Here is a 57,671-nt window from a genome sequence, read left to right as displayed (position 1 = left end):
GAACTGGCCGGCCAGAATTTCGACCTGCACGTCGTGGCCGGAGCCGGTGCCGCGGCCTGCGCTTTGCAGGAACCAGCCGGAGGGGCGGCGGATCAAAGTCGCCTTGGCGACCGTGACGAAATGTTGGCTCCAGGGGCTGGCGGGCTCGGCGGTGTGCGCCACGGCGCCGGGGCGGTCCACAAGGCGAAGAGCGAGGCGGTCCAGCTTTTCCTCGGCCACACGGGCGGCTTCCAGAAGGTCGGAGATGCTCAGGAAGCGGTCGAGGCGGCCATTGGCCTCGGCAAGCGCGGCTTCGAGTGCGGCGCGGTTCTTTTCGGTGATGCGGATCTGGCGGGTGGGGGACATGGAGTCCATGGTGATGCTCTTTTCTGCCCGAAGGCGGTGCGGGTGAGGTGATGCGCTGTAGGCCGGTTTTCCCTACATAGATCCAGTCGTTCTAAGGGGACACCATGTAAGGGAATCCCGGAAAAACTTTTGAGGGGTGGTCAGGAGGCGACGAGCTTGTCCATTTGCTTCGCTCTAATCACGTCTGCCGCGTCGAGCATCGCGTCCGCCCACGTCTCAGTCCGGTGCGTCCACAGGAACCACGCCTGGAGGCAGTCGCGCATCTCGGTGTGCCGGGCTTCCAGCGCGCCCTGCACCGCTTCGATCAGCAGGCCGGTATCCGCGATGCCGAGCTCGGCCCGCACCGCGGCCAGGAGCGGCTCGTCGATGAGCTCCTCGTAGTCGGCCGAGTCGCGCTTGAACTCCCCGCCTTGGTAGGCATCGAGGCCGACGATGAGGCAGACGAGGGCGTCAGTGGGGAAGGCAGAGAGGGCTGCGGCGGCTGCGGGGGTCAGTGGCTGGTCCATGGGAATCTCGATTCTTGCCTCGGGGGAGGCGGGGTGCGGAGTAAAGCTGCTTACGGTGTCTTCTATGCGCCGACTGCGGCCACGGGTGTCACATTGGTGGGTTCCCCTTGAATTCCCGGGGCTGCCTGTCCCCACACGTCGATATGGGGACGGCAGATGGGGATCGTTATGAACTCGTTATACAGATTGGATTTGTTCTCGCTAGGCTGCCCCCACCGCCATGACACTAGGGGGCTATGTGGATCGCGACGATTGGGCACACCCGGAGTGGACCGCGATGTACGCACGTGGTCTCAGTGTCGGCTTGATCGCCGAGCTCCAGGGAACGCGGCTGTCGACCGTGAAGGGGTACATCCAGCACCGGCGGGCAGAGAATCCCGGCCTGGCCGCCCAGCATGCTGCAGCGGCTCCACGAACCCCCTCCGATCTGTGGCGCCGGCGACTCTCGGAGATGCGAAATTTCATCGCCACACACGGCCGCTATCCCGGCATTCACGGCGGCCTGGAGGGTGAGGCACAGCTATACGGCTGGCTTTCGGAGCAGCGTCACGCTCTTGTGGGGCAGACGCTTGGCTGGGAAAAGATGCGTGAGCTCGGGGTCCTGGGGGATTGGGTCACCACCGACAGGGAAAGGGCGAGGGATGCGCGGTGGAGGCAGCGGCTTGGCGAAGTTGCGGCTTTCGTGAGCGAGCACGGACGGCTGCCCAGGCACCGGACGGCAAAAAACGAAACGGACCGCGTGCTCGGGATTTGGCTACAGACACAGGGCATCGAGGCGCACCATCGTAGGTTGGCGGAGTGGCGTCTCGAGGCGTTGAACGAGGCACTGCCCGGGTGGATGCGCGTGCGGGGTGGGGAGTAAGGATGGCCGGCGCATGTGCGGATGTCTCTCGTAACATGCGACCTCGAAGGCTAGGCTCGGAAGATGTGCGGACGATTTGTAATGCCCCGAGCCGGCGCCGACCTCGTATCGATCTATAACGCCGCCGGCGCCACGGGTCCGGAGGTGCGGCCGTCCTGGAATGTCGCGCCAACCCAGCGGATCAGCATCGTCACGGAACGGTTGATCCCGGGCGCTGACGAGCCACGACGAATGATCGAGACCTCTCGCTGGGGGTTGGTACCGGTATGGGCCAAGGACACCAAGGGCGCCGCCCGGCTCATCAATGCCCGGAGTGAGACGGTTACCGAGAAGCCCTCCTTCCGCTCGGCCGCATCTAAACGCCGCGGACTCGTTCCGGCCGCCGGCTACTACGAGTGGCAGGTCACCCCCGAAGGCAAGATCCCCACCTACCTGCACCCCGAGGATGCTGACGAGCTGCTGTCCTTCGCCGGCCTCTATGAATTCTGGCCCGATCCCGAACTGCCCGAGGATCAAGAGGACAAGTGGCGGATGACGGTGACCATCATCACCCGCGCGGCCCCCGATGCGCTGGGTCACATTCACGATCGGACACCGGTGATCGTGCCGGCGGACCTGCACGATGAGTGGTTGGATCCCGAACTCACCGACAAGAGCGACTTGCGAACCCTCATTGACTCCATCCCGGACCCGCACCTGGTGCCGACGGTGGTTGGCACGGCGGTCGGCAATATCCGCAACAATGGCCCCGAGCTCATCGAGCCGGTCTAAGGATGCAATGAGGACTCGCTACCTCGGAATGGCAGTACGCCGGAGTTTCATTTTTTAGGCTACGAGACCAATAATGTTGGCAACGGTGCCGATCAACAAGCCGGCGCCTACAAGCCAGACCTGGAGCCCTATTCCCCGCGCGGCACGTTCGTTGATAAGGGCTTCGACCATTTCCGGAGCGTGCTGCATGTCGTTGTATGTGAAAATTTTCTTGCCAGCGGCGCGGTATTCGTCGAACTTTTGGTCACTGGTTTTCCGTTGGCCTGGACCCGCCGTGGCCGACCCCTCGTATTTCGCGTCAATGGATCGGAGTCGAGTCAACAGCGCGTCATTGCTGCGGGTGTCGGATCGGAGGATGCGCCAAGCCCAAAGGATCGCGCCGAAGGAGACAAGAAAGGCAACCACATTCATGATCACGAGAAACGTTTTCATGTTCCGATTATGACACCGGCAGAGTCCGTCCACGGTGGCGATTCGGCCACTGTTACCGGCGTCTCGTTCACCAGTCAGGCGTACCGGAATCTGGGAGACGTCCATTACCGCAGGCTTTTTCGTACTCTGGGTCCCAGCGCATACCTAGAATCATTCGCATAACCCCTATTTGTCCGGGTAGGCGCTGGACACTGACAGACGACGGATACTGCAGCCAGATCACCAGGCTGACCCACGCCTGCGGCCCGGATGCCTACTCAAATCCTCAGTTCCATGGCTCGGGCACCGTAGACGCCGAGACAATGTGCCAGTTCCTCGCCGCCGCAACAACCCGACCGCCGCTGTCCATATCTACCGGGCCTTGCCGCCAGTCGTCACGTCCATCAACTGCGGCGACTACTACACCAAGAGCGAGACCTACGCTCGCCGACACGCACTCCAAGACACTGACGCAATGCATGACTGGCCCATCGTGGGCGGACGCGCCGGAATCGGCTGCCTGCACGGACAACAATGACCTGGCGGAGTTCGGCTTCGACGGTCCGGCCACGAGAGGGCATGGAGTCCGGAATGGCGAGCCTGCGCAGCAGGTGTCGAGGCGGGAGCAGAACGGTGTCGCTCGGGGTATCGCGCGGTGCAGCGCGAGATGCCTCGCGGCAACAATTGCCTGACACGTGCATACTTGATTCATGATCCCTCCTCTGGAGCCAAACACCGGAGCCCTGCCTCCGGGCCGTTACAGATGCAGCCTTGCTGAATTCGAGACGGCCTACGTTGACGCGCCCGACTTCGACGCGTCCACCACCCGTAGAGAGATTTACGATCATTTCCAAAAGACCTACAGCATGCTGTCTAGCCTTGTGGCCGTCGAAGCCGTTTGGATCGGCGGGAGCTTCGTTACCTCAGAGGCGAACCCGGACGATATTGACTGCCTCTTCCACATTAATGCGGAGGCCTTCAAAGCTCTTCCGAGTAACAGCAAGCGAAATCAGATAAGGGAATTCAGCAAGAAGGGCCGGGTCCGCGAGAAGCTAGGATACCGAATTGAGCCATTCGTGATGGTTCGAGATTTGTTTGCCAACCCCTGGTCAAAGGGCGGCGTGAGCGAGGCAGCTACACCTTTTTTTGCATTGCGCGGCGCGTGGGACGACTGGTGGCAACGAGAGCGCTCTGATCCCGACAGGAGCGCGGCGCCGGCTCTTGTGGATGCAGGCCCGACCAAGGGATACCTGGAGGTGACCTACTTATGATTGCCAACCACGACGCGAGGAGTCCGGATGACCTCTGGGCGGCGCTCATGGACGGTGTCGAGGAGGCTGATGACGACGTGCTCATCACGGCCGCTCACATCAATCGACAGTCTGCTGCGCGATTGGACACGAGTGACCGGCAGGTGCTTGACCTCTTGAACCTGCGTTTCACGGGCCGGAAGACGCAGGCTCATCAACTTGGCGTGCGAGCTGCGACAAAGGCTATTTTGGCGCTTCAAGAGTCACTCAGTTCTGTTGGCGCAAGCATCCTGGACCACGTGACGAGGGCGGGCCGGATACCCGCGGAAATCCTATCTGCCACCGAGCTCAGATTCACCCCAAGACTGGCCCCGGGCTCGTTGGAATTCACGCTGGTCCATCCGGAAGAAGACGCGCTTTTTGAAACTGGGACGCCCGACCTATTCGATCAATCCTTTACGGCGCTGCTAGATCTGTTTATTGATCTCAGACAGACCGATCTGGACAATACTGCTGTAGTCGAACGCCTCAGAGGTTTCGGACCTCGAACGGCCAAGCACTTGTTCGATTTGTGTCAGGTTCTTCTCCAGGAGGAACTCGGCGTGGACTTCGTATGGGAAAAGAAGTCCGGTCGGCGTGCGGCCGCCGCTATTGACCAGCGATCGGCGGCCTACCTTAAGGAACTGGCGCAAAATAATACTACGAGCGTTCGGACACGGACGCTCGTAGGATCACTGACAACGGTGAGCGAGATAGACAAGCAAGCCATATTGTTGGACGACGCTTCCAAGATCATGTTGGATGCCTCTGCCGAACTTCAGGATGCATTGCAGCGGGCATACCGGCAGAGAGTAGAGGCCACCGTCACTGAAACACTAAACGTGAATTTGGCCACGGGGGTCGAGACGCGAACGTACGCTTTGATCGCAATCGAGTCGGTAGCCGGCCAGCGGGATGCTGCAAGCAAGCCCTTACGGGACGAAACCGAGGCAGTCGGCGAGTACTCAGTGGGCACGTCATCCGCCGCACCGACCACTGTCCAGGGAGACCCGCCGGACCCCGACTGGCTGTGAAAGTGGTGGCCGCCCTCAGTGGCGTCCGGGGTTCTGCCAGCAGCTACCCATCTGGCCGCTGCTAACCGGTCCGTGGAACATGCCCATGGAGCGGCTGACGCACGTTGCCTGGATCCAAGACCAGGTCTCTCCAAGACGGTGCCGCCTGTTCCGCCGAGGCCGCTACCAACCTAAGGTCAGTTATTGCCGCGTCTGTTATCCGCAGCCCTACCGTCCAACATAGGGTACCGCCGCCGGCGACACGCCCGACTGCGGGTGTGGTGGACTGGATCCGAGCCTCTCCACCAAGGTGGGGGCAAGAATGCTGCTGATCGCTTTGCCGGCAAGTTTACTGTCGCCGGGTGGGCGGATGATCCAAGTCCTGGCCGGAGCTGTGGTGGGCCTACTCAAACCGGTTGTAGAACGAGGCCGAGGTCGCGGAGGTTGAGGCGCTCTCCGGTCGTTGGTCGGCTGCCGGGGCTGCCGGTCGAGCGGTAGGCTTCAAAAGCACAATGCCGCCACTAGTTGACAGGGAAATCGTGGGCAAGATTGAGAAGCTGATCGAGCAAGCACAACCGCATCTGCAAGAAGGGGAGCTGGTGCAGGCGGCAGTCCTGGGCAGCTATGAGACCAAGATCCTCGGCAGTGACAGCGTGCGTTCCGGCGTCATGCTTGCAACCGATCAGCGGATCGTTTTCTATGCGAAAAAGCTTGGCGGATACGACCTGGAGTCGTTCGCCTATGGCAACATTTCATCCTTTGAGCAGTCGAAGTCGTTGATGGGACACCAGATTTCGTTCTTCGCTTCAGGCAATAGGGTCAACTTGAAGTGGATTAGCGACCTGCCGGCCGTTGAAAAGTTCACGCAGATCTACAGGTCCAGAATCGGCAGCAAAGCGCCTCAACCCGCAGCCCAGCAAGCTGCCGCGCCCGCAGGAGCCAACCCCTCCGGCGTGGTGTTCGACCAGTTACGTCAGCTCGGACAACTCCGCGATGCCGGCATTGTTACGCCCGAGGAATTTGAAGCCAAGAAGACTGAGTTGCTGGCGCGGCTGTAGCGCGGTAGTGGGGCGGAGGCGCATCGACGGAACATTTTGAGAGGGGAACGCACATTGCGCAGACGGAATGCATTTAAAGTCATTGGGACGATCGCGGCCACGGCGGCCTTTGGGGGAACTGCCGCCGGCTGCGGGGCATTCACCAAGCCAACCGAAAAAGGCGCTCGGGTGGTTGCTGATTTCTTGAAGGCTGGGTACGACAAGAAGACCTACCAGAATTACAACCTGATTCGGAATGCGGCCGAAACGGACATCAAGGAGATCTTCGTCGACAAGTTCCCTCATCTCGCGAAATTTGTTTGGGTGGAGAACAGTAGACCAGAATTCATCCTCAAGAAGGTGAAATATTTCAACGCCATGCACCTAGTGGCGGAAGGGTCAAGTATTCGGTCAGAAGTCGACGCGTCCAAAGTGGTTCTGCATAAGAGGGGCATCATCCAGGTGCCACAGGAGGCTCTCACCCTATTCATTGATGACATTGCAGACATACCCAGCTCGGAGCCTCGGAAACTCGCATATGAGCTTCACAAGCCTGACAGTGAATGGCTCATCAACCTTTACTTCTAGACGCCAGTCCCTGAACTTGGGGTGGATCGTCGTAGCGTAGAGCGTCGTCATAAGCAGGGATGTGCGCCAGGGATGGGCGATGGGGTCAATACTGCCGAGTGCCGGGCATGAAAATTGCTGGTGCAGTTTCTGTAGCCTACGGCGCCTAGGTCTTCTGACATTTTCGTCAAGTTGACGGTCCGCAGGCCCGCTCGCGTAGAGCCGCGAAGGTGCGGGCCATCTAGAAGACAAATGGTAGACTCATGTCATCCTTTGGTTTAGGTGTTGGGGCTGCATCGCCGGTTCGAATCCGTACTTGATGTTGCTGGTCATTATCGCTCTAATAGTTCTCACACTTGCTTCAAAAACAATCTGGCTAACAACCCGTTCCGTCCGCAAGTTGATGAGTCGTATAAGGGAGATAATTATGGGAGTTATTGCATGCTTCATCTATGCGTTCCTTACTACGCCAGCAAGTGTATTGGTACACGCCAGCTCCTAAACTCAAGGCAATCCTAGAGGGCCCTACCGCTCTAGCCTCGATGGGTCCTTCTAGCGTGCATCGCCCAGAGAATCTGAGGCCAATGTATCGAGGTCCAGTAGAGACTGGAAGAACTCCTTCAACATGCCTGCCGCAGCCTCCCGGTCTTCGATCTCCTTGCCGCCGAATCGGTAGACCTCGTAGCCCAGCAGGCGGATCTTGCGATCTTCGGAGACCATCTCGGCGTACGCCCTGGGGCTGGCCTTTCCGGTCGAATCGGCATAGTGCTGGACACCGTCCAGCTCGATAACTACCCTTCGCCGGTCGGGGAGGAGCAACAGGAAATCCATCCGTTGTCGAACAAGCGTCCCGCCGTCGCGTTTTGTGTAAGGGTCGTAGTGCAAGTAGACCTGGGGAATCAGGGCAGGGATCTCGTATCCGTAGCTCTTGTAGAGCCTGCAGTACTCCGCGAAGATGAACTCTTCGGCGCCGTTCCGGCCGAGGGAGGCAAACAGCCGCCTGTAGAGATTGCGAGCCACGTCGACGATGGGCAGTTCCTCCTTTTCGTTCAGGGCTGCCCACCACTTCACCATCGCCTGCCAAGTCAGACCCTCCGGTGGCAATTGGCGATCGTAGACCAAGCAGAACTCTTCGTTGGTCACGGTCTTAATGACGTTGCTGAGAGCGTCAGAAAGCACGATCTCTGGTTTTGGCCCGGTTGTGGCGAAGATGATGTTCTTTACGTCGCCATCGACACCTCGAGCACCTGTCATTGCGAGTAGGTGGCTGAGTGTGCCGTCGGGGTAGTCGTCAAGAACTTTGCGACCCAGAACTAGGAGCTGCTCTAAAGAGTGCTCCACGAGGCGTCTCTTTACATAACGTCGCTTGTCCGCCATAGGTTCGTCTTCGCCGGCCCTCTGGGGTGCCAGTCCGAGGCGTATACACTCATCTGCCAGATCATGGGCGCTGGCGGCGTGGAGTGCATCTGCAATCGCATCGCGCAATGACTTGTAGGTGACCTTGGCGGGGGACGGCGCATTCATGCTCCCAGCATCTCAGGAATTACTGCACCTATGCTGTTCGCCGCCTTCAATCCCTCCGCACACATGGTGACTATCTGGGGTACACCCATGGTGGACATTTGGCCGCGGCACCAGCCGCGTCGAGTTAGGGTCTGAAACGGTATTTATGGACAGCTGTCCAGCTAGGTCTAAGAGCCTATCCGGACACTTTGAGGGGAGACGGAGCGATGGCTGGTCAGATTGTTGGGTATGTGCGCGTGAGCACGCTGGAGCAGTCCAGTGCAAGGCAACTGGCTGGCATGGAGTTGGACCGGGTCTTTGAGGACAAGGCGAGCGGAAAGGACTTGGAGCGGCCGGCGCTCACGGAGGCCCTGGCTTATCTGCGACAAGGAGACACCCTTATGGTGCACTCTATGGACCGCCTGGCCCGGAACCTGGAAGCACTCCAGCGGACCGTGCGTGAGCTGACTGCCAAGGGCGTCGAGGTGCACTTCGTCAAGGAGAACCTAACCTTCACTGGCGAGGAGGATTCTCCGATGGCTACCCTTACGCTGGGGCTCCTTGGGGCCGTGGCGGCGTTCGAGCGGGCCCAAATACTGTCGAGGCAGGCTGACGGCATCGCCCTGGCCAAGGTACGTGGGGTTTACAAGGGACGCAAGCCTGCACTTGATGCCGAGCAGGCGGCAGAGATCCGCCAACGGGCGACCGCGGGGGAGCAGAAGACCGTGCTGGCAAAAGAGTTCGGGGTCAGCAGGGAGACGGTGTATAAGGCGGTGCGGGAAGGGCTCGGCACGGCCGCAGATCAGGGGAGGACATCGCGCATTTCGTAGGTCAGGGTAGTCTGCGCTTTGTTTATAGCCACTACGGGGTCACAGCCGGAGAGAATCACATAACGGAGAACGCCCGTGGAGATCATGGAGCTGGCAGCATCCACAGCTTTCGTGACCTGTTTTGGATCCGGGACCAAGGTCGTCCTGAAGTATCCCGGCTCGTACTCTTCTCCGGCTTTCGTTTCGTACGCGACCTGGTGAAACCAGTTCTTGCCGTGCGCGGCAGCGCTGGCTCCACGCCACAGGACAAGGAGTTGATCGGGATCGAGACTAGCGAATGGCGCGGACTCGGCGACCATCGACGAGTACTTCGGCTCGTCTTTGCGGATCGTTGCTGGGTCGTAGACTCCGGACGTTCGATCCAGAAGATCGGCCATGCGCTTTCGGGCATGCGCAGATCGGTCATCCTGTGCGGCTTCAAGCGCCAGGGCATTCTGCCTAAGGTCGTGATATACCAGCCGGAGGTGGCGATAGACCCTCTCGGATGACGAGTCCTCTTTGAGCACCCACACAGCTTGGGCAGCCGCCTCCAGGCCGGCACGCGCCAGGGTGAAATACGGGCGTGGCGAGTTGTGGACAACAACACCTTCGCTGATGCGTGGAGGGACCACAGCGTTCGCCCACATCAGCATATTTTCGGTCGCTGCGCACAAGTAGGAATGCACCCAGGCGGAACACTTCTCCCATCCGTAGGCTGCGTCGTCGGCGGCCATGGCACTGCCAGCAGCGGGGTCGACGACCTGACCCAACATGTAGCTGGCCATCCGCGTCCTCGTAGCCGACGCCGCCCACAGCCGTAGTTCTTGTTCTGGGACCTGGACCCGGGTGTCGTCAGAGGCAGTCATGAAGCCAGCGTAGCCAACTGGGCGCCGACTTCCCGCGGCGGGCAACACGCGGACCGCTTTGCCGAAAACGAACGATTTTGGAACAGGTGCCGCCGGACTGTGGATCGAGCCTGGTCGTGTCAAGAAAACCGTCACTTTTTCTGTGCTCCGCAAACCCTGGTGGGTTTGCGATAAGTGACATGTGTGCGGACAGGGGAGGAAGAGCGAGCAGTTGACCGGAACCCCCGGCTCGGAGACACTCACTCTCGGCGCCGGCGTCGCGCTGCAACTGCTGCCTTGGAACTCCCCCCTGGCACCCGTGGCGGAGGTCGCCGCATAGAAGCCACCATGGGACAACTCAAGGAACCTTCTGACCGGGCCGCTGACTCGGCCTCCATCCACCCGGAGGCGCTCGCCGCCCTGGTCTACGACATCACTGCATGGATGGAACTCCGGTTCGGCGTCGTGTGCGACGACACCGACGACACCGAGCTGACGGACCTGCTGCGAGAGCATCTTGAGCCCGGGTGATCAGTTTTGACGGGCTGCTGAGGCTAGAGGACCCAAGCGGTCGGCGGACGAGGTAGGCGGAGTTGTCGGACCGGCTGTGGTACCGATCACCTTTTCAAGGGGTCTTCACTCTAAAAATGATAGAAAAATGATAAAAATGATAGAAATGATAAGAGATTAAGAAGGGGTCTTATCCAGTTTTTAGACCCTAGGGTAGATACCCTTTATAGGCCCTCTGGGATCCGGACATCATTTCTGTCATTTCTATCATTTTTCTATCACTGGCCGTCGGGGAGCTTCAGATCCTCCGTGATCCGCAAAGTCTCGCCGACATACTCGTGGCCCAGCTCCCCTCGCTTGACCCGCGCATATACCGTAGCCGTCGTAACTCCCAGCCGGCGGGCCGCCTCCACCACACCCACGCCAGGCAAGTCCTTGGTGGTCACCGGCCGCATGCGCTCGCGCGTTGAGGCACTCATGCGAGCCAGGCGGGCATCGCGGGTCGGCGTCAGGTAGCTGTAAGCGGACTGCCCAGTCGCCAGCCGCATGGCGTGTGCCAGCTGCCCCCAGGTCGCGTCAGGCGTCTCGGACGGCCCCCGGACCCCGCGCCCCTGGGTTAAAAGTTCGCCGGGCCAGTCCAGCTTTCGGTCCCCCTGCAGCCAGGTCAGCAGATCTCTGAGCACGCGGACCGTGGCCAAGCCATCGTCCAGGGAAGGGTCCTGCCGTCGTGCGTCCGCGGCCGCTGCGGCGATTGCCGGCCTGAAGAAGACAGGCAGATAGGCCAGATKGGCCGGAAGTGTGGTGGTGTCCATGGGTCCACCCTACTGGCAAAAGAGCGTTTTGCAATGGCAGCTAACCCATGCTAGTCTTGGATCAATGCTTGATAGGGGTTGATAACCCATAGCAAGTAGGGCGAGAATTTGGTCGAGAAGAGGAAACGAACATGACGGCAACACCCGCACCCGCGCTCACCCCCATCCACATGGAGAATGCCTCCAGCTTCGAGGTGGCCAAGGCCTTCGCCGAAACATTCTGGGGGCGCCTGACCCAGCCCGCGGGTGAGATTGCGGCGTGGTTCGGCTCTGCACCGTCGGACCCACGCGCCGTCGCCGTACCTGTCGGCGATGCCGCGGCTTTTGCCAAAGTGACGGCAGCTCACGAAGATGCACAGCTCGCGTACTGCGGTCTGGCCGTCCGCGAGACGGGCACGGTCAAGGGTCACGCCCACGGGGCTATCCACCAGCTGCTCCCGGCGCGACACATCTTCTTCGATCTGGACACTGGCAAGCTCGGGTACGCGCCCACCAAGGACGCAGCCCTGGCGCAGGTTCTCAGCTTCGCCGAGGCCGCGGGCATCACCCCGCACATCCTGGTCGAGACCGCGCACGGCTATCACGTCTACTACCTGCTGACCGAGCCGCTGGACGACCCGGAACGCATGACGCTGCCGGCCCGCATGGAAGCCGCCTTCACCGCACACCTCGGGCTCTCCGGCTACACCATGGATCAGGGTGTGACCACGCAGATGACCCGGCTGGGCCGCATCCCCGGCACATGGAACCGCAAAGCGGACCTGGCACAGCCGTTCCGCACGGAGCTGCACTCCATCGGCGAGCACCCGCTGTACTCGCCGGACGCCCTGCTTGCCCAGCTGCCAGACGCCGCCGCGGTTTCCTCTCCGGGCCAGGGTGCGCTGCCCATCGTCTATGACGAGCGTGTCGGCGCGGAGCTGGCCCGCGCGCTGCCAATCAGCCGGATCCTGACCGAGGTCCACGAGTGGACTCGGGTGGGCAAGACGCAGCAAGGTGTCGAGCTGTGGGATGCACACTGCGACGCCGCTGAATCCGACGTCAATGCCAGGAGCGTGTGGGGCGTCCGCCAGATCCCCGGCCAGGTCCGCACCGATGACCGGGCCGAGGCCGTCTACGTGTACTCCGCCACCACCGCGGCAGAATACGGCGTGCCGGCCGGCACCCGGCTGACCAGTTTCGTCTGGATCGCCCACCGCTTCTTCGGCGGTGACTACCGGGCCGCTGTCGGTCTCGCAGCCGCCTTCAAGGACAGGGCTGATGAACTGGTCGCGGTCCTGGTCAATGACCCCTCCACCGCTGACCTGGCCGATCTTGCGCGCCAGGCATCAAGCGTCTGGCCGGAAGGCCTCACCAAGGCGCACGCAGGCTACCTGCGCTACCGGGCCGTCGCCCCCGACGTGGCCACGGCCCGCGGCTACTCCAGCCTGACCGCGGCCGAAGTCATGGCAGTCGTCGACTCCAGCACAAGCCAGGAAGTGCGGGCTGCCGTCACCGCCGGCGGTATCGGCGCCATGAAGGCCCCTGTCATCTCCCTGCGCGGCGAACGCACTGCCACGCTGCGCCTGGACCGCACGGTCGTCCTCCCGCCCGTCACGCCGAATGACGACCCGATTTCCTACCGGTCGCTGCGCGGGGACCGGTACTCGCGCAAGGCCATCGACATGAACCCCGTCTGCAGGCCACTCGCGCCACGTTCGGATGTCCCGCTTATCGTCACCGCCGCCGACTACCGCGGCCGCGCCATCCATTCCAATCCCACAAATGTGCAGCACGGACAGGTACACGCAGACGCCATCACCTCGGCGGGCCTCCGCGAAGGGCTGGAGCTGGCTGTCGTCTCCCTGGCCCGCTGGTCCGACGGGCTGCACGCCCGGGGCACGGCCGCCGCCGATTACGGCCGGGAGGACCGCCTGGTGGATGACTGGGCCCGCCTGGTCGTGGAAGGACGCACCACCTACATCGCCGGCCGCGTGCACTGGCGACGGTCCGAGAGCCTGATCGCCCTCGCCACACTGCTCGAAGCGAAGGGCGCCACGGTCCGGGTGATCGACCTGCCCATCCCGGAGGACGGCCCGGAGACCGCCGGAGCAGACCGCTCGGTCTACGCCATCAGCGACTACCTAGCCGAGGCTGCTGCCCGAAGCGATGCCAAGCCGCTGACCGGACTGCTGGCCGCCGCCCTGCCTTTGGAGGAAGCTGCCTGGCAGGCGACCCCAATGGAAGATACCGAGGTGGGGCGCGCGGAACGGCTCACCGCCGAGATCCGGCGCCGCGGATCACACCGCTACGACGCCACCAACAAGCTGTGGATGGAGAACTCCGGCACCCACTGGAAAGCGTCCCCGGCCGCCAGCCCGTCCGCCTTGGCTGTCGAAATTTTCCGTGCCGCCGGCGCCAAGCTGGGTGGCATCGGCGGGGTCACACGGCCGGTCAGTTTCGTCGCCACCCACCCTGCCATCGCCGTGGAAGCATCGTCCATGGGCACCGCCGCCCGTGAGCTGAACGTGATGAACGGCGTGGTCGACCTGACCTCGGGGATCTTGCGGGATCGCACTGAGGACGATGTCCACCTGACGGTCTGCCCAGCCGTCTACACCCCGGGTAAGGTGGCCCGCCGGTGGGCAGCCTTCATCAAGGAAATCACCCTCGGGGATGCCGACTACGCCGACTACCTGCAGCGCCACGTCGGCCAGATCCTGGTGGGTGAAGTCATTCAAGAGACGCTTTTTTTCGCTGTGGGTGGGGGAGGCAATGGCAAGTCGGTCTTCTACTCGACGCTTGCCGCACTCCTTGCCGGCTACGCGACGTCCGCCCCTACGGAAATGCTGACCGGCAAACCGGCTCCTCACCAGATCGCCGGCCTCTTCAGCAAGCGGCTCCTGATCGCCTCCGAAACCGACGAAGGGGAGCGGATCTCCGGCGCGGCCCTGAAGGAGTTGGCAAAGCGGGATGGGCTCAAAGGAGCAAAAAAATTCGGGCACGAATTTGATTTCGCCGCATCCCACACCCCAGTCCTGATGACCAATCACAAGCCCTCGATTACGGCAACGGACCGCGGCACGTGGCGGCGAATCGAGCTGCTGCCCTTCGACCTGCAACTGACGGACGCGCAGATGGACAAGACGCTTCCCGCGCAGCTGCTCAACGAAGTGGATGGCATCCTTGCCTGGGCCGTCGAAGGCGCCGTGAAATTTCTGGCACAGGGCCTCGGAACTTGTGAAAAGGTCCAGACCGCCACGGAGGGCTACCGCGAGGAGCAGGACGTCCTGGGCCGCTTCTTGCGGGATGAATACCACCTCACGGGTGACCCCAAGGATCGGGTGAAGCGAGCCTCGTTTCACACAGATCTGAACTACTGGTTGGTGTCTCCCGAGGCCGGCCTGAGGGGAACCTGGTCGGCCAAGGCCATCGGGGACAAGCTCGGCTCCCGCGGCGTGACCGTCAAGCGGCAGGCCGACGGCGAGTACTACTGCGGAATCAAGGAAGGCCCAGCGCCACGTTCCGAGCGCGAGATCGCAGAGATCTTCGCCGATACGCCGACCCCGGATTCGCTGGCAGACATGCCTTCCTCGGAAGTCGCCAGCGCTTTTCAGGCACTCGAGGTCGCTTTCAAGGCCGAGGAATGGGAGTTCTAGCCATGGAACGCATCACCTACCTCCGATCACTCGCAGACCTCCCGGCTCTGCAGGCCTGGCTGGGCGACCGTACGGGCCGCCTGGCCCTAGCCAGCCTGCACTCCGGCAGCGACGTCTTCGACCCCGCGTTCCTCGTTGGCGCCGTCGCGGTCGCGCACCGCGACGGCACGGCCGTGGTCTTCGATGCCAGGAGCCACATCCTGGCCCGCGAAGCCATCAAGGCAATATTCACCACCGGCAGGCACGTCTGGGCCCACGGCGCCATGCAGACCGCCTGGGCGCTGCGCAAGACGCTCGGCGTCTTGCTCACCAGCCTGCGCTGTTCCGAGGTGGCTGCCCGCACGGCTTGGCCAGGGCTCTCGGACTACAGCCTCGGGGGGCTGCGTAGCATCTCGCCGGCGGCGGCCGAACGGCTGCGTGGACAAGCGCCTGGCACACGGCCAGGGCAGCCAGGCGGACCCGTTGAGCAGTGGCTTGGGCGGGTGGTTCGGGCCCTGCCTATGGACGACGCGACCCTCCTGGCGTACGTGGCCGAGCAAGCGGTCGAGACGGCACTCCTGGCCGGCGAACTGGCCGCTGACCGGGAGGTCCGGCCGCACCTCGAAGCGGAGCTGGCCGGGGACCAGCTGTGGCGCTGGACCGGCTACGACGGCATCCACGTGGACCGCGAGCTGGTCAACTCACGGCTTGCCGCCCTGGAAGTGCAAATGGCGGCGGCCCAGCGCCAGTTCGGCTTCAAGCCCTGGGCCGATGATGACCGGGCCCAGGCCTGGGTCACCTCCCACGGGATTGTTCTCCCCAAGACGAAGTCAGGGCGCTGGGCACTTAACAAGGACGACAGGCGCGCGGCCGTGGTCCCCAAACGGCACGCCGAGACCTGGCGGGCCATGTGCGATGCCCTGGAGCTCGCAGCCGACGAAAACAAGCTGCGCGAGCTGGAACAGCACTCGGCCCGAGACGGCATCGCCCACCCGAAGATCCAGGTCAATGCGGCCAAAACCGGTCGCATGAGCATCATTGAACCAGCTTTGCAGAACCTGACCGGCTCGCTGCGACCTGCGTTGCAGGCCCGCCCTGGCTACGTGTTGGTAGGGGCCGACCTCTCGCACGTGGAACCTTCCATCATGGCCGCAGCGTCACGAGACGAACTGTTGGCCCTCCACTGCGGCTCCGCACATGACGTGTATGTGGAAACCGCCGCGGTGGTCTGGGGTGAGGCGGCCCGTGACCGCGACGACGCCGGGGCGCTGACCGGTGAGGCCGCCGCCTTCCGCAAGAAGGCGAAGGTTGTTTTCCTGGCCCTCGGGTACGGCATGGGGGACGAGAGCTTCGGGGTGCTGCTGGGCGTATCCAAGGCCGAAGCAGCAGCGGTTCGCAAGAAGGTCCTGGGCGTCTACAAGGATCTGGGGCGCTGGATCGGGGAGAACCGGCGCAGCGCCGAGCAGGGCGTCCGCCCGCAAACCATCATCGGCCGGCCGCTGCCCGAGTGCAGCGCCAAGCCGTACGTGGCCACCAACTTTCGGATCCAGGGATCAGCCAAGGACGTCTTCGCGGTCATGGCCGCCAATGTCGCCGCGGCCCTTCCGGCCGAAGCTCGATTGTGGCTGCCCGTTCATGACGAGCTCGTGGTCGAATGCCTGCCGCACGACGCCCAGCGCGTGGGCGAGGTGCTCGCCGAGCACATGCAGACCGACCTCGGAGGGGTCCACATCCACGGCGAGCCGGAGTACCTGGGCGTCCAATGGGCCAAGACAGGTGTGCCGACGAGCGAGGCACCAGGCCAAATTTGACATTAGTAGGGTTGATAACCCATACTAGACTCAGATAAGCCACTGGTCGACAGGCCGGTGGTAGGCACGATGAAGGGATCACCATGAGCATGTCAGTTAAGGACCGTCTAAACCTCGGAGTCGGAGCTTTGAGCATCGCCGAGTTTGCCGAGCTGGAGGGCGCGCCGAGTGCCTTCTCGGTCTACCTCCGCATCCGTCGAGGATCACTGACTATCCCGACGCTGCAGGACGGACACGGCACCCCGATTCGCATCCCGGTCAGTGCGGTCCGCGAACATTTTCAGATGCCGGCGTAGGCGCACTCGATCCACCCGCGACCCTTCAACCTTCCCGTCCTTTAGGAGGACCCCCTTGAACACCCCTGCCGACACCACCATCGCCACCCTGAACACCCGCAATGCCAACGTCACAGGTCGCCGCCTGTGGCGCCGCGACAAGGCTTTCGAGTGGAACCCGCAGCATCGCCTGGTCCTGATGAGCGGACAGCCCGTTCAACGCGATGCAGCCGAAAGCCAGCCGCGGTTCCAAGTCGCGGGCTGACCTCTAGACCCCCACCCGGCAGGCGACCCGTTCACCGACCCGCCTGCCAGGGTCGCTGCCACCACACCACACATCCGTTTCTGCCACTCCCGCAAAGGACACCCGCCATGACCATCCCCGCCCCCACCCAGCCCGTGTACCGGCGCCGCCAGAAGCAGCAGGACTATGTAGTCTTTGGCCCGGCCGACCTCATCCATGAAGGTGAAGTCACCGTCCACCTGAAGTCTGGCGCCACAAAGACCGAGACCGTCAAGGGCGTCGGCGCGATCTTCTACGTAGCCGAAACGGCATGCCGCTACGGCTACCTGACTGAGAACACCCGCGCCGTGTCCGTCAAGGCCAGCACGACGCCGGCCATCCAGGGCGACGTCGAGCCGGCGCTCGCGATGCCGACAGGCCCGGTGAATTTGGACGCGGATGACTTCATGCCGGATGACGGCACTGACGGCGGCGCCGAGTACTTCGAGGCCTCCGAAGCCGCGTAGGCCACACACGCTCACCACCACGCCCGGTGCCGGTCGCTCGGCTGGCGCCGCCTACAAGTCCAGGAGGACACCCGTGAGCACCAACCCCGCCCCGGCCAAAGTCGCAGTCGTCTCCCGCGCCGGCTGCGTCCAGTGCAACGCCACCTACCGCGATCTGAATCGGCTCGGCGTCGAGTACTTCGTGGACTTGGATTCTGAGAGCACCGATCACGCCCTCGCGGTGAGCCTTGGGCACCGCCAGGCACCTGTGGTGCTGGTGCGGGATGGCACCACGGGCGAGCTCCTGGATCACTGGAGCGGCTTCCGGCCCGACAAGATCGCCGGTCTGGTCCAAGAGGCCGCCACCCAGGCCGCCTGACATCCTCCCGTCCGCTCACCAAACAGGAACCCCGCATCGAAAATCGGTGCGGGGTTCTTGGTGTCTCGGGGTCGGACGAAACGGGGACAAATAGAGTGGTGAGACTTTTTGGATCCCCTACGCATGCTCCTTGACAGGAGCAGGTACCCGCCCGCTTCACCACCACGCCGCAAGCAGTACCTCGCAAAGGAAAACCATGAACACCCTTTTCGCCGCCGCCACCAAGACCACTACACCGGCAGCCCGCACCAACTCGCTGGCCGTCTTCGACGGCTCCTTCGAGCTGACCGTCTTGAGCCAGCGCTTCGCCCTCCGCAAGACAGACGAAGCCCACGTGCTGGGCCGCGTCCTGACCCTGGCCATCACAACTGCGGAGGGAACCCGCGTCCGCGTCCTCCGCGGCATCGTGCGCAGGCAGGTCGCTGGCGGACACTACAGCATCACGGACGAGGACGGCTGCATCGTCGGCCGCTCAGTTTCGCTACGCCAGATCGTGGGCTGGAGCGCCGATCCGATCTCGTCCAGGCTTCAGATAGCCGTGGTCAAGGCTCTTCGCAAGATCGGTGAGGAGCACCGCCAGTCCTTCGAAGCGAGCATGGCCGAACTGACCAGCTCACAGCTCACCGCCCGCACCTACGCGATGGCAGCGTAGATCGCCATGACGACGCACAGCGATCGGCACGACACCACATCGAAGAAAGGCACGACCTTGGACAACAACACCCCCGCCCCCACGCCCCTCCGCACACTGGAAGAGCGCTACGCAGATACTGTCGCCGCCCAGCGGGTTGCAAGGATCGCCCGCTGGGAGGCCTCCCAGCCGGCCGATCAGACGGGCGAGGACTACATGTTCGCGTTCGAATCGCGGGTGCTCTGGGACTAGCCCCCACACGCCTCTCCACGGCTCTCTGATCGCTCAGGCGACGAGATGACCGTGGAGGGGTTGCGGTGGGGCACTAGGCCGGCGTGCAGAGGACGTCACGAGGTGCTGGATGGGGTTGGTGGAGCGGTGTTGGTCGTGCTTACGGTGTGCGCCATGGTGATGGCGGTGATGGCGGCCGCGGCCCAGCTTGTAGTCACGGCGGCGGACTAAGTCGCTACCGGCCACTGGCCGCGGTGGCCAGGATCAGGATCTATACAGGTCGGACCGGCCAAGCTATTACACAATGGTACTGGAACCAGTATGATTGTGTAATGGCCCTGGGAGTGAGTGACGCTGCGAAGAGGATGGGAGTCCGCCCGGAGAGGGTGTTGAAGCTCATCCATGCCGGCCGTCTCGATGCCGAGAAGGTAGGCAATCGGTGGGTGATTGCTGACTCGGAGCTGGCAAGCAAAGTCTGGATCAAGTCCGCCGGCCGCCCCATGGCGCCGAAGAGTGCTTTAGCCCTGGCCCTGGAGCTTGAGGGCCAAGAACCGCCCGGACTGAGCGCGGTGGAGCGGCATCGGCTGCACCGACACATTCGAAACCTATTCGCCCATGAGGACCCGAAGGGCCAGCTGCGGGCTTGGTTGGCGGCGAGGGCGGAGCCCGTAGAGCTCGTCGTTAGCCAAGCTGACATCCCGGAACTGCGTGGAGACCCAAAGATTAGGCTTTCCGGTGTCTCAGATCCTCGCTCCGGTCTACTGCCTGGCGACGAAGTCGAGGCGTATGTTTTGAAGGCCGACCTACCCATCGTCAAAAAGGACTGGTTTATGGTCCCGGCCGGCCCCGGCCGGCAAGCCAACGTCCGTCTTCGCGCCGTTGATTACCTCCCTAGTGAGGTGCCGGCAGTATTCTCCGCGATGGACTTGGCCGAGCGCCCCGGCCCCCGCGAGCAGTCGGCGGCCGAATCGATCATCAGGAGCGTTCTCAATGGCGATTAGGCTTCCAGCTATGCTTCCCGAGCAGGAAGAATCGTGGAGGGCGGTTTTCGAAATCTACGAGGCGCTTTCCAATGGGTGGGTCCTAGTGGGTGGCCAGTCCGTATATCTCCATGCCATCGAGCGTGGTGCCAGTGCGCCGCGGCCGACAAAGGATGCCGACTTCGCCCTGGACATCCGCACCTATCCGCATCACCTTAAAGCCTTTACAACTACGCTCCTAGATCTAGGATTCAGGTCTGCAGGCGAATCTCCGGCGGGCCACCAGCATCGCTGGCTTCGAGGCGCTGCCATGGTGGATGTGCTAATCCCTAGATTCACCGGGGACCGAAGCGAGAAGCGACCGGGGGCCACAGGCGGCACAACGATCGCCGCGCCCGCGGTCCAGCAGGCAGTCGATCAGGCCGAGGTCGTGGATGTCGAGGCGGGGTCATCCGTCGGCAAGGTGAATCGGCCTACGCTTATGGCCACGCTTGTCGGCAAGGCGGGCGCTTTGGTGATCATGGATGACCCTGGCAGGGAACGCCATGTCACCGACTTTCTCACGCTGGCGACGGTAGTGACGGCACGCGATCTACGCGGTTACAGGTATCGGCCAGCTGCCCGTGACCACATGGCCAACATGCTCGGCAACTTGGCGACCAAGCCAGAATGGATGGCCCTGGTTCCGGAGGCCGCCGCCGGCGTTGAGCGGTTGAGGATGTCGCTGCAGGATTAAGGCGTGACAAAGCCCGTGGCTTCGCACCTGCCCGCCCCACGCAAAGGGCCCCACACTGATTTTCGGTGAGGGGCCCTTCGGGTACCACTCGCCGGCCGCCTACGCGGCGACCAGGCGGACCTCAGCTGGCTCATCAACGGCCTTGCGCGGCCGGCCCAGGGCCAGCGCCGCGTCCCTTGCTGACCGCGTGCTGGCCACGTACTGCCGCCCGGCCTCGCACGCCTCGGTGACCGCCGAGAGCATCCGCCGGGTGGCTTCACGGCTGGGCGTCTCGCGGAGCTTCGTGGTGAGCCGGATGTGCTGTGAGGCCCAGAATTCTTCGCGACGCCGGGCCTCATGAAAGGCAGTCACGGTCAGGCCAGGCAGTCCGCGGCGGGGGCCCGTTGCCACCGGGATCTCGTCGGAAGGCTTGACGAGTCCTCGGAGCCGCTCGGTCTCGGCGTGGGCGAGAGTCAGCTGCACCTCGGCCTCATCGAGGGCGCGGCGCACGAGCTCATGCTGGGTGCCAAAAGCCTCCGCGGCCTCAGCGAGAGCGACCATCAGCTCCAGGTCCCGGCGCTTCTGCTCCGCGAGGCGCAAAGCTGCCACAGCGTCCTCGTTGGCCTTGATGGCCCGAGCCGCCATCGCGTGACGCTCTGCATCGAGGACAGCGTCGAGTCGCTCTTGCGTGCGCTCGCGGCGTACGGCGGCGGCCCGCTCAGCCTTGGCCTCCAGCCTGGCGTAGGCCTTGGCCATCGCAGACATCAGGTCACGCCAGGCGGCCAGCCACGCAGCAACAGCGGCTTCAATGGCGGCGGGTTCGCCACCAGCCACTTCCCGCTTGAGCTCGGCCGTTTTCGCCTCGAGGGCTTCGAGGTAATCCTCGAAGGTCTCGTCGAGGCGGACGGCGGCTCGCTCAGCGGCCCGGTTCTCTGGGCTGTGCGCGGCGCACCTGCGACCATTTTGGTCCTTGGATCGGCACACGGTGTGTCCTTTCGTTGGTGTTGCAGTTGAATTGCTGTTGGGTGGGGAAGTTGTGGGCTACGCGAATGGGTCGTCCAGGTCGATTTCGGGCAGTACCAGCTTCGGCTTCACCACCACCGGCACCGCATCGAAATCCCTGTCGTCCTCGATCACCAGTGCCGCCTTTACCGGCCTCGGTGCGCTGGGCGCCTCGGAGAACGGGTCGAGGTCGGCTTCGGGAGAGGGGAGCTGAGAGGCGGCGGAGGGGGCGTCGGTGTCGTCCAGCGTCATATCGAGGTCGTCCAGGTCGCCGAGGTCCAGTTCGCCGAGGTCTGTAACCGAGTAGGCGGCTGGGTCCTCGTTCACGTCGATCTTCACCATGGGAGCAGCGATCTGATCCGCAGCACCCCAGTGATCATCAAGATAGGCAGACCGAAAACGCCGGGGCTTGCCGGCAACTTCCTTGATCAGCCCAACGCCCGGGGAGAATGAAAGCAGGTTTGCCGGGTCTTCGATGTCCGGGAAGGTCATCTTGGCGGACTCGAGGTCTTCCAGTCGGAAGCTCATACGGGCCGAAAGCTGGCTCCGGATTGCGGTCGGCAGAATCGTCGAGTCCGGCCGCTGGGTGATCAGGACGACGCGGATGCCATACTTCGCGCCCTGGGACGCGACCGCCAAAAGTTCTGTCGTCATGGCTTTTGCGGCCTCGCCGTTGGAGTGCCGCATGTAGTTGGCAGCTTCATCGATAACCACGACGACAAGCGGGAGCTCGGGGGTGAATTCGCCGACCTTGTCCTGGCGCATCTTGCGTAGGATCGGCTTGCGGCGATCCATTTCTTGCCGCACCCATTGCAGCATCGTGGTGACCGGTGCAGGTTCGGTCGAGGAGGTGCCCCATGAGACAAGGTGTTCAAAGGGTGCGATGGTCGTATCGTTAGGGTCGGCCACCAGCAGCCGCGCCCGGTCACCCATTCGCAGTACGTGCACCAGCAGGCCGTAGGTTGCCACGGATTTCCCGGAACGTGTGGCACCAGCTACGAGCAAGTGCGCGCTGTTGGCCAGGTCGATCTCCACCGGCCTGCCGGCTTCATCTACACCCACCTGCCACGGATCAGTGGGCAACACAGAGATCGAGGGGTTTTCGGTGTACTCTACGATCTTTGCCAGCGGATCCACCGTGCAGCCCATTTGGACAGCGCCCGTCGTGGCGTCCTCCGCGTAGGTCCACAGGTGGCCGAGGGGTGTGCCCATGATTGCGGGGACCTCAGTGAGCCAAAATTCGCGACGTTTGTGGGCGTCGGTGTTGGGGCGCGGTGCGCGAAGCACTGTCACGGTAGCGGGGCCACATTCTGCCCAGGCGATGTTAAGTTCGACTTCGTGTTCCATGCAGCGCAGGGCATCGGCCAGCCGTCCCCTCAGCGCCCTGACCACCGGCAGCGTGTTCGCAACGACCGCTCGACGGCGGTCAAAATCCCACGAGACCAGGCTCAGTCCCATGCGCTCGGCCCGCGCCTGGGCCTTAACGGCGGCTTCCCTCTCGCCCATTTCCGGGGCCAGCTTCCAAACCGATTCGCTCGGCCGTGCCGCGGCAGCGCCCTTGACCAGGACCGCCTTGCCTTCAACGATTTCCTGGATGGCCCACTCCGGGCCCACCTTCGCCACGACCTTGGCGTGGAACGCGGCGTGCCCCTCGACGCTGCCCAGATCGATGCCGGCGGGCAGCTTGACGGTCCTCGTACGGGGCGCGTCGGTGGCCGCTGTGGTGACCGACGCGTGCAGCAGGCCGCCACTTTCGGCCAGGGCAGCGCGACGCTCGCCGGTTTCTAGGGATGTCGGCTTTAAGGTGAGCTTGCGGTGGGTGCTGTGCTCGGCGTCGAGCTCCCACTCTGGCATGACCAGGGCCAGCTGAGACTCGACATCGTCGCGGCGGGCCGCGGCGGCCGGAGGTGCAGGAAAGATGACCAGATTGTCGCCCACCATATGTAGCTCACTATCGTGGTCGAATTGGGCGAGGCTCACACGAAATACGGCAGCCAGGGAGGGCCCATGAGTTGCCGTAAGTCGCCGATCTTCGACGTGGTATTTGGCGGCGGTGTGGGCCACGTAGTGGGCAACGATCAGCCAGAGTGCCCAGGCTAGCCACAGGACGTATTTCGTACCGGGGGCGCCGAGGTAGCCCATGCCGGCCGGAATAATGAGGCCAAAGCCGGCGAGAGTCAGCCAGTGCAGAGGGGACGTCATTTTCTTGGTCCACACACGGGCGAACCGCTTCGGCGGCAGGCCCAGGCCCACGGCCGCAACCCTGTGGATTGTGATGATCGCGGCCATGAACACCAGGGCCGGCAGGGCGTGCCAGCCGATGTTGGTGACCGCCCAGAGCGATGCCGCCATGATCGCGAAATAGCTGATCGCTTGTTTCGCCTTGGAGAAGGGTGATTCCTGAGCGGCCGGCTTCACCATCCACCAGAGGTCACCGATCCAGCCAGTGGCCGCGGAGGTCACCAGAGCGAGGGCTTTGTACCAGAAGTAGAAGGCGGAGCGACGAAACGCACCGCGGGCGAGGTTGCCGACGAGTCCCATCAGTTCTCTTCATCCCAGTTGATGTCTTCCACGGCTGAGGGGGTCGCCGCCGAGGTGACGTTGAGAACTTCCGCGGTGGCTGCGGATGCCGGATTGTCCGCCGGACCTTCGTCCGTGACCGCATTGCCGTCGGTGGCAGCCTTTGTGCCGCGCCGCTTCCGCTTCGCCGCGACACCCGACCCGATTGCGATCAGCACTACCGCGCCCGCACCCAGGCCGATGACCGGCAGAGTGTTCCTCTTGGCGGACGGCGCTTCGGCAACCGGGGCGTGGGCTGCGGTTGCGGTGGGTGTGGCTTGGGTTGGGGTGGCGGTAGGTTCCGCCGAGGCCGTCTCAGTTGCCTCAGCCGATGCCGTCTCGCTCGGCTCCGGGGTAGTCACAACGGCCACTTCTCCCGGGTGCTCGTCGATAGCGGCCGCCTCAGCATGGATGAAGGCGTAGGCGTCGGGGCCCGCGTCACGGGTCTGGATGACGACCCACTGGCTGCTCCCGAAGAGCGATGTGGTTCCTGTCAGCGGCTTCGAAGCCAGGTACTTCTGCCCGGGCAGGAGGCTTCCTACCTTCTCGGCTTCGCCTGTAGGGGCTGAGAAGATGTCGTAGGCGGCAGCGCCCAAGAGACCACCGAAGCCTGAGAGGACGTTGCCCTTCGCCGCGGCCGTCTTGGTGATTACGATCGGCTGATCCAGGCGGAGGCCGTCAAGCGGCATGGCCACCACAAAATCACTGCGGACGGTGCCGTGCTGGCCCATGGCCGTCACCACGGAGTAGGCGGCGTTAAAATCATCCTGACGGTCAAGACTGGTGTACGTGATGTGCTCGCCGATGGCCAGCTGGGCGATCGACTTGGCAGTGCCGGGCTCCAGGACCTGGGCCGGCCCGATGGCAATCAGCTCACCAGCCCCTACGGTTACCGGGGCATCTGACGGTGCCGTGGTGCTGGTGGCGGGGCTGGATGCCTCGACTGTGCTCATAGCTACAGCGCTCGCGGTCGGCACCGGCTCTTCGGCAGCCTGCGCGGCCATCGGGACGGTCACGGTGAGCAGAGCGCCCAGCAGGACGACTGCGGCGAGGCGAGTGGCGGGGCGATTACGCATCGGGGTTGTCCTTAGGGGCGGAGTGAGTGGCGGGCTGCCGGACCTTCACGAGCGGGGCGAGCAAAGCTTTGAAGCCGTCGAAATTCCACGCCATTGCAGCGCCAATCGCGAGGAATGCCAATGCCAGCCAGGGGAGGGGGCGGTCCAGGATGTTCACGGGGGTCAAAATCAGGCTGTAAAACCAGGTGAAGACGGACTTGGCGACAAGGAACGACAGCCCCTTCCCGACACCCTTGCCCAGTTCCACCAGGCGACTGCCTCGGTCTAGGAAAACGGCAAGGGCGGGGATGTCCGCTTTCGCCTGCGAGAGCGTCCCGGCCAGCCGAGAATGCTGCTCACGGGTGGCCGGGGCCGGGGCGGACCAGTGGGTGGCCATATGGAAGCAAGCGACAACAGCGACACTCACGACTGCTTCGAGGAGGCCAAAAAACTGGCCGACGAGTCCGAAAATGACGACTGCGCTGCCCAAGAGCAGGGCCAGCCCTGTCCGCATCGCGGGCGTGATCGTGTCGTCCTTGATGTGGACGACGTTCGGCTCCTCGCTCACTTGGCCACCTCCGCGTTTGCCGCAGCCAGTGCTTTGCGCACCACAGGGATTTCGACGATCAGGCCCAGGACCACAGTGAGGGCAAACATGCTGGCGACGGGCATCATGACGCCGAGCAAACCGCCGCCGGTGACGATTGATACGACGACGGCTGCGGGGATCACGCCGGCAGCCAGGACTGCAGCGCGGTGCCAGGTGCGGTGGGGTGCGGTGTAGTCCGGTGCCGGCTGGCCGGCCATGATGCGTGCCAGCCACATTGCGCCCAAAACCGCCGAGGCGATCAGACCGGCGACGATCCACTGTGGGTACGGCTGCCATGTCGGCGTGCCCTGGACGATCGCGGCGGAGATCGCAGTCAGCCCCGCATACACGGCGGTCGCCTCGCAGATTGTAGTGAGTGCCTGCAGTGCGTTCGTCACTTGGACGCCTTCTTCCGGCCCTTGAACCCCGCCACCGCAACGCCGGCGACGACGGCGACCGCCACGGCCGACCCGCCGACGAGCATCGCGATTCCCGCCGGCCCCATGCCGGCCTCGACGGTCTCCGTGGCGCGGGCCCTGGCGTCGTCGATGGCCAGGTAGGCTGCGCGCTTGAGCTGGCTGTAGATAGCCGCATCGCGCACGGACGCGACGGTTGGCGCGTCGGGGGCTGTGGCGAAAGGCTGCGCCGCGCTATCGCAGGTCGTAGGCGTGAAGCCGGTGACCTCATCCGCTTTCACGACCGCGGCGGTCATGCCGGGGGCGATGATCCGGTGCCACCTCTCCCCGCCCACTTCATAGGCCGGTGTCATCGGCACCGTGAGTCCGTCAGAGGCCATCACGTACAGCGGCTCGCGGTCATCGGGGGAGTAGAAGACACTGGCGTACGGCGCGAGGCGGCCTGTGCCGGTGAACTCTTTTTGGTACGCGTTGATTGCGGGATCCGCGGCCGCGGCAGTACCGGGGCGCATGCTCTCGACCGGGGCATCGGCGGGACGGGGGGTGTCGGATGTGACTACTGAGTCGGGGATGTAGAACGCGCTCGGGGTGCCGCACGGGGCGAGGGAGATCATCCGCCATGTGGAGCCGTCAGCCGCGGTCAGCATCGGGGATGCCGCGATCGAGCCTTGGGGGAAGGGAAACCCGAAACTGATCCAGGGGAGACCCTTGGTGTCCGTCGCGCCGAGCTGGTCGCTGACGGTGATCGAAGCGGCGGGCTTCAGGGTGATCAGGCGGGTGAGCTGCGCGGACTCGGACAAGGCGGTGTGGGAGGGAGTTGCCGGCGCGGGGCTTTCAGCGGCCAGGGCCAGCCCTGCCGGGCCGGCAAGGAGGAGTCCGGTGACGGCAGCGGTGGCAACTACCTTGGAGAGGTTTTTCATGCGGCGAGATCCGATCACTATACGTACCGATTTACGGTATATATACAGTTTAAGGGACGCGATTCCGTGTTGTCCATTCCTGTAATAGCGGCCCGCGGGCACAAGAAAAGCGAGCCGGTTGCCCCGACTCGCTTTCTTGGTTGGCAGCCTATTTTTCCTGTCCTGGTTCCTCAGCTGCTGCTGACTTCACCGCCTTCCGCCGCTTGTCCCAGATCCAGTACCCACCGCTGGCCACCAGGACCAGGGCCCCGAGCCCGAGGGCCAGGCCGAGGTTGTTCGGCTGGTCGGCCTTGGCTACCGGCGCCGTCGCATCGGCGGGCATTGTGGCCTCCTCGGTGGGCGCTTCGGCGGCCGTGGGGGAGGGGGTGGCCTTCGGGGTGTAATTCGTGACGTCGGCGTCCTGGACGAAATACGTGTGCGGGGCGCCTTCGGTGTAGATCGAAATCTTGCGCCACTGCGCACCGGCTACGGGGTACGCATCAGTCATCTGCGCCTGGAATCCGAGTCCGTCGGCGACGGCAATTGGCGCCTTGGTGGAGTCTTCATTGGCGTACCAGCCGGCACCGCTCTTGACCGTCCCRGTGCCTTGGAATGCCGCGTCATGGGCGCTCTGTGCCGCCCATTTGGCCTGGCGTGCGAGCTCGGCAGCGGCCTCATAAGTGCCAGCCTCTGCGGCACTGGTGACGGCGTCCGCCGGGATGTAGTAGAAGCTCTCCTCGTAGGTGCCTCTGAGCTGCAGCTTGACGATTCTCCAGGAGGATCCATCTGCTGCCTTGATCGGCTCTGACGCTGGGCGCGGGGCGGGCGCCCTAGTGGCGGGATCCACGTCGTTCCCCAGCTTTGGCAGATATTCCATGGATGGCCCCATCCGTTCGGAGAGAGGTGCGCCCTGCGGGCCGATCAAGATCTCTTGGGTCAGCATCTCATCGGTGGGCTCGACATTGCTCTGCTGCACGGACGGCGGCGTTGGGCTATCCTCGGCGGATGCTATGGCACCGCCTCCCAGGATGAGGCCTGTGGCTAGGAGACTGGCGGCTGCGGCACGAGTGACGCGCTTCATGATGCCTGCTTTCATTTCTAGACGTACCGATGTTCGTTACTCAAAGCTTAAACGTTCGGTCGCTGTGTTGTCATGTGCGGTGCGGTTCGGTGCGCTGTTAGGTCCCCACTTGGATGTGGTCCGGCCAGTACCAGTACACGCCCCGACCTTCACTGTCGGTCATCACCCTGTGCTCGTCATCAAGCATCGGGGCCCGGCTTATTTTGCCTTGCTCCCCAAGCGCTTCGACCGCTGCCGGATCCAGGCCCGTCTCTGCGGCCGCCTCGGCCAGGGTCTGGCCGGTCAGGTGGATGCGCATAGCCGGCCGGGACTTTCCTGCCCTGGCTATCTGGAGGACGTTCCCGTCCTCGTCCGTGGCCGGCCAGGCATGCAGCTTGGCCGCCTTTCCGTCTGAGGGCTGGCTCCAGGCCTTCACTGTGTGACGGCTGACCCCCAGAGCTTCGGCGGCTTCGGCCATGCTCATGCCAGGTAGTTGCCGGGGCGGCTGAGGTCGCCGATGGGAGTAGGAGCGCTCTTGGGTCTGACGCAGCCGATCCAGTTTCCCTGGGGAGTAGTGGTCATGTGCCCGTTGTGCAGTGGATTGCCCCATGGATAGGCTCACGGACTTCCAAGTAGCCGGGTCGCCCTTCGGAGGTTTTCGGGCGGCCAAGACGAGAGCGGTCACGGCCGGCGTCGGCAGATCCGCCGTGGCTGCTGTGGTGGCGCGGTCGAGACTCCGGGCGGCATCGGCGACGATTCGGGCAGCTTTGAGCAGGTCCTCAGCGGTCTGCAGCCCGTGGTCCATGTAGTCTGCGTAGACGGCGCCGAGTGCCTGGATTGCCGGGCCCAGGGCATCAATGCCTTCTGCAGGAGTGCTTGACTTTGCCATAGGGCCGCCTTATCTGGTTTGCCTTGACGTTTATCGGTACGTCTAGCGTACCTGATATGTGTGCGGCGACGAGAGGAACGCTCCACAGCGGCGACCTGTGTGCCAGAATCAGCTCTATGACCACCACAGCGAATCGTAAGTATGGCATAAGTATGCCGGGGGCCTCGGGCATACTTACTCAGGACAAAGAAAAACCCCTAGAATGCGCGGATTCTAGGGGTTGTGGAGCCTCCAAACAGAATCGAACTGTTGACCTTTTCATTACGAGTGAAACGCTCTACCAACTGAGCTATGGAGGCCTGTGCTCCTTGCACAACTCCTCGCGGAATCACGCACCGAACACAAGAAACAACTCTAATATGCTCCGCTCAATGTTCAAAATCGAGAGCGTCAGCAGGTGGTCCCCGCCGCGGGCACTTTCCCGTTCACAAAGTAGTTGTCCACCACGTTCGTCAAGCAGCTGTTTGCCCGCCCGTAGGCCGTGTGTCCCTGGCCCTTCCACGTCACCAGGACGCCCGATTCCAGCTGGCCGGCCAGCGACTTTGCCCACTGATAGGGGGTGGCCGGGTCCCCGGTGGTGCCGATGACCAGGATGGGGCCGGCCCCCGGGGCGGCAATGGGAGCGGGCTTGCCGGAGGCTGGGAACGGCCAGTACTTGCAGCCCAGCCCCGAATAGGCCAGCAACTTCCCAAACGTGGGGGACACCCGTTGCAGTGTGGCGGCCTCCTCGCGCATGTGCGCGATGTCCGAGTTCATCGGGTAGTCCAGGCAGTTGACGGCCGTAAATGCCGCGGCCGTGTTCGACTGGTATTTGCCGTCGGAATCGCGGTCCGCCGAGTAGTCGGCCAGCATCAGCATTCCCGAGGCGTCGCCGGCAAAGGCGCGCTTGAGCGCCCCCGTCAGCGGCTCCCACAGGTCCGTCGAGTACATGGCGAAGGCCAGGGCGTTCGTAAACTCCGTCCCGGTGACCAGGCGCCCCTCATTGGCGCGCTGGGGCGTTTCCTCGTAGACGGCGTTGAGGTCCCGGATCTGCTTCATCGCCGCATCCACGGTTCCGGTGACCGGGCAGTCCGCGGTGCCCAGGCATTCCCCCGCCCAGGCCCGCAAGGCGTTTTCAAAGCCCACGGCCTGCCCCAGCGACACCTGGTCGATGTCCAGGGACGGATCCAGTGCCCCGTCGAGGGACATCTTCCCTACCCGGCCCGGGAACAGTCCGGCATAGGTGGCGCCCAGCTTGGTGCCGTAGGAGAACCCCATGTAATTGAGCTTGGGATCGCCCGAGACGGCCCGCAGGATGTCCATGTCACGGGCGGAACTGACCGTGTCCACGTGCGCCAGCGCGGGCCCGGAATTCTTCACGCAGGCGGCGACGTCCTCGCGCGTGCGCTCCTCGGCGCGCCGCAGGTCCGCATCCAGGGCCAGGTTGAAGGATTCCTGCCGTTCGGCATCCATCTGGGCGTCCGTCTGGCACTTCACCGGCGCGGAGCGCTGCACCCCGCGCGGGTCAAACCCCACAATGTCGTACGCGGCCCGGAGCTTGGGCGAAAAGTAGGATTTCGCGCCGTCCTTGGCCAGATCCACCCCGGAGGCCCCGGGCCCGCCCGGGTTGATCAGCATCGCCCCGAGCCGTTTCCCGCTGGCCGGCAGCCGCGTGACGGCCAGCTTGATCGAGGCGCCCATTGGCTTGGCGTAGTCCATGGGCACCTCCACCTTGGTGCACTGGAAGCCGCCGTTGCACGCGGTCCAGGTGACGGTCTGGGCGTAGTAGCTGTGCAGTTCGGCCTCGACGGGCCCGATGATCGCCGAGTCCGCGGTCGACATGACCGTCGTGGACGGGGCGGGCGCCAGGGCGGAACACGAGGCGAGCAGCAGGGCTCCCACCGTTGCCGCGGCGGCGGTGAGCAGGCCGCGGCGGCGGCGGGGCCGGCGTCGTACGGTGCGGGCAGCGGGCATCGAAAGATCCTTCACAAGTTAGAGCAGGCTGACGGCCATGGCCTCAAGGGCCAGCAGCGGGGAAACGTTGGTCGTGGTCAGGCGCCGGCGGACGGTGTTGATCGCGTCCATCCGGGCCAGCGTCACCTCCGGCCGGGTGCGGGCGGAAAAGTCGTACAGCGCTTCGCGCAGCGGCTCGTTGACCAGCTCGACGGCCCCGCCGGCCGGAGTTCCGGGCTCGACGGCGGACGCGGCGCGCGCGGCCAGCTGAAGCACCAGCGCATCCCGGTAAAAGGAGAGCAGATCCGTCAGGGCGCGGTCCAGCTGGTCGGTCACGGAGCGCTTGGAGCGGCGCTTTTGATCCTCCTCAAGGGCCCGGACCTGGGCACGCATGGGCGGTGGCAGGGCGCCGGTTTCGGGGGCGCCGAGCGAGGTCAGGAGCTTGGCCTTTTCCACCACGTCGCGTTCCTCGTTGGAGGCGCCGGCCTCGGCCTGGGCCAGGTCCAGCAGCGAGCCGGCCGCCAGCACGGCGGCCGTGACGTCCCGCAGGGCCAGCGGGATCCGGACAATGGCGTCGCGGCGTTCGCGGGCGCCGGCATCGGTGGCCAGGCGGCGGGCAATGCCGATGTGGCTCTGTGCGGCGCGGGCGGCCTGAAGGGCAAGTGCGGGGTCCACGCCGTCGCGGCGCACCAGCAGGGCGGCCACATCCGCCACGGGCGGCAGGCGCAGCGTCAGGGTCCGGCAGCGCGAGCGGATGGTGACCAGGACGTCGGCCGGGCTGGGGGCGCACAGGATCCAGATGGTGCGCGGCGGCGGCTCCTCGATGGCCTTGAGCAGCACGTTGGTGGTGCGCTCGGTCATCCGGTCGGCGTCGCCGACGACCATGACCCGCCAGCGTGCCGAGGACGGACTGTCGTGGGCCTTGCGGACCAGCTCGCGGGCCTCGTCGATGGCGATGGTGGTTTTTTCCGTGGCGATGAAGGTGACGTCCGCGTGGGTTCCGGCCAGTGTGGTGTGGCAGGCCTTGCACGCGCCGCAGCCGCGCTCCGCGGGGTTCGGGCGATCGCACACCAGGGCGGCCGCAAACGCCAGCGCCGCGTTGGACCGGCCCGAGCCGGGCGGCCCGGTGATCAGCCAGGCATGGGTGGGGCTGCCGGATTGGGCGGCGCGCCGCAGCTGCTCCACCACACTGCCCTGCCCCTGCAGATCAACCCAGACGCTCATGTTCGACCGGCCCCAAGCCGTGCGCGGAGCGCGAGGACCCGGGCGTGGATGGCGGCCGCCAACTCGGGAATCGGCAGCCGCGCCGCCAGGACCAGGTACCGCTCCGGGTGGGCGGCGGCCAGCTCCAGGAAGGAATGGCGAATATCGGCGTGGAAGTCGTCGGGCTCCGATTCCAGCCGGTCCTCGGCCGCGTCGGCGGCGGTGCGGCGATCGCGCCCGTCCTCCGGCGTGACGTCCAGGAGCACGGTCAAATCCGGCCAGAGTCCCTCGGTGGCCCACTCGTTGAGTTGGCGCACCGCGGCGGTGCCCAGGCCGCGGCCGGCGCCCTGGTACGCGATCGAGGAGTCGATGTAGCGGTCGCTGATGACGATCTCCCCGCGCGCCACGGCGGGGGCGATGACCTGGGCGGTGTGGGCGGCGCGGGCGGCGGCAAAGATGAGGGCCTCGCAGCGGGCGTCAATCTCGCCCTGGCCGTGGTCCAGCACCAGGGAGCGCAGTTTTTCACCGACGGGCGTGCCGCCGGGCTCGCGGGTGCGCAGCACCACATGGCCGTCCGCGCGCAGGGCAGCGGTCAGCAGGGCGGCCTGGGTGGATTTACCGGCCCCGTCGCCGCCCTCAAAGGCGATGAACAGGCCCGCAGGCGGGGAAGGTGGCAATGTCACAGCACCAGCCTACCGGCCCTGGCTGGACACTTGCCCGTCCTTATCCACAGGCACGTGTCGCGAGATTACGGGCTCGTGACGTGGCGCACTAATCTGGAGGGTATGACCCTCGAACCTTCCTCGCACCCCGATCAGCTCAGCCCGGAAACCGTGGCGGTGACCTCCGGGCGGCCCGCCCGCGAGCACGACGCCGCGGTCAACCCGCCGATCGTGCTGTCCTCAACCTACGTCGGCACCGGCGTCGTGGTGGACGGGGACCGGGCCTATGGTCGCTACTCCAACCCCACCTGGGACCCGCTGGAGGAGGCCCTGTCCGCGCTGGAGGGCGCCACCCTGCCGGGGCTGCTCTTTGCCTCCGGCCTCGCCGCGGTGTCGGCGGCGCTGTCGCTGATCCCCACCGGCGGCGTCCTGGTGATGCCCAGGCATTCCTACCAGGGGGCCCTGGTCATGGCCCAGGAGCAGGCGGCAAAGGGCCTGTTCAGCCTGCGCATGGTGGACATCGCGAACAATGACGAGGTCATCGCGGCCCTGACCGGTTCGGGTGAGAAGGCCGCGGACATGCTGTGGCTGGAGAGCCCCACGAACCCGATGCTGGAGGTGGCCGACCTCCATGTCCTGTGCCGCTCCGCCCGGGCCGTGGGCGCCGTCGTCGTCACGGACAACACCTTCTCCACGCCGCTGGTGCAAAAGCCGCTGGAGCTGGGCAGCGACGTCGTCCTGCACTCGGTCACCAAGTACCTGGCCGGGCATTCGGACGTCATCCTGGGCGCGCTGATCACCTCCGACCCGGCGCTGCGCCACACGCTGCTCCACTACCGCTCCATCCACGGCGCCATCGCCGGCCCGTTCGAGTCCTGGCTGGCCCTGCGCGGCCTGCGGACCCTGGCCCTGCGGGTGGAGCGGGCGCAGGCGAGTGCGCTGGAGCTGGCGCGGCGGCTGGAGACGCACGACGGCGTCGATCGCGTCTTGTTCCCCGGGCTCGACGCCGATCCCGGTCACCAGCGCGCCAAGGCCCAAATGCTCGGGTTCGGCTCCGTCCTATGCATCGAGGTGGCGGGCGGGGAGGAAGCCGCCAATACCTTGGTCGGTGCGTTGCGGCTGTGGACCCCGGCCACGTCGCTGGGCGGGGTGGAGTCGCTGATTGAGCGCCGGCGCCGGCACGCCAACGAGCCCGCATCGGTCCCCGTTAACCTGCTCCGCCTGAGCGTGGGCATCGAAAACGTCGAGGACCTGTGGAACGATCTGGCGCGGGCGCTGGACGTGGTCGCCGCGGCCGGATAATTCCGGCAAAACCGGCATATTGATTGCGGCCGGTCCACGGTAGGCTGGGTGGGTGACCACTCTCTTGAACGCTGCAACATTCCTCATCCTGGTGGCCCTGGGCGCCGTGGCGCTTGGCGTGCAAGTGTGGGCCCTGAGCGACTGCCTGCGCACACCGACCACCGATTTTCAGCGCGTCTACAAGCGGACCAAGGCATTCTGGGGCGGCCTGACCGGTGTTTCCGCGTTCTTTGGCTTCGTCTACCTGCTGGGTCCGGTGATGACCCTGTCGGTCCCGTCCATGGGCATGGGCATGCTCTTCAACCTGGCCGGGGCCACCGTGGCCGGCGTCTACCTGGCCGACGTCCGCCCGGCGCTGCAGGAAGTGCGCGGGCGCGGCACGGGCCGGCAAAACCGCGGCTCCTCCTGGTAGCTGCCCGCTGCTAGCCCGGGTCGACGGCGGCCCACGCCACGGTTAATTCTCCCAAGCGCCAGCGGGACGGCGCGCGCGTGATGGGCCAGCCGGCGTCGAACATGCGGTGGCACATCAACAGCCAGCGCTGGCGGTTCCCAAACGACGCCAGCGGTGCGCTCGCCAGCCACTGCTGATCCAGGGCCTGCAGGAACGCGTGGATCTTCTCGCCGGGAACATTGTGATGGATGAGTGCCTTGGGCAGGCGCTCGGCCACATCCGAGGGCCGCTCGAAGGCGCCAAACCGCAGGGAGATGGTCAGCGATTGCGGGCCGCCGGGATCCAGGGCCACCCAGGTGCTCCGCCGGCCGATCTCATCACAGGTTCCGTCCACGAAGAGGCCGTGGGGCGAGAGCCGGGAACATACGATGGCCCAGATCAACCGCACATCCGCCTCGTCGTACTGGCGCAGCACGTTGAAGGCGCGGACCATGGTGGCCTGGCCCGGGACCGGGATTTCAAAGCCGCCCACCCGAAAGTCCAGTCCGGCGTGCTCCAGCGCCTTGGCGCCCTGCACCCGGGCCGGTTCAATTTCGATGCCGGTGACATGCGCGGCCGGGCACACGGCGTGGATGCGCTGGTACAGTTCCACGGCGGTGGCGGGGGAGCCGCCGTAGCCGAGGTCGACGACCAGCGGGGCGGCCTCCGTGGCCAGGCGCCAGGCCTCCGGGCCCGCCAGCCAGCGATCCACCCGGCGCAGGCGGTTCGGGTTGGTGGTGCCGCGGGTGACATTGCCAAAGGGTTTGTTGCGGGGCCGGCCGGCAGCACGCGACTCGGTGTCGCGTCGTGCAGGGCCGGTGGAAACTTTTTTGACCCTTTGGGCGCGTTGAACCACTTGTCAAGGGTAATTGCTGACTTCGGCGCGGCCGCAACTTTCGTGGCGAGGCTCACGCCGGCGGTGTTCCCCTATGCGGCACCCGTGGCATGAGGTTGGCGCAGAGGGGAAGCAGCGTAGCATTTCGGCCCGTTTCCGGCCCGCAGAGTGCCTGCCAGTAGGATGAAACCATGACTTATACGCTGATTTTGCTCCGCCACGGCCATAGTGAGTGGAACGCCAAGAACCTTTTTACCGGCTGGGTGGACGTTGACCTCAACGACCAGGGCCGCACCGAGGCCGTGCGCGGCGGAGAGCTGCTGGTGGAGCACAACGTCCTCCCCGACGTGCTCTACACCTCGCGCCTGAAGCGTGCCATCAACACGGCCAACCTGGCCCTGGATCGGGCGGACCGCGGCTGGATCGACGTCAAGCGTGACTGGCGCCTGAACGAACGCCACTACGGCGCGCTGCAGGGGAAGGACAAGGCCCAGACGCTGGCCGAATACGGTGAAGAGCAGTTCATGCAGTGGCGCCGCAGCTACGACACCCCGCCGCCGGCGCTCCCCGACGACAGCGAATTCTCCCAGGTCAACGACCCCCGGTACGCCGGGCTCGGGGACGCAATGCCGCGCACCGAGTGCCTCAAGGACGTCCTGCTCCGCCTGCTGCCGTACTGGGAGTCGGACATCAAGGAAGACCTCAAGGCCGGCAAGACGGTCCTGGTCACGGCCCACGGCAACTCGCTGCGCGCCCTGGTCAAGCATCTGGACGGCATCTCCGATGAGGCCATCGCCTCCCTGAACATCCCCACGGGCATCCCGCTGGTCTACGAGCTGGACGAGGACTTCACCCCCGTCACCCCCGGGGGCACATACCTTGACCCGGAGGCCGCCGCGGCCTCCATCCTGGCCGTCGCCAACCAGGGCAAGAAGTAGCTTAAACGCGAGGTAGCCGGYCAGGAAGTCCTCGGGCTGCCATTCGCCGGTGACCAGGTAGGACACCTTGCGGGCCACGGAGACGCCGTGGTCGCCGAAGCGCTCAAAGTAGCGGCTGGCCAGGGTGACATCCACGGTCGTGGACGGGGTTTCCCGCCAGTCGGGGGAGCCCATGGTGTGGAACACCGTCTTGTGCAGCTTGCTGATCTCCGCCTTGGCGGCCATGATGTCGTTGACCAGTTCCAGGTCCCGGCTCTCCAGCAGATCGGTGACCTTCTCCGCGATGAGGATGTCCAGCCGGGCCAGCTCCGCGAACGTCGCCGTCAGTGACGCCGGGATGACGTTGTTCGGGTAGCGCAGGCGGGTCAGCTGGGAGATGTGGCGGGCCAGGTCCCCCATGCGCTCCAGGGAGGCGCTCATGCGCAGCGAGCCCACGATCATGCGCAGGTCGCTGGCCACCGGGCCCTGCAGTGCAAGCACGTCGATGGCCCGTTCGTCCAAATCGTTTTGGAGGAAGTCGATGCGGGCATCGGCGGCAATCACCTCCTGTGCCGATTCCAGGTCCGCCGCGGCAAAGGCCGCGGTGGACTTTTCAATGGCCTCGCGCACCAGGGTGGAAATCTCAAGCAGGCCCTCCCCGATCTGGTGGAGTTCGGCCTGGAAAACTTTGCGCACAGTGTGTCCTTTCATGGGCAGCCCCTGTCGGCAGAGGGCTCGATTCTTGCCCCAGCATCCCATGCCGGGATGAACATGACGGCACGGGAAGATGAACGTTGGTTGAACGGCGGCCCAAGTGGGGAACATTGAGGTGAGCGCGGCCGATCTGCGCATAGGCTTGGGCTGTGAACCCTTTGCTGATGGGAGTTGTCGCCGGCCTGATGGGCCTGGCGTTGGGTGTCTTTGGCATGCTCGCCTTCAGCGCCAGCGAACGGGCCCGGCGGCGAACCATCGACGTCCGCGAACCGGCGCTGCCGGATGGCTCCGCCGAGGTCCTGTCGGTGGTGGGCAAGGCGTTCATCGTCATGGACATTGTCGACGGCGTGGTCCGCGCCAGCCCCGGCGCCTACGCCTATGGGCTGGTTCGGGGGCACACGGTGGTCCACCAGGAGCTGGTGGATTTGGCCCAGCGGGTCCGCCGGGACGGGGTCATCGAGGAACGGGACCTGGTGCTGCCCCGCGGCGCCCTGCCCGGAGCGGCGACGCCGGGGGAGCCCGGCGCCGGCGCCGGAACCGTGGCCACGGGCGGCGCCGGGGGCGTGGGCCCGGGCACCATGGTGGTCCAGGTCCGGGTGGCCCCGCTGGGCGAGGAATACATCCTCCTGCTCGCCGATGACCGCACCGAAATTGCCCGCACGGAGGCCGTCCGCAACGACTTCGTGGCCAACGTCTCGCACGAGTTGAAGACCCCCGTGGGCGCCATTTCCCTGCTTGCCGAGGCGCTGGAGGCGTCCCCGGACGACGAGGTGGCCGTCCGCCGCTTTGCCTCCCGGATGATCACCGAATCCGCCCGGCTGGCCGCCCTGGTCCAGGACATCATTGAGCTCTCCCGGCTGCAAAGCAAGGATCTGGGCCAGGCCGGCACGGAGGTGGACATGAACGCCGTCATCACCGAGGCCGTGGACCGGTCCCGGCTGCCCGCGCTGAGCAAGAACATCAACCTGGCGGTGGGCCCGGCCATCCCGGCGCCTGTGTACGGGGACCGCTCGCAACTGGTGACCGCGCTGCGCAACCTGATCGATAACGCGGTGCGCTATTCCCCGGAAAACACCCAGGTGGGGGTGGGGCTGCAGGTGAGCGACGGCGTCGTCTCGGTCAGCGTCTCCGACCAGGGCGACGGCATGAGCCCGGAGGACCAGGAACGGGTGTTCGAGCGCTTCTACCGGGTGGATTCGGCCCGCTCGCGCCACACCGGCGGGACCGGGCTGGGCCTGAGCATCGTCAAGCACATTGTGGGCAACCACGGGGGCGAAGTGACGTTGTGGTCCGCGCCCCGGACCGGCTCCACGTTCACCGTGCGGCTGCCGAAGCTAACCGAAGTGACCAACGACGGCGGCCCGGATCTGCCCGCCGCCGTCGAACCAAGGCCGAACCCAAGGAGTTACCGCGCGTGAGTCGCATCTTGATAGTTGAAGACGAAGAATCCATCAGCGACCCCCTGTCCTTTCTCCTGGGCCGGGAAGGGTACGAGGTGGAGGTGGCGGACAACGGCCTGGACGCCCTGGTGGCCTTTGAGCGCAGCGGCGCCGACCTGGTGCTCCTGGACCTGCAGCTGCCGGGCATGAGCGGCACCGAGGTGTGCAAGCACCTGCGCCTGCGCTCCAACGTCCCCGTCATCATGCTCACGGCCAAGGACTCGGAGATCGACAAGGTGGTGGGCCTGGAGTTGGGTGCCGACGACTACGTGACCAAGCCGTATTCCTCGCGTGAGCTCATTGCCCGCATCCGTGCGGTGCTGCGCCGGCAGGGCGAGCCGGAGGAGCTGCTCAGCGGCACGGTGCACGCCGGTCCGGTGCGGATGGACGTGGAGCGGCACGTGGTGACGGTGCACGGAGAGGGCGTCGCCTTCCCGTTGAAGGAATTTGAACTCCTGGAAATGCTGCTGCGCAACGCCGGGCGGGTGCTGACCCGAGGCCAGCTGATCGACCGGGTCTGGGGTGCCGACTATGTGGGCGACACCAAGACCCTCGACGTCCACGTCAAGCGCATCCGCAGCAAGATTGAGCCGGACCCGGCCGCGCCGCGGCACCTGGTGACGGTCCGCGGCCTGGGCTACAAGTTCGAGCCCTGAGCCCGGCCGCCGCGGGCGGACCAAGGGGAAGGGCCGGCCAGCTCCACGGGAGCTTGCCGGCCCTTCCCATCAGCCTTGCGGCCCATTTGCCTTGCGGCCCATGAACTACGGGGTGGGCGTTGCCGTCGGCACGAGGGACTTGTATTCGGCTAGCGTGCCGTCCAGGACGGGCACCCGCAGCTCGGCGGACTCCGAGTCGCCGGATTGGCGCAACGTGATGGTTTCGACGGCGCCGGCCGGGGCCTTCACCGTGTCCAGGATCGCCGCTTCCCCGGCGGCGTTGAGGACCACGTGGGAGCGGGACTTGATGGCCACGTCGGTCTGCGACCCCTGGGCGCCGCTGATGGTCAGCGTGATGTCCGTCTTGGAGGTGTTGTACAGGGTCCCGGCGACGCGACCGGGCGCGTCGGCGCCCTCGGAGACGATGAGCATGTTGCGCAGCTCCAGTGGGCCCATGTCCAGGCGCACACCGTCGGAGGCGGAATAGACCATGGTGGTGCTTTGCTGGTTGATGGCACTGCAGCCGGTGAACGCCAGGGCGCCCACGCCGATGGCGGCGATCAGGCTCAGGCGCTGTGCACGATGGGTTGCGCGGATGCCGGCAGCGATTCTCACGTCAGTAACTCCTCATGGGAAAGGTCAGAAATATCTACAGACCACCATATCCGCAAATTTGCCCAAAACGTGCTTCCACCTGCGGCGCCCGGGAGTGGGCGCCGTCACATGCCCGGGAGGCCACTGCACCAAATGGGCCAATAGTCAAGGGCGCGGCAAAATCTCCACTCGCTGGAACAATTGCGCGCTCAGCGTAGCCCGAGGCGGCGCTGACCTGCGGAAACTCAAGGGAGAGGCCGGTTAAACGTGGTAAACTAGGCCTATTGGAAAGGGAGAATCCACATGCTTTTTGAGGTCGGCGAGACAGTAGTTTACCCACACCATGGTGCGGCAAAGATCGAAGAGATCAAGATGCGCACCGTCCGGGGTGAAGAAAAGATGTATCTCAAGCTCAAGGTTGCCCAGGGGGATCTGACGATTGAAGTTCCCGCGGAAAACGTGGACCTGGTCGGGGTTCGCGACGTTGTCGGGAAGGAAGGACTGGAGCACGTGTTCGAAGTGCTCCGGGCCGAGTTCACGGAGGAGCCCACCAACTGGTCCCGCCGATACAAGGCAAATCTGGAAAAATTGGCGTCCGGCGACGTCATCAAGGTAGCCGAGGTCGTTCGCGACCTGTGGCGCCGCGATCACGACCGCGGCTTGTCGGCCGGCGAAAAGCGAATGCTCGCCAAGGCCCGCCAGATCCTCATTTCCGAGCTGGCACTGGCGGAAAAGACGGACGAGGACAAGGCAGCCGAGGTCCTGGACGAGGTTCTGGCCTCCTAACGGACGTCCCGCGCCCCTCACGACGTGAGAAATGCTTGACCGGAACCCCGGCACCCCACGGTGCCGGGGTTCCGTCGCGTCCGCTCCTCGAGCGTCCGCCCCGCTTCAGGAGCGTCCCGGGCTACGCTAGGGGCATGATTGAGGCGAAAAATGGCACATGTGCCGTCGTGATCGTCGCGGCCGGCTCCGGGGAGCGCCTGGGCCACGGCATGCCGAAGGCAAAGGTGCCGCTGGGCGGGGAGCCGATGCTGGCCCACGCCGTCCGCGGCGTGGTCCAGGCCGGCGTCGCCGGCCACATTGTGATCGCCGTCCCGGCCGGGGACGACGAGCTGCGCGAGCTGTGCCAGATCCTGGCCGCCGAGGTGGGGGAGGACACCGGCCTCGCCTGGTCCGTCGTGGACGGCGGCGCGGACCGGTCGGCGTCCGTGCGGGCGGCCCTGGAAATGCTCGGCGACGCCGTCACCACGGTCCTGATCCACGACGCCGCCCGGCCGCTGGCGCCGTCGGGCGTGTTTGACCGGGTCACGGCGGCCCTGCGGGACGGCGCCAAGGCCGTGATCCCGGCCCTGGCCGTCGTGGACACCATCAAGACCGTGGTCCCGGCCGGGCTACCCAACACGGGGGCCGGCGTCGAACGGGTCTCCGGCACGCCGGCCCGCAACCGGCTGCGCGCCGTGCAAACCCCGCAGGGCTTCGAGCTGGCCACGCTGCGGAAGGCCCATGCCCATGCCGCAACGCTGGACGCCGCGGCTGCCGCCGAGATCACCGACGACGCCATGCTGGTGGAGGCCATCGGTGAGGACGTGTACGTCGTCCAGGGGTCCACGCACAGCCTGAAGATCACCACTCCCACCGACCTGCTGCTGGCCGAGGCCATGCTGGCGGGCCCGCTGCGCCCGCGCTGGGTCGAGGGATGAGCGGGGCGCAGGAGCCCGCCCTGCCCCGGACCGGGATCGGCGTCGACATCCACGCCTTCGCCCCCGACGGCGCCCCGGGCGAGCCGCCCGCGCCGTTGTGGCTGGCCGGGCTGTTCTGGGAGGGAGAGCGCGGGCTCACCGGCCATTCCGACGGCGACGCCGTGGCGCATGCGGCCGCCGACGCCCTATTTTCCGCCGCGGGCGTGGGCGATCTCGGCACGCACTTTGGCACCGACCGGCCAGAATACAAAGGCGCCAGCGGGGTGACGCTGCTGGCCGCGGCCGCCCGGATCGTGCGCGACGCCGGGTTTGAGATTGGCAACATCGCGGTCCAGTTCGTGGGCAACCGGCCCACATTCGCCCCCCGCCGCCGGGAGGCGGAGGCGGCCCTGACCCGGGCGGCCGGGGCCTCCGTATCCGTCAGCGCCACCACCTCCGACCACCTCGGCTTCCCCGGGCGCGGGGACGGCATTGCCGCCGTGGCCACCGCCCTGGTGGTGCAAACCGTCCGCCGGCCCACCGCCCGAGAGGATAATCTAGAGCCGTGACCCTGCGATTTTATGATTCCGCCACCGCCGCCGTCCGCGACTTTGTCCCGCTCCGGGACGGGACGGCGTCGTTGTACTACTGCGGCGCCACCGTGCAGGGCGAACCGCACATCGGCCATGTCCGCTCCGCCCTCGCGTTCGACCAGCTGACCCGGTGGCTGACGGCCCGCGGGCTGGCGGTCACCGTGGTGCGCAATGTGACGGACATCGACGACAAGATCCTGCTCAAGGCCGCCGAAAACAACGAGCCGTGGTGGGCTTTGGCGTACCGCTTTGAGCAGGCCTTCGAGGACGCCTACGACGCCCTGGGCATCCTCAAGCCCACCTATGAGCCCCGCGCCACCGGCCACATCCCGGAGATGCACGCGCTCATCGCCGAGCTCATCGAGCGCGGCCACGCCTACCCGGCCCTGGATGACTCCAGCGACGTCTACTTCGACGTGCGCTCCTGGGCCAAGTACGGTTCCCTGACCCGGCAAAACATCGACGACATGCAGGCCGCCCCGGACGCCGATCCGCGCGGCAAGAAGGACCCCCGCGACTTTGCCCTGTGGAAGGGGCACAAGGACGGCGAACCGGAGACGGCCAGCTGGGCCTCCCCCTGGGGCGCCGGCCGCCCCGGCTGGCACCTGGAGTGCTCGGCCATGGTCACCAAGTACCTTGGCACCGACTTTGACATCCACGGCGGCGGCCTGGACCTGCGCTTTCCGCACCATGAGAACGAGATGGCGCAGTCGCAGGCCGCCGGCCACGGCTTCGCGAACTTTTGGATGCACAACGGCATGGTCACCTACGAGGGTGAAAAAATGTCCAAGTCCATCGGCAACACCATCAACCCCGCCCACATGCTGGAACTGGCCCGCCCGCTCGTGGTCCGCTACTACCTGGGCCAGGCCCACTACCGCTCCGTCCTGGACTACCGGCCCACCTCCCTGACGGAGGCCGCGGCCGCCGTCGAACGCATTGAAACGTTCCTGCATGCCGCCATTGCCCAGGTGGTCCCCGACGGCGGCCCGGAGCTGGCCGCCACGATCCCGGACGCCTTTGGCGCGGCCATGGACGACGACCTGAACATCCCCGCCGCTCTCGCCGTGCTGCACGAAACCGTCCGGGCCGGCAACACCGCCCTGGCGCACCGGGACGACGCCGGGACCCTCCACGCGCTGGCGGCCGCGGTCGGCATGACCTCGGCCCTGGGCATCAACCCGCTCGAGGAGCGGTGGGCCCGCGCCGGCGGCTCGGCCGCCGAGACCGCCGCCCTGGACGTGCTCGTCTCGGCCCGGCTGGCGGACCGGGCCCGGGCCCGGACGGAAAAGAACTGGGCGGAGTCGGACCGGATCCGGGACACCCTGGCGGCCGCGGGCATCGAGATTGCGGACTCGGCCACCGGATCCACCTGGACCCTGCGCCGGTAGCCCCACCCGGCCCCCACCCTGGCCCGCTCCGTCGCCCGCCTCCGAGGCCCGTGGGCGGGCCCGGCGAGCGGGCCGTACCATGGTTTGCGCCCGGAGGCCGTAAACTATTCCTTACGGGTCAGCACGATCCCGTCCTGCCGTGAGCCTCAAGCGCGCTCACGGAAATATTTGTTTAACGTCTTCGGGCCCGCTGAAGTCACGGCGCCGCACCAATCGTAAGGGTTTTACCATGGCCAAAAATTCACGCTCCGGCGCAGTGCGCAAGCTCAAGAAGGGCCCCAGTGTCGGCACGGGAGGTCATGGCCGCAAGGCACTCGAAGGCAAGGGCCCCACGCCCAAGGCCACCGAGCGCACCTATCACAAGGCGCACAAGAACCAGCAGCTCGCCGAGCGTTCGGCCGCAAAGCGCGTCGACGCCGGCCGCCCCGCCCGCCCCCGCACCGGCCCCAAGGGTCGCGCCACCGAGGAACTGGTCACCGGGCGCAACTCGGTCGTGGAGGCGCTGCGTGCCGGCATCCCGGCCAAGGCGCTGTACGTGGCCGTCCGCGTGGACATGGACGAGCGCGTCCGGGAGTCCCTGAAGCTCGCCACCGAACGCGGCATCCCCCTGATGGAGGCGCACAAGCCGGAGCTGGACCGCCTCACCGAGGACGCCGTTCACCAGGGCCTGGTGCTGCAGATTCCCCCGTACGAGTACGGGGACGCGGTCGACAAGGCCCAGGAGGTCATGGCCGCCTGGAAGAAGGGCCACATTGCCAACGCCCCGCTGATCGTGGCCCTGGACGGCATCACCGACACCCGCAACCTGGGCGCCATCATCCGCAGCGTGTCCGCGTTCTCCGGCCACGCCGTCGTCATCCCGGAACGCCGCAGCGCCGGCGTCACCGCGGCGGCCTGGAAGACCAGCGCCGGCGCCGCCGTGCGCGTGCCGGTCGTCAAGGCCCCCAATCTCAACCGCGCCATTGGCGCCTTCCAGGACATGGGCTACTTTGTGCTGGGGCTCGACGGCGACGGCGACGTCTCGCTGCCCAACCTCAGCCTCGCCACGGACCCCGTGTGCCTGGTGGTCGGCTCCGAGGGCAAGGGCCTCTCCCGCCTGGTCCGGGAGAACTGCGACCAGATTGTCTCCATTCCGATCAACTCGGCCATGGAATCCCTCAACGCCTCAATGGCGGTGGGCATCAGCCTCTACGAAATCTCGAAACAGCGGGCCCCCCAGGCCTAGCCATGTCCGTCACCGTCGTTGAGGCCATCGGCACCCTGGGGGCGGCCCTGTCGCGCCGTTTTCCGCTGGGGGTCAGCGGCATGTCCGGGGACCACGGATCGACGGCGGCCAACGTCGCCGTGTATTCGCCCTCCTTCCACCATGTGGTGCTGTGCTACCAGCCCCCGGGCGGGAACTGGAAGGCCGTGCGCCTGCCCGACGTCACCGACGGCGTGCACCACGGGATGATCGCGGACATGCCCGTGGGCAGCCGCTACGGCTTCTACACGGGCGCGGGCACGGGCGCGGGCACGGAATCCGGGGACCCCATGCGGGTCGACCTGGACTCCGTGCAACTGCTCCTGGACCCCTACGGCCGCTACATTGACGAGCAGCCGGCCGCCGACGGCGCGCCGCGGTACGTGTCCGTCCGGATGCAATCCACCTTTGACTGGGGCGAGGACCGCAGGCCCGCCACCCAGTGGCGCAACAGCGTGCTGTACGAGGCCCACGTGCGCGGGCAGACCAAGCTGCACCCCGGCATCCCCGAGGACATCCGCGGAAGCTACGCCGGCATGGCGCATCCGGTGATGATCGGGCACCTGCGGGACCTCGGCGTGACCGCCGTCGAGCTTTTGCCCATCCACTTCCACATCGATGAGCCCCACCTACAGGGCACGGGCATGAGCAACTACTGGGGCTACAACACGCTGGGCTTCTTTGCCCCGCACGTGGACTACGCCAGTGCCAGGGCCCGGGCCGCCGGCCCCGAGGCCGTCCGGGACGAGCTCAAGGGCATGATCAAGGCGCTGCACGCGGCCGGGATCGAGGTGATCCTGGACGTCGTGTACAACCACACCGCGGAGGCGGGCGCGGACGGGCCGACCCTCAGCTGGCGCGGGCTCGCCGAGGAACACTACTACCGGATGCGCGACGGCCAGTACGTTGACACCACCGGGTGCGGGAACACGCTGAACTTCGGCAACCCGCACGTGATCAAGATGGCCATGGACTCGCTGCGGTACTGGGTGGAGGAATTCCACGTGGACGGGTTCCGCTTCGACTTGGCGGTCTCGCTGGCCCGCAATGGCGTCCACGAATTCACCAACCAGCACCCGTTCCTGCTGGCCGCCGCCACGGACGGCGTCCTCTCCGGCAGCAAGCTGATCGCCGAGCCGTGGGACGTCGGCTTCGGCGGCTGGCAGACCGGCAACTTCCCCGGCGGCTGGGCGGACTGGAACGATTCCTTCCGGGACAATGTGCGCGACATTTGGCTGGGGGACCGTGCGGCCCTGCTGGCCGGCCACCACGGGCAGGGCCTGGCCCGGTTCGGCGACGCCCTGGGCGGCTCCGCGGACCTGTTTGCCGGCTCCGGGCGCGGCGCCATGGCCTCCGTGAACCTGATCACCGCCCACGACGGCTTCACCCTGGCCGACCTGACCGCCTACAACGAAAAACACAATGCGGACAACCAGGAAGGCAACCGGGACGGGCACGGGGACAACCGCAGCTGGAACCACGGCGTCGAGGGGATCACCAACAGCGCCGCAACGCTGGCGGCCCGAGCCCGCACGGCCCGCAACCTCGTGGCCACGCTGCTGCTCTCGATCGGGGTCCCCATGATCACGGCCGGGGATGAACTGGCTCGCAGCCAGGGCGGCAACAACAACGTCTACTGCCAGGACAACGAGATCGCCTGGCTGGACTGGTCGCTGGACGACGAGGCCCGGACCATGCTGGCGGCCACCCGGCGGCTGGTGCAGATCCGCAGGAAGTTCCTGGCCGTGCAGCCCAGCAGCTACCCGTTCCGCAACGGAGAATCGTTCATCCACTGGTACGGGGCCGACGGCCTGCCCATGACCTCGGAGCGCTGGACCAACCCGCACGAACGCGTCCTGACCATGCTGGTCGGCTCGCCCGACGGCGAGGTCGACGGCCTGGTCGTCTTCAACACCGGCGTCACAGACGTGGACGTCACGCTGCCGGCGAACCCACGCTGTGCCGCCGCGACCGCCGCCGATTCCTCCGCCGAGCCATCGGCGATGCCGCCCTATGTGCTGTGCATGACCACCGCCGGTCCGGAACGGGACGACGACGGCGAACCCACCTTTGTCCTGCCGCGCACCCCGGAGCCGATCCCGGCCGGCGGGCTCGTGGCCGTGGCGGCCAACACGGTCCAGCTGTACCGCCACAAGTTCCCCTCCGGCTAGGCGCGACACGGGCCGGCCGGGCCGGCCGGGCCCGTCGGACCGACCGGGCCCGTCGGGTCAGGAGGTGGCGATCAGGCCCAGTTCGGCAGGGGTGGCCAGGGCCGGGTGCCGGGGCAGGACCCGGACGCCGTAACCAAAACTGCCGGAGCGGTCAATCACCATGTCCGCGGCAAACTGGTACCGGCCCGAGCCCAGCTCGGAGACGGAATCCAGGTCCAGGATGCGGGTGTCGCTAAGCTCATCGGACTCCTCGGCGCGCCCGTACACCACATTCACCGTGACGTCCTCGGGCCGCAGCCCGGCCAGCTGGACCAGCGCCCGGACCTGGAGGGCTTCGCCGATTTGCGGCTCGTCGGCCAGTCCGTGGGACTCCACATGCTCCACCCGGACCCCGCCCCAGGCGGCGCGCACGCGCCGGATCCAGGCGGCCAACTCCCGGGTGCCCGCGTAGTCCTCGGCCCGGACCGCCCGGCCCGCCTCGGCGGCCGGCCGGTACAGGCGCCGCACGTACTCCTGCACCATCCGGTCGGCGGACACGGCCGGGCCCAGCTGGGAGATCGTGTGCTTGATCATCGAAATCCAATGCGACGGCGGCCCGTCGCCGGAGACCTGGGACGGCCCGGCCGCACCGGCGGCGTCGGCCACCGAGCCGCCGTAGAAGCGCGGGGCCACCTGGGTTTCCAACAGCTCGTACAGCGCGGCGGACTCGATGTCGTCGCGCTCCTCGTCGCTGGTGCCCTGGTTGGCCGTGGGGATCGCCCAGCCGTTTTCGCCGTCGTAGAGCTCATCCCACCAGCCGTCCATGACGGAGAGGTTGAGCGAACCGTTGATGGCCGCCTTCATGCCGGAGGTGCCGCAGGCCTCCAGCGGGCGCAGCGGGTTGTTCAGCCACACGTCACAGCCGGGGAACAGGGTGCGGGCCATGGCGATGTCGTAGTTGGGCAGGAACACGATCCGGTGCCTGACCTTGGGGTCGTCGGTGAACTGGACCAGGTCCTGGATCATCTTCTTGCCGGCGTCGTCGGCCGGGTGCGACTTGCCGGCGATCACCAGCTGGATCGGATGCTCCGGGTGCAGCAGCAGCGCCTTGAGGCGGGCGGGGTCGCGCAGCATCAGGGTCAACCGCTTGTAGGTCGGCACGCGGCGGGCAAAGCCGATGGTCAACACGTCCGGGTCCAGGGCCGAGTCGGTCCAGCCCAGCTGGGCGTCGGCCGCGCCGCGCTCCTTCCAGGACGCCCGCAGGCGGTGCCGGGCGTCGGTGACCAGCGCCGCGCGCAGCCGCTGGCGCAACGCCCAGAGCTCGGCGTCGCCGATGTCATAGATCTTGGCCCAGTCCGGCCCGTCCAGGACGTCCGCGCCAAAGTGTTCCGTGGCCAGTTCGGCCAGTTGCGGGTCCACCCAGGTCGGCACGTGGACGCCGTTGGTCACCGAGGTGATGGGGACGTCGTCGTGGTCAAAGCCGTGCCACAGGCCGGAGAACATTTCGCGCGAGACCACCCCGTGCAGCTTGGCCACGCCGTTGGCGCGCTGGGCCAGGCGCAGCCCCATGACGGCCATGTTGAAGACCGCCGGATCGCCGCCCTCATAGTTCTCCGCGCCCAGGGCCAGGATCTCCTCGACCGGGACGCCGGGGGCCAGGCCGCCGGCAAAGAAGTGCCGGATCATGCTGCGGGGGAACCGGTCGATGCCGGCCGGGACGGGGGTGTGCGTGGTGAACACGGTGGAGGCCCGGCCCGCCGCCAGCGCCTCGCTGAAGGACAGCGGGTGCGCCGTGATGGCCGGGTCCATGAGCTCGCGGATGCGTTCGATGCCCAGGAAGCCGGCGTGGCCCTCATTGGTGTGGAACACCTCCGGCGCCGGCGTGCCGGTCAGCCGGGCGTGGATGCGCAGCGCCCGCACCCCGCCCATGCCCAGCAGGAGCTCCTGGGCCAGCCGGTGGTCCCCGCCCCCGCCGTAGAGGCGGTCGGTCACGCCGCGGGCGGCGTCGTCGTTCTCGGCCACATTGGAATCCAGCAGCAGCAGCGGCACCCGTCCGACGTCGGCCCGCCAGATCTGCGCGCGCAGCTGGCGGCCCTCCGGCAGCGGCAGCGAGATCTGGATGCGGGAGCCGTCCTCCTCGCGCAGCAGCGTCAGCGGCAGCGCGTCCGGGTCCAGCAGCGGGTACGTCTCCTGCTGCCAGGCATCCCGGGACAGGGACTGCTTGAAGTACCCGGCCTGGTAGAGCAGGCCGACGCCGATCAACGGCACGCCGAGGTCGGAGGCCGATTTCAGGTGGTCGCCGGCCAGGATGCCCAGGCCGCCGGAGTACTGGGGCAGGACCTCCGTGATGCCGAACTCGGGGGAGAAGTAGGCGATGGTTTGCGGGGCGCCGTCGCCCAGGCCCTGGTACCAGCGCGGCTCCTGCAGGTACCGGGTGAGGCTGCGGTCCGCCTCCTCGACCCGCGCCACCACGGCGGGATCGGCGGCCAGCTCGGCCAACTGCTCCCGGGAGATGGAGGCCAGCATGGCCAGGGGATCGGATTGGGCGGCCTCCCACAATTGGGGGTCCAGGGATTCAAACAGCTTGCGCGTGGGCAGGTGCCAGGACCAGCGCAGGTTCATGGCCAGGCGCGGCAACGCGGAGATTTGTTCCGGAACGACGGTGCGGACGGTGAATCTGCGAATGGCCTTCATGCCGGTCACAATAGCCCACAAACGTTAAGCCTGGCCCGCTGCGGACACATAAGGGGGTGGTTGCGTCACGAAGCGGGCGCGCCCCCGCAGGGAAGACCCGGGGAAAATCAAATTGCCCACAAAAACGGCGAAGGGCTTAGCAATCCGGGACGGGAGTCGCTAACGTCTAGTTTGTGACTACCTCGAGGCGAGCAGCACCAGGACCAACCGCAGCACCTCTGCGGGGCGGAACGGACGGCGCCGGGGAGCGGGTGGGGCCGGGGCAGGAATCGGATCCGGCCCGCGGACTGCGATTTGGCCGGATTCCCATCACGGAGCTGCAGCCGGTCATCGAGGACGGCCGGTTTCCCGCCAAGGCCGTCCGCGGCGGCGACATCCAGGTCAGTGCCGTGGTTTTCCGGGAGGGACACGATGCCATCGGGGCCACGGCGGTCCTGCTGGATCCCACCGGCGCCGAAACCCAGCGCACGCCCCTGGCGCCCCTGGGCAAGGGGACCGACCGGTGGTCCGGGGTGCTCACGCCCGCCTTCGAGGGGGCGTGGTCGTTTGCCGTCGAAGGCTGGACGGACCTGTACGCCACCTGGAAACACAACTCCCAGGTCAAGATCAACGCCGGCGTCGACGTCGACGTCATGCTCGCCGAGGGTTCCCGGCTGCTGGCCGCGGCCGCCAAGAGCGCGCCGGCGCCGCAGGACGCCAAGACCTTCAAGCACGCGGCCAAGACCCTGGCGGACGCCTCACTCAATACCAACGACCGCCTGGCCGCCGGCACCGGCCCGCAGGTGCGTGCCGCCGTCGCCCGCCATCCGCTGCGCGCGCACGTGACACGCAGCCGCAGCTACCCCCTGCAGGTGGAGCGCGATGCCGCCGGCCGCGGCGCCTGGTATGAATTCTTCCCCCGCTCCGAGGGGGCGGTGCGCAACCCGGACACCGGTGCCTGGCGCAGCGGGACCTTCGCGACGGCGGCCCGCCGCCTGCCGGCCGTGGCGGCCATGGGCTTTGACGTGGTGTACCTGCCGCCCATCCACCCGATCGGCGCCGTCAACCGCAAGGGGCCCAACAATTCGCTGACGGCCGGGCCCGACGATCCCGGGTCGCCCTGGGCCATCGGCTCCGCCGACGGCGGGCATGACGCCATCCACCCGGACCTGGGCGGCTTCGCCGACTTTGACGCCTTCGTGGCCGCGGCCAACGACCTGGGGCTGGAGGTGGCCCTGGACCTGGCGTTGCAGTGCGCGCCGGACCATCCCTGGGCCACGGAGCACCCCGAATGGTTCACGACCCGCGTGGACGGGACCATTGCCTATGCGGAAAACCCGCCCAAGAAGTACCAGGACATCTACCCGCTGAACTTCGACAACGACCCGGCGGGGCTCTCCGAGGAGATCCTGCGGATCGTGCGGTTGTGGATTGGGCACGGCGTGCGCATCTTCCGGGTCGACAACCCGCACACCAAGCCCGTCTGGTTCTGGGAGTGGCTGATCGGCACCGTCAACGCCGAACGCCCGGACGTCGTGTTCCTGGCCGAGGCGTTCACCCGCCCGGCCATGATGGCCGCGCTGGGCCGGACCGGGTTCCAGCAGTCCTACAGCTACTTCACGTGGCGGAACACCAAGGAGGAGCTTGAGGAATACCTGCACCACGTCAGCCGGGTCTCCGCAGGCTACTTCCGCCCCAACTTCTTCGTCAACACCCCGGACATCCTCACCGAGTACCTGCAGTACGGCGGCCCGGCCGCGTTCAAGATTCGCGCCATCCTGGCCGCCACCGGCAGCCCCCTGTGGGGCATGTATGCGGGGTACGAGCTGTACGAGCACGTGGCCCGGCCCGGCTCCGAGGAAAACATCGACAACGAAAAATACCAGTACAAGGCCCGGGACTTTGCCGCCGCCGAGGCCGCCGGAAAGTCGCTGGCCCCCTTCGTGACCAAGCTGAACAGCATCCGCCGCGCCCACCCGGCCCTGCTGGATCTGGAAAACCTGACCCTGCACCAGAGCACGGATCCGGCCACGCTGGTGTTCAGCAAGCACAAGAGCGTCGCCGGGGCGGACGGCGGCCCGGCCGTGAAGGACACCATCATCGTGGTGATCAACATCGACCCGCACAGCATGCGCGAAGGCCAGGTCACCCTGGACCTGGACGCCCTGGACCTGGACGGGCTCTCCCCGGACGGGACCTTCCTGGTGGACGAACTCATTACCGGCGCCACCTGGAACTGGGGCAAGCAAAACTATTTTCGCCTCGACGCCCACCTGGAACCGGCCCACATCCTGCACGTGCGGAGGTAGGCATGGCCTTCTCGCCCATCAGCAGCGCCCCGCAGTTCAACCTGAACGCGCCCGGGCTCAAGCACGACCCGCACTGGTACCGCAAGGCCGTCTTCTACGAGGTGCTGGTGCAGAGCTTCGCCGACGCCAACGGCGACGGCTCCGGCGATTTTTCGGGCCTGATGGCCCGCCTGGACTACCTCCAATGGCTGGGGGTCGACTGCCTGTGGCTGCCCCCGTTCTACGATTCGCCGCTGCTCGACGGCGGCTACGACGTGCGGGACTTTTACTCCGTCCTGGATGAGTACGGCACCGTCACCGACTTCAAGAACCTGGTGGCGCAGGCGCATGAGCGCGGCGTGCGCGTCATCGTGGACCTGCCCATCAACCACACCTCCGACCAGCACGCCTGGTTCAAGGCCTCCCGGGAAGACCCCGACGGCCCGTTCGGCGACTTTTACCTGTGGAGCGACACCGACCAGCTGAACCTGGACGCGCGCATCATCTTCATCGACAGCGAGGAGTCCAACTGGAAGTTCGACCCCATCCGCCGGCAGTTCTTCTGGCACCGGTTCTTTGGCCACCAGCCGGACTTAAACTTTGAGAACCCGGCCGTGCGCGAGGCCATCTTTGACGTGGTCAGGTTTTGGCTCAGCCAGGGCATTGACGGCTTCCGGGCCGACGCGATCCCCTACCTGTACGCCCAGGACGGGACCAATTGCGAGAACCTGCCGGCCACCCACGAATTTTTGGCGGACCTGCGGGCCATGATGGATCGGGAATTCCCCGGCCGGATCATCATCGCCGAGGCCAACCAAATGCCCGCGGACGTGGTGGACTACTTTGGCACCCCGGAGGCCCCGGAATGCCACATGGCCTTCCACTTCCCCATCATGCCGCGCCTGTACTACGCCCTGCGGGACCAAAAGGCCGCCCCGATCATTGCCACGATGGCCGCCACCCCGGGCATCCCGCACGGGGCCCAGTGGGGGACATTCCTGCGCAACCACGACGAACTGACACTGGAAATGGTCACGCCGGAGGAACGCGAGGCCATGTTGGGCTGGTACGCGCCGGACTCGCGGATGCGCGCCAACATTGGCATCCGACGCCGGCTGGCACCCCTGCTGGATAACTCCCGTGCCGAGATTGAGCTGATCAACGCCTTGTTGCTGGCCCTGCCGGGCAGCCCGTTCCTGTACTACGGCGACGAAATCGGCATGGGGGACAACATCTGGCTCTCGGACCGGGACGCCTCCCGTACGCCCATGCAATGGAACCCGGACCGCAACGCCGGGTTTTCCGCCGCCGACCCCGGCAAGCTGTTCCTGCCCGTGATCCAGTCCCTCGTCTACCACTACAACCACGTCAACGTCGAGGCCCAGTCCGCCCACGCCAGTTCGCTCCTGCACTGGAACCGGCAAATCCTGGCCGTCCGGAAGGCCCACTCGGCGTTTGGGCTGGGCCGGTACGAGCCCGTCCCCTCCTCCCACGAGTCCGTCCTGGCGTTTTTGCGCGTGCTCCCCGTGGGCAACGAGGAGGAGGAAAAACCCGAATCGGTGCTGTGCGTCTTCAACTTGTCCCAGCACCCGTCGGCGGCCACCTTGCACCTGCCCGGACTGGCGGGCCGCGGCCTGCGCGACCTCTTCGGCGACGACATCTTCCCCGGGATCAGCGATGACGGCAAAATCACGCTGACCATGGGCTCCTACGACTTCTTTTGGCTGCGGGTGCGCTCCCACGCCTCCAACGTCCTCTCCACCGACACCCAGGCCCTTCCGGTCCTGGACGGATCGGCCCAGGACTACTGATGGCCGGCTCGCTCCTGGACCTGCTCACGGGCTGGCTGCCCGGCCAGCGCTGGTACCCGCTTAAGGGCACGGCGGGGAGTGCCGCCCGGATGCGGATATCCGGCGGCGTCGAGCTGCCAAGCCGCCGCCCGGGGGTGCGGTACCGCGTGCTGTTCATCGCCGTCGAGCCCGCCGGTGACGGGTCCGACGCCGGCCGGCGCGTCACGCTGCAGGTCCCCGTCGCCCTCCACGCGCGGCAGCCGGCGGATGTCCCGGCGTCGTCGCTGATAGGACGGTGCGCCGTGGACGGGCCCGCCCCCGGCGACGGCCCGGACACCGGCGAAGCATGGGTGTACGACGCCCCCGCCGATCCCGCCTTCCTGGACGCCTGGCTGGAGGTGCTCGCCGGCACCACGGCGGTCCCGTCCGTGACCTCCTGGCACAACGCGTCCCTGGCGGATGCGGCCAGCGCCGCCCCGCTGCCCGCCGTCCGGGTGATCGGCGCCGAACAGTCCAACACCTCGGTGGTCTTTGACCTGGCCGGGCGGACCATGATCGCAAAAATCTTCCGCGTGCTCCAGCACGGGCCCCACCCCGAAGTCGAACTGGGCCGGGCGCTCGCCGCCGCCGGCAACAACTTTGTGCCGGAACTGCAGGCGGCCGCCACCTTCGGCGGGGAGACCGGGTCCGCAACAACGTTGCTCGTGGTGCACCTCTTCATCGCCCACGGCCGGGACGGCTGGGACCTTGCCCTCGCCGCGGCACGGGCCGGGGACTCCTTCACCGCCCAGGCGCATGCGATGGGCACCGCGCTGGGCCGGGTGCACGGCAGCCTGCGCAAGTCCCTTGGCTCCGCCAGCCTGCCGGAGCCCGGCGTGCGGGCGTTCGTGGACGACATCATCGGGCGCCTGACGTGGGCCTGGAGCCTGGCCCGCACCGCGGTCGGACGCTACGACACGGCCTTCAACGACGTCGTGGCACAGCTGCGCCATCTGAGGGAATTGCCGGCCGTGCAGCGCATTCACGGCGACCTGCATCTGGGCCAGTTCATGCATGTTCAGGACGCGGGCAGCAGCCGGTGGTACATCCTGGACTTCGAGGGCGAACCACTGCGCCCCCTGGGGGACCGGAGCCGGGTGGATGTCCCGCTGCGCGACGTGGTGGGCATGCTGCGCTCCTTCGACTACGCGGCCGCCCATGCCGTTGGCGGAGGGGAAGTGGACGCCGCCACGGCGCGGGCGTGGGAAAAAGCCTGCGCATCGGCGTTCCGGGACGGCTACCAGGCCGGCTGGCCGGACAGCATTGCAACCGGCTCCACGCTTTTCATGGCATTGTGGCTGGACAAGGCGCTCTATGAGGTGGTTTATGAATTGCAGAACCGGCCCCAATGGGTTTGGGTGCCGGTCACCGCGGTGCGGGATTTGTTTGAATCAAGGGAAAGCAGTGTGGAAATGGGACTGAAAAAGATTGCCCCCCTGCCCGTTGAGGCGGGCGTATTGGCAAGCGTCTCCGACGGCACCTACTATGCGCCGCACTCGGTGCTCGGCGCGCACCTGACCGACGACGGTTTCGTCACCATTCGCACCCTTGCGCACCTGGCCGAATCCGTGAGCCTGGTCACGGCCCGGGGCCACGTCCCCATGACGCATGAACACGGCGGCATCTGGACCGCCGTCGTCCCCGTCGAAGAAGCCGGCCACGTGCCCGACTACCGGCTGGAGGTCCGCTATGCCGACGGCCTCCACCGGGCCGACGACCCCTACCGGTACCTGCCCACACTGGGCGAATTGGACCTGCACCTGATGGCGGAGGGCCGGCACGAGACCCTCTGGACGGTCCTGGGGGCGCATGTGCGCCGCTACCATTCCAACCTTGGCGACGTGGCCGGCGTCGGCTTCGCGGTCTGGGCGCCGGGCGTTCGCGCCGTGCGCGTCATCGGCGACTTCAACGCCTGGGACGGGCGCCAGCATGCCATGCGCAGCCTGGGCACCAGCGGCGTGTGGGAGATCTTCATCCCGGACGTGGCCGCCGGCGCCCGGTACAAGTACGAGATCCTCTCCGAACACGGCGACTGGCTGGAAAAGGCCGACCCCATGGCCTACGGGACGGAAGTGCCGCCGCTGACGGCGTCGCGCGTGGTCGAATCCAGCTACACGTTCCAGGACGGCGACTGGATGGCCGCCCGCCGGCTGCGCGACCCCCACAACTCGCCCATGAGCGTCTACGAGGTGCACCTGGGATCCTGGCGGCTGGGACTGAACTACGTGGAGATGGCCCGCGAACTGGTGGAGTACGTGCAGTGGCTGGGGTTCACCCATGTGGAGTTCATGCCCGTCTCCGAGCATCCCTTTGGCGGCTCATGGGGCTACCAGGTGACGTCGTACTACGCCCCCACCGCACGATTTGGGCACCCGGACGAGTTCCGGTTCCTCATTGACGCCCTGCACCAGGGCGGCATCGGCGTCATCATGGACTGGGTTCCGGCGCATTTCCCCAAGGACGACTGGGCGCTGGCGAAGTTCAATGGCGGGGCACAATACGAGCACGCGGATCCGCGCCTGGGCGAACACCCCGACTGGGGCACGCTGATCTTTGACTTCGGCCGCAACGAGGTCCGCAATTTCCTGGTGGCCAATGCGCTGTACTGGCTGGAGGAATTCCACATTGACGGACTGCGCGTGGACGCCGTGGCCTCCATGCTCTACCTGGACTATTCCCGGGAGGACGGGCAGTGGAGCCCCAACCGGTTTGGCGGCCGCGAAAACCTCGAGGCCATCAGCTTCCTGCAGGAAATGAACGCCACCGCCTACCGGCGCAACCCGGGAATCGTCACCATCGCCGAGGAATCCACGGCCTTCCCCGGCGTGACGGCCCCCACGGACGCCGACGGCCTGGGCTTCGGGCTCAAGTGGAACATGGGCTGGATGCATGACTCCCTGACCTATATGGCCGAGGACCCGATCAATCGCGGCTGGCACCACAACCAGATCACCTTCTCGATGGTGTATGCCTTCACGGAAAACTTCCTGCTGCCCATCAGCCACGACGAGGTGGTCCACGGCAAGGGATCCCTGCTGCGCAAGATGCCGGGGGACAGGTGGCAGCAGTTGGCCAACCTCCGGGCCTACCTGGCCTTCCAGTGGGCGCACCCCGGCAAGCAGCTGATCTTCATGGGCACCGAGTTTGGCCAGGAGGCCGAATGGAGTGAACAGCACGGCCTGGACTGGTGGCTGGCGGACAATCCGCCGCATCGCGGTGTCCAGCTGCTCGTGAAGGAACTGAACCGCTGCTACACCCAAACCCCGGCGCTCTACGACCGGGACAACGAACCGGCCGGCTTCAGCTGGCTCAACGGCGGCGACACAGAACACAATGTCATCTCCTTCGTCCGCTGGGACCGCTACGGAAATCCGCTGGTGTGCATCATCAACTTCGCCGGCGTGGCCTACGAGGGCTACCGGGTCGGGGTGCCGGCCGGCGGATCCTGGCGGGAAACGCTGAACACGGATCGGTCCGAGTACGGCGGATCCAACGTCTGCAACGACGGCGTCCTCCTCGCCGAGGCGGAAGCCTGGGACGGCCAGAAATCGTCGCTGCGCCTGCGCATCCCCCCGCTCGGGGCGCTCTACCTGGCGCCGCAGGCATCCTGACGCGCCGGGCCTGCCACGGCACCTGCGACGGGTGGCGATCATGCCCGGAAAGTGGTAGTGTTAGTACCCCGCTGAACGAACGGTTCAGAGCCGGACAAGACCAAAACCAAGATCCAAAAAATCGACCTAGAAAATAGGCGAATTGGTGTGCGTTCAAATGAAAGTTTGAAAGCCGAACGGAATCACGGATTTGACTTGCCGAAAGTTGAGCGGGTATATTTGAGAAGTTGCTCCGGCGCTGATCGCCACGGAATTGTGTGTTGTGTTTCGGGTGTGTTGGTCGGGTGTGGTTGTTGTTTGAGAACTCAATAGTGTGCCAAGTTTTATTGATACCAATTGTTTGTTGATTGGTTATTGGATCGTCTGCTGCCGCCCCTGTGGTGGTGGATGGTTTTTTAGCTGGTTTCGAATTT

The 57,671-nt window shown here is 66.0% G+C and carries 52 protein-coding genes, 1 tRNA gene and 1 pseudogene (1 of these 54 running past the window's edge); 32 read left to right on the top strand and 22 right to left on the bottom strand.

The genetic code is table 11. The features are described 5' to 3' along the window. Window positions 1-345, bottom strand: the 5' portion of a protein-coding gene (locus tag AB4Y80_RS06485) for a hypothetical protein (RefSeq protein ID WP_442212860.1). The gene continues 96 nt to the left of window position 1, outside the view; only the first 345 of its 441 coding nucleotides appear in the window; the start codon lies at window positions 343-345; its stop codon lies off the left edge, out of view. Window positions 346-485: 140 nt separating this feature from the next. After that, entirely contained in the window at window positions 486-851 is a 366-nt protein-coding gene (locus AB4Y80_RS06480) for a hypothetical protein (RefSeq protein ID WP_442212858.1), read from the bottom strand. 238 nt (window positions 852-1,089) lie between these two features. Between AB4Y80_RS06480 and AB4Y80_RS06475 the strand changes: the two genes are divergently transcribed. Continuing rightward, entirely contained in the window at window positions 1,090-1,713 is a 624-nt protein-coding gene (locus tag AB4Y80_RS06475) for a helicase associated domain-containing protein (RefSeq protein ID WP_442212856.1), read from the top strand. 63 nt (window positions 1,714-1,776) lie between these two features. Continuing rightward, window positions 1,777-2,484 (top strand): SOS response-associated peptidase, encoded by a 708-nt coding sequence (locus AB4Y80_RS06470; protein WP_442212854.1) that lies wholly within the window; start codon window positions 1,777-1,779, stop codon window positions 2,482-2,484. A gap of 54 nt (window positions 2,485-2,538) precedes the next feature. On the opposite strand, the gene AB4Y80_RS06465 is transcribed toward AB4Y80_RS06470, so the two are convergent. Continuing rightward, window positions 2,539-3,021 (bottom strand): hypothetical protein, encoded by a 483-nt coding sequence (locus AB4Y80_RS06465; protein ID WP_442212851.1) that lies wholly within the window; start codon window positions 3,019-3,021, stop codon window positions 2,539-2,541. Between the two features lie 584 nt (window positions 3,022-3,605). Between AB4Y80_RS06465 and AB4Y80_RS06460 the strand changes: the two genes are divergently transcribed. The 4 genes from AB4Y80_RS06460 (at window position 3,606) to AB4Y80_RS06445 (ending at window position 6,822) form a co-directional block, all read left to right on the top strand. After that, window positions 3,606-4,166: a DUF6932 family protein gene (locus AB4Y80_RS06460; protein ID WP_442212849.1), complete on the top strand. Its 561-nt coding sequence runs from the start codon at window positions 3,606-3,608 to the stop codon at window positions 4,164-4,166. Further along, window positions 4,163-5,218 carry a hypothetical protein gene (locus AB4Y80_RS06455; protein WP_442212847.1) on the top strand — a complete coding sequence of 352 codons (1,056 nt, stop codon included), beginning with the start codon at window positions 4,163-4,165 and terminating at the stop codon, window positions 5,216-5,218. Before AB4Y80_RS06460 ends, AB4Y80_RS06455 begins: the two co-directional genes overlap by 4 nt. 518 nt (window positions 5,219-5,736) lie before the next feature. Next, entirely contained in the window at window positions 5,737-6,255 is a 519-nt protein-coding gene (locus AB4Y80_RS06450) for a PH domain-containing protein (RefSeq protein ID WP_442212845.1), read from the top strand. Between the two features lie 54 nt (window positions 6,256-6,309). Further along, window positions 6,310-6,822 carry a hypothetical protein gene (locus AB4Y80_RS06445; RefSeq protein ID WP_442212843.1) on the top strand — a complete coding sequence of 171 codons (513 nt, stop codon included), beginning with the start codon at window positions 6,310-6,312 and terminating at the stop codon, window positions 6,820-6,822. Between the two features lie 531 nt (window positions 6,823-7,353). Here the strand turns inward: AB4Y80_RS06445 and AB4Y80_RS06440 are convergent. Continuing rightward, window positions 7,354-8,325, bottom strand: coding sequence for a hypothetical protein (locus tag AB4Y80_RS06440; RefSeq protein ID WP_442212841.1), 972 nt, complete (start codon window positions 8,323-8,325; stop codon window positions 7,354-7,356). Window positions 8,326-8,531: 206 nt separating this feature from the next. On the opposite strand from AB4Y80_RS06440, the gene AB4Y80_RS06435 reads away from it, so the two are divergent. Further along, window positions 8,532-9,134 carry a recombinase family protein gene (locus tag AB4Y80_RS06435; protein WP_442212839.1) on the top strand — a complete coding sequence of 201 codons (603 nt, stop codon included), beginning with the start codon at window positions 8,532-8,534 and terminating at the stop codon, window positions 9,132-9,134. On the opposite strand, the gene AB4Y80_RS06430 is transcribed toward AB4Y80_RS06435, so the two are convergent. Beyond that, entirely contained in the window at window positions 9,107-9,898 is a 792-nt protein-coding gene (locus AB4Y80_RS06430) for a hypothetical protein (RefSeq protein ID WP_442212837.1), read from the bottom strand. The two genes, AB4Y80_RS06435 and AB4Y80_RS06430, sit on opposite strands and share 28 nt — an antisense overlap. Before the next feature lie 408 nt (window positions 9,899-10,306). On the opposite strand from AB4Y80_RS06430, the gene AB4Y80_RS06425 reads away from it, so the two are divergent. Next, entirely contained in the window at window positions 10,307-10,489 is a 183-nt protein-coding gene (locus AB4Y80_RS06425) for a hypothetical protein (RefSeq protein ID WP_442212835.1), read from the top strand. 257 nt (window positions 10,490-10,746) lie between these two features. Here the strand turns inward: AB4Y80_RS06425 and AB4Y80_RS06420 are convergent, their stop codons facing one another. Then, window positions 10,747-11,151: a hypothetical protein gene (locus AB4Y80_RS06420; RefSeq protein WP_442212833.1), complete on the bottom strand. Its 405-nt coding sequence runs from the start codon at window positions 11,149-11,151 to the stop codon at window positions 10,747-10,749. Between the two features lie 260 nt (window positions 11,152-11,411). On the opposite strand from AB4Y80_RS06420, the gene AB4Y80_RS06415 reads away from it, so the two are divergent. From AB4Y80_RS06415 to AB4Y80_RS06370, 10 genes are all read left to right on the top strand, one after another. Beyond that, complete coding sequence (locus AB4Y80_RS06415; protein WP_442212831.1) at window positions 11,412-14,915, top strand: DNA primase family protein; 3,504 nt, start codon at window positions 11,412-11,414, stop codon at window positions 14,913-14,915. Between the two features lie 2 nt (window positions 14,916-14,917). Beyond that, window positions 14,918-16,705: a DNA polymerase gene (locus AB4Y80_RS06410; RefSeq protein WP_442212829.1), complete on the top strand. Its 1,788-nt coding sequence runs from the start codon at window positions 14,918-14,920 to the stop codon at window positions 16,703-16,705. A gap of 83 nt (window positions 16,706-16,788) precedes the next feature. Continuing rightward, window positions 16,789-17,001 carry a hypothetical protein gene (locus tag AB4Y80_RS06405; protein WP_442212828.1) on the top strand — a complete coding sequence of 71 codons (213 nt, stop codon included), beginning with the start codon at window positions 16,789-16,791 and terminating at the stop codon, window positions 16,999-17,001. Between the two features lie 55 nt (window positions 17,002-17,056). Continuing rightward, window positions 17,057-17,245: a hypothetical protein gene (locus tag AB4Y80_RS06400; protein ID WP_442212826.1), complete on the top strand. Its 189-nt coding sequence runs from the start codon at window positions 17,057-17,059 to the stop codon at window positions 17,243-17,245. Window positions 17,246-17,352: 107 nt separating this feature from the next. Next, entirely contained in the window at window positions 17,353-17,730 is a 378-nt protein-coding gene (locus AB4Y80_RS06395) for a hypothetical protein (RefSeq protein ID WP_442212824.1), read from the top strand. Window positions 17,731-17,803: 73 nt separating this feature from the next. Next, a complete protein-coding gene (locus AB4Y80_RS06390; protein ID WP_442212822.1) occupies window positions 17,804-18,088 on the top strand; it encodes a glutaredoxin domain-containing protein in 285 nt (94 codons plus the stop codon). 196 nt (window positions 18,089-18,284) lie between these two features. Then, window positions 18,285-18,740 carry a hypothetical protein gene (locus tag AB4Y80_RS06385; RefSeq protein WP_442212820.1) on the top strand — a complete coding sequence of 152 codons (456 nt, stop codon included), beginning with the start codon at window positions 18,285-18,287 and terminating at the stop codon, window positions 18,738-18,740. 57 nt (window positions 18,741-18,797) lie between these two features. Continuing rightward, complete coding sequence (locus AB4Y80_RS06380; RefSeq protein WP_442212818.1) at window positions 18,798-18,971, top strand: hypothetical protein; 174 nt, start codon at window positions 18,798-18,800, stop codon at window positions 18,969-18,971. A gap of 323 nt (window positions 18,972-19,294) precedes the next feature. Further along, the gene (locus AB4Y80_RS06375) at window positions 19,295-19,951 is read left to right on the top strand and encodes a helix-turn-helix domain-containing protein (protein ID WP_442212816.1); all 657 of its coding nucleotides are present in this window, start codon (window positions 19,295-19,297) and stop codon (window positions 19,949-19,951) included. Continuing rightward, a complete protein-coding gene (locus tag AB4Y80_RS06370) occupies window positions 19,941-20,666 on the top strand; it encodes a hypothetical protein (protein ID WP_442212814.1) in 726 nt (241 codons plus the stop codon). The genes AB4Y80_RS06375 and AB4Y80_RS06370 overlap by 11 nt, the downstream gene beginning before the upstream one ends. Window positions 20,667-20,765: 99 nt before the next feature. Here the strand turns inward: AB4Y80_RS06370 and AB4Y80_RS06365 are convergent, their stop codons facing one another. From AB4Y80_RS06365 to tmk, 12 genes are all read right to left on the bottom strand, one after another. Further along, on the bottom strand, window positions 20,766-21,629 hold the full coding sequence (locus AB4Y80_RS06365) for a hypothetical protein (RefSeq protein ID WP_442212812.1): 864 nt from the start codon (window positions 21,627-21,629) through the stop codon (window positions 20,766-20,768). A 57-nt stretch (window positions 21,630-21,686) separates the two neighbouring features. Next, window positions 21,687-24,188, bottom strand: coding sequence for an FtsK/SpoIIIE domain-containing protein (locus tag AB4Y80_RS06360; protein ID WP_442212810.1), 2,502 nt, complete (start codon window positions 24,186-24,188; stop codon window positions 21,687-21,689). Next, a complete protein-coding gene (locus tag AB4Y80_RS06355; protein ID WP_442212808.1) occupies window positions 24,188-25,282 on the bottom strand; it encodes a hypothetical protein in 1,095 nt (364 codons plus the stop codon). Before AB4Y80_RS06355 ends, AB4Y80_RS06360 begins: the two co-directional genes overlap by 1 nt. Then, window positions 25,275-25,829: a hypothetical protein gene (locus tag AB4Y80_RS06350; RefSeq protein ID WP_442212806.1), complete on the bottom strand. Its 555-nt coding sequence runs from the start codon at window positions 25,827-25,829 to the stop codon at window positions 25,275-25,277. The genes AB4Y80_RS06355 and AB4Y80_RS06350 overlap by 8 nt, the downstream gene beginning before the upstream one ends. Further along, window positions 25,826-26,248, bottom strand: coding sequence for a hypothetical protein (locus tag AB4Y80_RS06345; protein WP_442212804.1), 423 nt, complete (start codon window positions 26,246-26,248; stop codon window positions 25,826-25,828). Before AB4Y80_RS06345 ends, AB4Y80_RS06350 begins: the two co-directional genes overlap by 4 nt. Beyond that, complete coding sequence (locus tag AB4Y80_RS06340; RefSeq protein ID WP_442212802.1) at window positions 26,245-27,186, bottom strand: hypothetical protein; 942 nt, start codon at window positions 27,184-27,186, stop codon at window positions 26,245-26,247. Before AB4Y80_RS06340 ends, AB4Y80_RS06345 begins: the two co-directional genes overlap by 4 nt. A gap of 148 nt (window positions 27,187-27,334) precedes the next feature. Next, window positions 27,335-28,042, bottom strand: a complete 708-nt coding sequence (locus AB4Y80_RS06335; RefSeq protein WP_442212800.1) for a hypothetical protein — start codon at window positions 28,040-28,042, stop codon at window positions 27,335-27,337. Window positions 28,043-28,343: 301 nt separating this feature from the next. After that, window positions 28,344-29,114, bottom strand: coding sequence for a helix-turn-helix domain-containing protein (locus AB4Y80_RS06330; protein ID WP_442212797.1), 771 nt, complete (start codon window positions 29,112-29,114; stop codon window positions 28,344-28,346). A gap of 223 nt (window positions 29,115-29,337) precedes the next feature. Continuing rightward, window positions 29,338-29,413 (bottom strand) — tRNA-Thr (locus tag AB4Y80_RS06325). A gap of 91 nt (window positions 29,414-29,504) precedes the next feature. Then, a complete protein-coding gene (locus tag AB4Y80_RS06320) occupies window positions 29,505-31,067 on the bottom strand; it encodes an alpha/beta hydrolase (RefSeq protein ID WP_442212795.1) in 1,563 nt (520 codons plus the stop codon). A gap of 18 nt (window positions 31,068-31,085) precedes the next feature. Further along, entirely contained in the window at window positions 31,086-32,270 is a 1,185-nt protein-coding gene (locus AB4Y80_RS06315; RefSeq protein WP_442212793.1) for a DNA polymerase III subunit delta', read from the bottom strand. Then, a complete protein-coding gene (gene tmk, locus AB4Y80_RS06310) occupies window positions 32,267-32,932 on the bottom strand; it encodes a dTMP kinase (RefSeq protein ID WP_442212791.1) in 666 nt (221 codons plus the stop codon). The genes AB4Y80_RS06315 and tmk overlap by 4 nt, the downstream gene beginning before the upstream one ends. Window positions 32,933-33,034: 102 nt before the next feature. Between tmk and AB4Y80_RS06305 the strand changes: the two genes are divergently transcribed. Next, window positions 33,035-34,213: a trans-sulfuration enzyme family protein gene (locus AB4Y80_RS06305; protein WP_442212789.1), complete on the top strand. Its 1,179-nt coding sequence runs from the start codon at window positions 33,035-33,037 to the stop codon at window positions 34,211-34,213. Between the two features lie 52 nt (window positions 34,214-34,265). Then, window positions 34,266-34,625 carry a DUF2516 family protein gene (locus tag AB4Y80_RS06300; RefSeq protein ID WP_442212787.1) on the top strand — a complete coding sequence of 120 codons (360 nt, stop codon included), beginning with the start codon at window positions 34,266-34,268 and terminating at the stop codon, window positions 34,623-34,625. Between the two features lie 10 nt (window positions 34,626-34,635). Here AB4Y80_RS06300 and AB4Y80_RS06295 read toward each other — a convergent pair whose 3' ends face one another. Then, window positions 34,636-35,499 (bottom strand): class I SAM-dependent methyltransferase, encoded by an 864-nt coding sequence (locus tag AB4Y80_RS06295; RefSeq protein WP_442212785.1) that lies wholly within the window; start codon window positions 35,497-35,499, stop codon window positions 34,636-34,638. 170 nt (window positions 35,500-35,669) lie between these two features. On the opposite strand from AB4Y80_RS06295, the gene AB4Y80_RS06290 reads away from it, so the two are divergent. Then, entirely contained in the window at window positions 35,670-36,416 is a 747-nt protein-coding gene (locus AB4Y80_RS06290; RefSeq protein WP_442212783.1) for a phosphoglyceromutase, read from the top strand. 33 nt (window positions 36,417-36,449) lie between these two features. On the opposite strand, the pseudogene phoU reads toward AB4Y80_RS06290, so the two are convergent. Then, window positions 36,450-37,091 (bottom strand): annotated as a pseudogene (phoU, locus tag AB4Y80_RS06285) (phosphate signaling complex protein PhoU); the annotation flags it as partial. Window positions 37,092-37,267: 176 nt separating this feature from the next. On the opposite strand from phoU, the gene AB4Y80_RS06280 reads away from it, so the two are divergent. Further along, window positions 37,268-38,527, top strand: coding sequence for a sensor histidine kinase (locus AB4Y80_RS06280; RefSeq protein ID WP_442212913.1), 1,260 nt, complete (start codon window positions 37,268-37,270; stop codon window positions 38,525-38,527). Further along, window positions 38,524-39,204: a response regulator gene (locus tag AB4Y80_RS06275; protein ID WP_442212780.1), complete on the top strand. Its 681-nt coding sequence runs from the start codon at window positions 38,524-38,526 to the stop codon at window positions 39,202-39,204. The genes AB4Y80_RS06280 and AB4Y80_RS06275 overlap by 4 nt, the downstream gene beginning before the upstream one ends. Before the next feature lie 105 nt (window positions 39,205-39,309). On the opposite strand, the gene AB4Y80_RS06270 is transcribed toward AB4Y80_RS06275, so the two are convergent. Next, window positions 39,310-39,819 carry a hypothetical protein gene (locus AB4Y80_RS06270; RefSeq protein ID WP_442212778.1) on the bottom strand — a complete coding sequence of 170 codons (510 nt, stop codon included), beginning with the start codon at window positions 39,817-39,819 and terminating at the stop codon, window positions 39,310-39,312. Window positions 39,820-40,101: 282 nt separating this feature from the next. Between AB4Y80_RS06270 and AB4Y80_RS06265 the strand changes: the two genes are divergently transcribed. From AB4Y80_RS06265 to glgX, 6 genes are all read left to right on the top strand, one after another. Then, window positions 40,102-40,584, top strand: coding sequence for a CarD family transcriptional regulator (locus AB4Y80_RS06265; RefSeq protein ID WP_110499315.1), 483 nt, complete (start codon window positions 40,102-40,104; stop codon window positions 40,582-40,584). Window positions 40,585-40,718: 134 nt separating this feature from the next. Further along, on the top strand, window positions 40,719-41,501 hold the full coding sequence (gene ispD / locus AB4Y80_RS06260) for a 2-C-methyl-D-erythritol 4-phosphate cytidylyltransferase (RefSeq protein ID WP_442212775.1): 783 nt from the start codon (window positions 40,719-40,721) through the stop codon (window positions 41,499-41,501). Next, on the top strand, window positions 41,498-42,049 hold the full coding sequence (ispF, locus tag AB4Y80_RS06255; protein ID WP_442212773.1) for a 2-C-methyl-D-erythritol 2,4-cyclodiphosphate synthase: 552 nt from the start codon (window positions 41,498-41,500) through the stop codon (window positions 42,047-42,049). The genes ispD and ispF overlap by 4 nt, the downstream gene beginning before the upstream one ends. Then, complete coding sequence (cysS, locus tag AB4Y80_RS06250) at window positions 42,046-43,464, top strand: cysteine--tRNA ligase (protein WP_442212771.1); 1,419 nt, start codon at window positions 42,046-42,048, stop codon at window positions 43,462-43,464. The genes ispF and cysS overlap by 4 nt, the downstream gene beginning before the upstream one ends. A 229-nt stretch (window positions 43,465-43,693) precedes the next feature. Next, window positions 43,694-44,689 (top strand): 23S rRNA (guanosine(2251)-2'-O)-methyltransferase RlmB, encoded by a 996-nt coding sequence (gene rlmB / locus AB4Y80_RS06245; protein ID WP_442212769.1) that lies wholly within the window; start codon window positions 43,694-43,696, stop codon window positions 44,687-44,689. 2 nt (window positions 44,690-44,691) lie between these two features. After that, window positions 44,692-46,878, top strand: a complete 2,187-nt coding sequence (gene glgX / locus AB4Y80_RS06240; protein WP_442212767.1) for a glycogen debranching protein GlgX — start codon at window positions 44,692-44,694, stop codon at window positions 46,876-46,878. 57 nt (window positions 46,879-46,935) lie between these two features. Here the strand turns inward: glgX and glgP are convergent, their stop codons facing one another. Next, window positions 46,936-49,551, bottom strand: coding sequence for an alpha-glucan family phosphorylase (gene glgP / locus AB4Y80_RS06235; RefSeq protein WP_442212765.1), 2,616 nt, complete (start codon window positions 49,549-49,551; stop codon window positions 46,936-46,938). A 251-nt stretch (window positions 49,552-49,802) separates the two neighbouring features. Between glgP and AB4Y80_RS06230 the strand changes: the two genes are divergently transcribed. From AB4Y80_RS06230 to glgB, 3 genes are read left to right on the top strand one after another with little or no spacing between them, the layout of a single operon-like run. After that, window positions 49,803-51,839 carry an alpha-1,4-glucan--maltose-1-phosphate maltosyltransferase gene (locus AB4Y80_RS06230; protein ID WP_442212911.1) on the top strand — a complete coding sequence of 679 codons (2,037 nt, stop codon included), beginning with the start codon at window positions 49,803-49,805 and terminating at the stop codon, window positions 51,837-51,839. Between the two features lie 2 nt (window positions 51,840-51,841). Beyond that, entirely contained in the window at window positions 51,842-53,629 is a 1,788-nt protein-coding gene (gene treS, locus AB4Y80_RS06225) for a maltose alpha-D-glucosyltransferase (protein ID WP_442212763.1), read from the top strand. Next, a complete protein-coding gene (gene glgB, locus AB4Y80_RS06220; protein WP_442212761.1) occupies window positions 53,629-57,258 on the top strand; it encodes a 1,4-alpha-glucan branching protein GlgB in 3,630 nt (1,209 codons plus the stop codon). The genes treS and glgB overlap by 1 nt, the downstream gene beginning before the upstream one ends. The last annotated feature ends 413 nt before the right edge of the window (window positions 57,259-57,671 follow it).

The sequence above is a fragment of the Specibacter sp. RAF43 genome (assembly GCF_052114065.1).
Lineage (GTDB): Bacteria > Actinomycetota > Actinomycetes > Actinomycetales > Micrococcaceae > Specibacter.
Note: the sequence above shows the minus strand (reverse complement) of the source record. Positions and strands in the feature narration are given on the sequence as shown.

Coding starts and splice junctions, on each gene's coding strand:
- AB4Y80_RS06435 (WP_442212839.1), top strand. CDS start 8,532: ATGGCTGGTCAGATTGTTGGGTATGTGCGCGTGAGCACGCTGGAGCAG.
- AB4Y80_RS06405 (WP_442212828.1), top strand. CDS start 16,789: ATGAGCATGTCAGTTAAGGACCGTCTAAACCTCGGAGTCGGAGCTTTG.
- treS (WP_442212763.1), top strand. CDS start 51,842: ATGGCCTTCTCGCCCATCAGCAGCGCCCCGCAGTTCAACCTGAACGCG.
- AB4Y80_RS06360 (WP_442212810.1), bottom strand. CDS start 24,188: ATGGGACTCGTCGGCAACCTCGCCCGCGGTGCGTTTCGTCGCTCCGCC.
- AB4Y80_RS06290 (WP_442212783.1), top strand. CDS start 35,670: ATGACTTATACGCTGATTTTGCTCCGCCACGGCCATAGTGAGTGGAAC.
- AB4Y80_RS06330 (WP_442212797.1), bottom strand. CDS start 29,114: ATGGCAAAGTCAAGCACTCCTGCAGAAGGCATTGATGCCCTGGGCCCG.
- ispF (WP_442212773.1), top strand. CDS start 41,498: ATGAGCGGGGCGCAGGAGCCCGCCCTGCCCCGGACCGGGATCGGCGTC.
- AB4Y80_RS06340 (WP_442212802.1), bottom strand. CDS start 27,186: ATGAAAAACCTCTCCAAGGTAGTTGCCACCGCTGCCGTCACCGGACTC.
- glgP (WP_442212765.1), bottom strand. CDS start 49,551: ATGAAGGCCATTCGCAGATTCACCGTCCGCACCGTCGTTCCGGAACAA.
- AB4Y80_RS06355 (WP_442212808.1), bottom strand. CDS start 25,282: ATGCGTAATCGCCCCGCCACTCGCCTCGCCGCAGTCGTCCTGCTGGGC.
- AB4Y80_RS06320 (WP_442212795.1), bottom strand. CDS start 31,067: ATGCCCGCTGCCCGCACCGTACGACGCCGGCCCCGCCGCCGCCGCGGC.
- AB4Y80_RS06265 (WP_110499315.1), top strand. CDS start 40,102: ATGCTTTTTGAGGTCGGCGAGACAGTAGTTTACCCACACCATGGTGCG.
- AB4Y80_RS06425 (WP_442212835.1), top strand. CDS start 10,307: ATGGGACAACTCAAGGAACCTTCTGACCGGGCCGCTGACTCGGCCTCC.
- ispD (WP_442212775.1), top strand. CDS start 40,719: ATGATTGAGGCGAAAAATGGCACATGTGCCGTCGTGATCGTCGCGGCC.
- rlmB (WP_442212769.1), top strand. CDS start 43,694: ATGGCCAAAAATTCACGCTCCGGCGCAGTGCGCAAGCTCAAGAAGGGC.
- glgB (WP_442212761.1), top strand. CDS start 53,629: ATGGCCGGCTCGCTCCTGGACCTGCTCACGGGCTGGCTGCCCGGCCAG.
- AB4Y80_RS06480 (WP_442212858.1), bottom strand. CDS start 851: ATGGACCAGCCACTGACCCCCGCAGCCGCCGCAGCCCTCTCTGCCTTC.
- AB4Y80_RS06460 (WP_442212849.1), top strand. CDS start 3,606: ATGATCCCTCCTCTGGAGCCAAACACCGGAGCCCTGCCTCCGGGCCGT.
- AB4Y80_RS06470 (WP_442212854.1), top strand. CDS start 1,777: ATGTGCGGACGATTTGTAATGCCCCGAGCCGGCGCCGACCTCGTATCG.
- AB4Y80_RS06305 (WP_442212789.1), top strand. CDS start 33,035: ATGACCCTCGAACCTTCCTCGCACCCCGATCAGCTCAGCCCGGAAACC.
- AB4Y80_RS06410 (WP_442212829.1), top strand. CDS start 14,918: ATGGAACGCATCACCTACCTCCGATCACTCGCAGACCTCCCGGCTCTG.
- AB4Y80_RS06430 (WP_442212837.1), bottom strand. CDS start 9,898: ATGGCCAGCTACATGTTGGGTCAGGTCGTCGACCCCGCTGCTGGCAGT.
- AB4Y80_RS06315 (WP_442212793.1), bottom strand. CDS start 32,270: ATGAGCGTCTGGGTTGATCTGCAGGGGCAGGGCAGTGTGGTGGAGCAG.
- AB4Y80_RS06370 (WP_442212814.1), top strand. CDS start 19,941: ATGGCGATTAGGCTTCCAGCTATGCTTCCCGAGCAGGAAGAATCGTGG.
- AB4Y80_RS06440 (WP_442212841.1), bottom strand. CDS start 8,325: ATGAATGCGCCGTCCCCCGCCAAGGTCACCTACAAGTCATTGCGCGAT.
- glgX (WP_442212767.1), top strand. CDS start 44,692: ATGTCCGTCACCGTCGTTGAGGCCATCGGCACCCTGGGGGCGGCCCTG.
- AB4Y80_RS06465 (WP_442212851.1), bottom strand. CDS start 3,021: ATGGACGTCTCCCAGATTCCGGTACGCCTGACTGGTGAACGAGACGCC.
- AB4Y80_RS06395 (WP_442212824.1), top strand. CDS start 17,353: ATGACCATCCCCGCCCCCACCCAGCCCGTGTACCGGCGCCGCCAGAAG.
- AB4Y80_RS06385 (WP_442212820.1), top strand. CDS start 18,285: ATGAACACCCTTTTCGCCGCCGCCACCAAGACCACTACACCGGCAGCC.
- AB4Y80_RS06415 (WP_442212831.1), top strand. CDS start 11,412: ATGACGGCAACACCCGCACCCGCGCTCACCCCCATCCACATGGAGAAT.
- AB4Y80_RS06455 (WP_442212847.1), top strand. CDS start 4,163: ATGATTGCCAACCACGACGCGAGGAGTCCGGATGACCTCTGGGCGGCG.